The organism is Shewanella sp. M-Br (assembly GCF_036245925.1).
Taxonomy (GTDB): domain Bacteria; phylum Pseudomonadota; class Gammaproteobacteria; order Enterobacterales; family Shewanellaceae; genus Shewanella; species Shewanella oncorhynchi.
The window spans coordinates 173,015-230,685 of the sequence record NZ_BJBV01000003.1 but is presented as its reverse complement, the minus strand read 5'-3'; the positions used below and the strand labels follow the sequence as shown (position 1 = coordinate 230,685).

Genomic DNA, 57,671 nt, shown 5'->3' with positions numbered 1-57,671 from the left:
AATCTACATTAAATAACCACAACGCATCCCGCGTTTATGACGAACATGTCCAATTGTGCATTTCCAATCGCGGGTGGGATATCAACAGAAATACTGATTATCCCGCCAGTCTGCGCTTGCTAGATGACTCTAGGATGACGTTCTGACTAGGTGCTTACGCCATGACTCTGCGTTTACGCAAAATCAGCAAAAAGAACATGCTACCTATGGCCGCCGTGATAATCCCCACGGGCAACTCTTGATTGCCTAACAAACAGCGCGCCAGCACATCAATCCACACCATAAATAATCCGCCCACCAGCGCCGTTAAAATAATCGGCTGACGACCGGGAAACAGCATGCGCACTGTGTGGGGGATCATTAATCCGACAAAGCCAATACCGCCGCAGGTGGCGACCAAAATCGCGGTAATCAAGGAGCAGAGCAACAGCATATTGAGTCGCAACTTAGGCACATTCACCCCTAAGGTATGCGCCGTTTCATCCCCCGCTTGCAACGCCATGATCTGCCGTTTCATGCCTAAAATAATGAACAAACTCGCGCCAATCACCAGTGTTGGCAGCACTAGCAAGGACCAACTGGCCTTGGCGAAACTGCCTAAACTCCAAAACAGCACAGAAGCCGTCGCCTGCGGACTGGCGAAATACAGCAGCAGACTCGTTAGCGCGCCGAACATAAAGGAGGTCGCCACGCCAGAGAGCAACATGCGCTCCACTTGGCTATTGAGCCCAAGGCCAGATAAGGCCAGCACTATCAGTACCGACAAACTGGCGCCAATAAAAGCGCCGAAGGGCAAGCTAAACCAAAGCAAACCAGACAAGGCGCCCGAACCACTAAAAATCCCCGAGTTCGCCGCCATACCCGCATTCTCAAAAAATCCAGAGCCCGTGAATAACGTCAACATCACCACAGCGCCAAAGGACGCGCCAGAGCTAATGCCAAACAGATAAGGGTCGGCCAGCGGATTGCGGGTCACGATTTGCAGCACACTGCCCGCCAAGGACAAGCCCGCACCCGCCACAAAGGCCAGTAAAATGCGCGGCAGTCTGAGCTCCATCACGATGCGCTCCGTCATGCCATTGGCTTGAGTGAGGTTGGCCATTTTATTGATAAACACTTGGATAACATCCATAAAACTGATGTTCGCCGCGCCAAAACTCGTGGCGGCAATGGGGGTTATCAAAGTGATTATGCCTAATGTGACCAGCATCAGTTGTTGTCTCGTCAAAGGTGTCACGATACGCCCCAAATGTGAGATGAAATGCTGTTTACTCCCTGAATCATCCGCCCTCGCCTCGCTCAGCCAAAGCATCAGCCATGCTGTGCGTCGAATCATGGTAGCCATAGAAGTAGCTGATTAAGGGCTTTTTATGTTGTGGATGGGTCGACACCTGAGCGCACACGCCGAACACATCGCCAATTCGCGCCTCGGTTAATACTTCGGTAGGCGTGCCCATAGCGCTGACTTCACCGTTATGGATCAACAACAAACTGTCGCACAGGGCGCTGGCTAAATTGAGATCGTGAATAGAGGCAATCACGCTGATGCCAAGGCTACGCACTAATTCGAGGATTTGAATTTGATAACGCACATCGAGGTGGTTGGTTGGCTCGTCGAGGATCAACAGTTGCGGCTGCTGCACTATGGCGCGGGCGATCAAGGCACGCTGCTTTTCACCGCCGGATAAGTGCTCGTACTGTTGGTGCATCTTATGGCTGAGGCCGACTTTCTCTAGAGCCTTTGCAATGCGCTCGCCGTCACAGCTCGAATTGGTATCGAACATGCCCTTGTGCGGCGTTAAGCCCATGCTGACCAATTGCTCTGTGGTTAGGTCAAAATAATGCGGCGTGTCTTGCTGCACTACGGCGACGCGGCAGGCAAACGCCTTGGGCGATAAACGCTCAATATCTTGATCAAACAGGGTAATTTTGCCCTGAGTCGGGCGAACAAAGCGATACAAACAGCGTAGCAAGCTAGACTTACCCGCACCGTTAGGCCCAATCAAACCCAGCATCTGCCCCGTTGGCAGCGCAAAGTTAATATTGGAAAGAATGGTTTTGCCATCGATACACCAGCTTAACTGGCTGACATCGAGCGCGACCATCTGGCTCGCTGACGGGCGAGTGTCGCTGTCATTCAAAGCATGGCTCGTTTGGATGGCAGAGAGTTTCACCAAAGTGGTGCTCCTAGCGAGTCCAAACCTGAATTAAAAAAGGTTGTGCACATTGTCATCGGCTCCCTCGAGTCACCCGCTCGAGAACTAAGGCTGCACGCAGCGATAACAGAAATAGGCAGGTCTCCTGACTCGTCACTTTTTGTATTGAAAACAATATAAAAAGTCACTCACAGTTGCGGGCACAGTTCGGGCTGACTGACAAGCAGCTCCCCGATTCCCTATTATGTTGAGATTGATTTCAAGCCTTTGCAGCGTGTCTCGGCCATAACTGCTACAGAACACCCTCGCACGACTCAAAACTCCCAACACCTATTTCTGTGACGTCATCCGATACACTGCCACCAGCCTTGCAAGGCCGCGTGCGTCAGGGGACGTCAGGAAAAAGCATTATCCTATATTTACCTTAATAGGCAATCGACAATCACGCTGGTAAGACAAGAAAAATCTTCACCTTAGGGCAACGCGGATCACTCGCAGCGCCCGCTCGGCCAATCTAAACGCCAGTAACAAACGCCGTGCTCATCCTGCAGCACATTAATGCTCACCACGGCCGCCACGGGTAAATCGAGTTGACTGTAAAAGCCCACCGCCCGCTCAACCCCAAGGGCACGCGCCATTAAGTGACGGATCACTCCGCCGTGGGTCACGACCCATACTTTGGCAGCCAGTTCGCCCGCAGCCACGCTAGCGCCCACAGCCTGCTCGGCGTTATCTGAGTTGACGGTCAATCGTTCAAACTCGGTGGCGAGTATCTGGTCAATTGCGCCATTCACCCGCGACTCGAAACTGGCCATAGTTTCCCCATTGGGCGGCGGTGTTTGCCAAGGGTTTTGCCAATAGGCCGCTAAACGTTCGCCCTCTTGCTGATACAGCTCATCGAGTCGACGACCGTCCCAATCACCAAAATCAATTTCCTGTAAACCCGACAAAAACTGCGCCTGCAATGGCCTTGACTCAGATACCAGCGCCGCCGTCGAATGCAATTCGGCGGCAAAGGCTTGGGCAAATTCGGCGCAGCGGCGTGAAGTCGAACTGTAAATCGCGCTACAGGTACTTGCCTGCGCCTCAACCGCTGCCGACATTTGCTGCCAGCCCTTTTCGCTTAAAGGCACATCCACACGGCCGCGTAAAATGGCGCCGCCTTCACACTCACCGTGGCGCAACAATAACAATCGAACTTGTTTCATATATGCCTTTTTAGTTAGGGACTAGATACTAAGAACTAAAGCCGAGGGCCTAAATTCTTGATTCTCGATTCTCGCTCCTAATGCCCTTGACTTTCATCTTGCCCTGACAATCATAAGTCGCGTATTATGGACGTCTATACGTTTAAATGTCCAAAACAAATTTTTAAGAACAAGTATTCAAAAAATGTCGGCTGACGACAATAAAATGCACTTAGCATAACAATGGCCGATTTTTGGACTTAACTTAGCTGTATTTAAGGTAATTATTTATGACGATACCCTCTACCAAAGCCGGCCAGATATTGGCAGACATACGCAAACAGCTTGCAGAGCGCATTCTGATCTTAGACGGTGCCATGGGCACTATGATCCAAGGCTACAAGCTGGAAGAAGAGGACTATCGCGGCGAACGCTTTAAAGATTGGCACACTGACGTCAAAGGCAACAACGATTTATTGGTGTTGTCGCAACCCCACATCATCAAACAGATTCACACCGACTACTTAAACGCCGGTGCCGACATCATTGAAACCAACACCTTTAATGCTACTACTATTGCCATGGCCGACTACGACATGCAGTCGCTGTCCGCCGAAATTAACTTAGTCGGCGCGCGCCTCGCCCGTGAAGCCTGTGATGAAGCCTTTGCTGCCACAGGCATTCCACGCTACGTCGCCGGTGTGTTAGGCCCCACTAACCGTACGTGTTCGATTAGCCCTGATGTGAACGACCCTGGCTATCGCAACGTCAGCTTCGATGAGTTAGTGACTGCTTACAAAGAATCTACTAAGGCGCTGATTGAAGGCGGCGCGGATATCATTATGGTCGAGACCATATTCGATACCTTAAACGCCAAAGCCGCGCTGTTCGCAATTGAATCCGTATTCGATGACTTATTTGGTCAGCATTCTAAAGACAGATTGCCGATCATGATTTCGGGCACCATTACCGATGCCTCTGGCCGCACACTGACTGGCCAAACGACCGAAGCCTTTTACAATTCCCTTCGTCATATCAAGCCCTTATCTATCGGTCTTAACTGTGCACTTGGGCCAAAAGAATTGCGCCCCTATGTGGAAGAATTATCCCGCATCAGCGAGTGTTATGTGTCGGCGCATCCGAATGCAGGCCTGCCGAACGAGTTTGGCGGTTACGATGAAACCCCAGAGGATATGGCGAACGTGATCGAAGATTGGGCGCGCGAAGGCATGCTCAATATTATCGGTGGTTGTTGTGGTAGTACGCCTGAACATATCCGCGTGATCCGTGAAGCGGTCGACAGACATAACCCGCGCGTGTTGCCCGATATTCCCGTAGCTTGCCGCTTAGCCGGTTTGGAACCACTGACTATCGACGCCCAATCCCTGTTCGTTAACGTGGGTGAGCGCACCAACGTTACAGGTTCGGCCAAGTTTTTAAAGCTGATCAAAGAAGGCAAGTTTGAGCAGGCGCTCGATGTCGCCCGCGAGCAGGTCGAAAGCGGCGCGCAAATCATCGACATCAACATGGACGAAGGCATGCTCGATGGCGCCGAGATCATGCACAAGTTTTTAAACTTGATTGCCTCTGAGCCCGACATCAGTCGCGTACCTATTATGATCGACTCCTCTAAGTGGGAAGTGATCGAAGCTGGCCTCAAATGTATTCAAGGCAAGGGCATAGTTAACTCGATTTCCCTTAAAGAAGGCGAAGCCAAGTTTATCGAGCAAGCCACCTTAGTGAAACGCTACGGCGCGGCGGCCATTATCATGGCGTTCGACGAACAGGGTCAGGCCGACACTAAAGCGCGTAAAATCGAAATCTGTACCCGCGCCTATCGGGTGCTGGTCGATAAGGTCGGCTTTCCGCCAGAAGACATCATTTTCGACCCGAACATTTTCGCCATCGCCACAGGTATCGATGAACACGACAACTATGCCGTCGATTTTATTGATGCCATTAAAGCGATTAAAGCCACCCTGCCCCACGCGATGATTTCGGGCGGCGTATCGAACGTGTCGTTCTCGTTCCGCGGTAACAACCCAGTGCGCGAAGCGATTCACGCGGTCTTCCTGTACCACGCCATCAAAGTCGGTATGGACATGGGCATTGTCAACGCAGGTCAGTTAGCCATTTACGACGATATCGATCCTGAGCTTAAAGTGCGGGTCGAAAACGTGGTGCTTAACTTGCCCTGCCCAGTTGAAGGCTCAAGCAATACCGAGCAGTTACTTGAAATCGCAGAGAAATTCCGCGGTGATGGCGCGCAGGTGGGCAAGAAAGAAGATTTAGAATGGCGCAGCTGGCCGGTGAGCCAACGCTTATCCCATGCGCTCGTCAAAGGCATTACCGAATTTATCGATGAAGATACCGAAGCCGCTCGCCAAGAAGCGAAACGTCCACTGGATGTGATTGAAGGCGCCTTGATGGACGGCATGAACGTGGTCGGCGACTTGTTCGGCTCGGGCAAAATGTTCCTGCCGCAGGTGGTGAAATCGGCGCGGGTGATGAAAAAAGCCGTGGCTTACTTAAACCCCTATATCGAGCTAGAAAAGGTCGAAGGCCAATCTAACGGCAAGATTTTGATGGTGACAGTAAAAGGTGACGTGCACGATATCGGCAAGAATATCGTCGGCGTGGTGCTCGCCTGTAACGGTTTCGAGGTATTCGATTTAGGTGTGATGGTGTCGGTGGAGCGAATTCTCGACGCCGTGAAAGAACACAATATCGATATCATCGGCATGTCGGGGCTCATCACGCCGAGTCTGGACGAGATGGTGCATAACGTGAAAACCTTCCACCGCGAAGGCTTAACTATTCCGGCGATTATCGGCGGTGCCACTTGCTCTAAAATCCACACAGCGGTGAAGATTGCGCCCCATTATCCCCATGGCGCCATTTATATCGCCGATGCGTCCCGCGCTGTACCTATGGTGAGCAAGCTCATCAACAACGAGACACGCCAAGCGACCATAGACGAAACCTATGCTGAATACGACGACATGCGCACTAAGCGTCTATCCCAAGCCAAGCGCAAAGAAATAGTGTCACTCGAAGCGGCCCGTGAAAACCGCTGCCAACACGATTGGGCCAACTACACCCCGTTCACGCCAAACGTGCTCGGTCGCCAAGTATTTGATAATTATCCGTTAGAAGACTTAGTCGAGCGTATCGACTGGACACCGTTTTTCCGCTCGTGGGAACTTCACGGCCATTACCCTGAAATCCTCACCGATAAAGTCGTCGGCGTCGAGGCACAAAAGCTGTTCGCCGATGGTCAGGCCATGCTCAAACAAATCATCGAGGAAAAGTGGCTCACGGCGAAAGCGGTTATCGGCTTATTCCCTGCCAATACCGTCAATTACGACGACATTGAGCTGTATACCGATGAGTCGCGTACCACAGTCGAAATGACCACACATCACCTGCGGATGCAGCTTGAGCGTGTCGGCAACGACAACTTCTGCCTATCCGATTTTGTTGCACCAAAAGACTCAGGCGTCGCCGATTACATGGGCGGCTTTGCGGTGACCACAGGCCACGGCATAGACGAACATGTGGCGCGTTTCGAAGCCAACCACGACGACTACAACGCCATAATGCTCAAATGCTTAGCCGACCGTTTGGCCGAAGCCTTTGCCGAGCGGATGCACGAACGGGTACGTAAAGAGTTTTGGGGTTATGCGGCCGACGAGCAGTTAAGCAACGAAGCCTTAATCCGCGAGAAATACAAAGGCATACGCCCCGCACCGGGTTACCCAGCTTGCCCAGACCACACAGAAAAAGGCTTGTTATGGGACTTGCTCAAGCCCGATGAGACTATCAACTTGAACATCACCGAAAGCTACGCCATGTTCCCCACAGCGGCAGTATCGGGCTGGTATTTCGCCCACCCGAAATCCCGCTACTTTGGTGTGAGTAACATAGGCCGCGATCAAGTGGAAGATTATGCGAAGCGTAAAGGGATGAGTATTGCGGAAACGGAGAAGTGGCTGGCGCCAGTGTTAGATTATGATCCCGAGTGATTGGGGTTTAGATTACGCTAACGCGGTTTGAGATCTAAGATCGGTCTTGCGACCGAAAAGGTCGTGGAATTCCATTCCACACCAGGGCAAGAAGGGGATCAACAGCAATCCCCCTCTTGCATCTCCCCTTGCCGCCCCTAGCGAAGTTACATGCATTAGTTACTGGCTTCGTGCTTATTCGAAAATAGCTGACGCTTCCGATGGGGCGTCCCTTCCCCCCGAAAGCTACGCAGACGTCCTGTCTGCGTCACGCTATTTTCTTCAACGCCCTTCAGCAACTTCGCAGGGGATCAGTGAACTTCTGTGGCATTAGAGTTAACTTTTCGCATTGAAAGGGTTATGCCAATTCCACACGCCTTATTGTCCTCAACTTACCAATTTATATAGTAGACTCAAGCTTATTATTGATACTTCTATAAACTAAATATAAGTGTATCAACTCAACTAAAGCTAAATTAACTATTACGACAGTGAAATATTGAAGATGACCCATAGCCCATAAGTTAAATAAAAATAAAACTTCTATAAGTCGAAATTTAGACCATTTAAAGTAATTTGACGGATAATCTTTACCTATAAGCATAGGTAACAGTTTCAAATTAAAAGTGACTGCAATAGCAATATATACACAAAGCATGCTAAGTAACGAAAACAATAATTTAAAGCTAAAAATATTCATCTGCACAAAAATCGATTCAGACTTAAATTCAACCAAAAATCAACAGCAAGGCCGACAACAAGTGTCAAAGAAAGCACTATACTCATACCCAAAAAAACTAATTTTTTTCATTACTTAAAGAATCATTTTTATCAATAAAAACTGTTATCCAATCAGATATCTTACGATGTAAAGTATCCAAATGTATAATTGTTGCCAACATTAATGGTTGATTATGTGCCACCGCAGACCTTATTTACCTATACTCATCAAAAGCAACAATTAAATAATCTCTATTGAATACTTTCCCATCACCAACTAAACCTTTACTTTTATTCCTAATAACTAACTCTAGCGATTCCGTAGTCATAAAATGCATTAAATTGCTATTAGCTAATTGAACACTATGATGATTATTTTGCCTATTCATCCAATCTATTGCAGATTCTAATAAAGTGGATTTATTTTTTCTTTCAGAACTATGACTACTTACAACTGATTCATCTTGATTATTTAAAACTGGGAAATTCTCTTTCATACATTTTAAGACTAAATTAATTAATTCTTCTTCTCCATCTTCAAATAAAGAAACCTTAGTAAACTTTAAATTTTCAGTCCAAGGAATGTCAAAATCCTTATGCCAAACAGAAACAATCAGAGATCGAAATAAATTCTCAATGATAGCCACTTTTCGATAAGCTGATGAGGAAATAACACTACCTTCTAGGCATAAGTCATTGAATGGAGCAAAACGATTTTCGCCCATGTCTAAAAACTCAATACATATATTTCTAATAATACAATTGATTAAGGAAGATGCTATTCTCACTTGGTATTTTCTAGCATCAAATGGTTCTCTCACAACTAAACCTGAAATCCAAAGTTCTTCCAACACCACTGAATCAATAGGCCTAACCAATACATGCACATCCAATAACTTGAACAATTCAACCTTTGCAATACTACTAAGATTAAAATATATTAACTTAAACTTCTCAATTACATCTGGTGAGCTAGCAAGTTCCTTTACAACTTGTTCAACATTCAAAAACCAAGTACCACTCTTATCGACTAGATAGTCAATAGCATTATTAATCAAATACTCATTCCCAGCAGTTTGCTCGACCAAATAATCACAAGCAATATATGCAATTTCATCATTTTGGTTTGACATTACACCAGAAGACTTTAGTTTCTGTATTGTATCTGATGAATTCAAAATCGGCTCATATAATATATTTTTATATTCCGCTGCAGGTGATGATGTTTTACCGTTGAATAACATGTAGTTTTCACAGAATGCAAAATAACTCCATGATCCACAAAAAATAAATTGAAAAACCAGATCACCAACAGCAGACTCCTGGATTTTTCTAGCATTTTTAATAAGAGAGCACTGGTCACTTATTGATGCCTTGTGAAAATCATTGACAATAATACGTACTCCACATCGGTCATATTCACGAGATATAACTGACTGTAAATTGGCAAAATCATCAAGACAGTGAACGACATTATTAGCAGAATCGATCATTACAAGTCGTTCTAAATCGTTAATAACTTTAATAGTTTCAACTTGAATATTTTTAGAATCTAAACTAACAATAGAATCATAAGCTCTCGTCGAACAAACTTGATTTATTACACCCCATATACCTTTAGAATCTCTACTTAATCGATTTAGCCATAGTGGAACAATACTCATAGCAATATTCCTTTTGTTCTTTCACTAGAATCGTATGCCTTAAGTGAATCCTCAATAGCACTTTTACCAATTTTATCCAAACGAGTTAATATATCCAAATATGTTGGGTACGTTGGCCGATACTTATCATGATTACATGGGTCCTGCGTTAGCATATTAGTCATTTTAAGCAATTCTATTGTTTGTTCGAAATGCTCTACTTTTGGTTCATCAATATTTACGACCAAACACCACTCATTAAGATGAGCATGTAATTTTAATACTGTGAAATATCCATCATTTTCCAGATAGCCAATTTTAATAAAGTCCGCAAGTGCCAGCATTATAGCGCGACCCAAGTGAGACAAATTATATCCAAGAGTTTCATTAACGTAGAAAATAAATGCTTGCTCTCCTCCCTCTTTACTCACGTTTGTGGAATAAACAGCTTCAACATCATCAGTACTTATTGTTACTTTATTATTTGGCACACGCCTATTTGATACGTATTCCAATAAGCAACGACAAAACTGTTGAACAAATGCAGGATGACGTGAAGCTTTCTCAGCAATCAATCTTGGAACTTGAGGACTTACTTTGATACCCAGCATATCCTCAAAACCAGTCTTAACAAGTTCAGTTACATCGTCATTTGTCAGATCTCTAATTGGAATCTCCTGCGCTATATTAATGAATGGATGACCAACACGCCGCTTTTGTTGATCTAACTTGGCTTCATAGAACAATTGATGATATCCAGAATAAACTAAAAAAGTATCTTTTGAAGAGTCAGCCATAACTAATTGACGTAACATAGTAGCTAAAGGAAATTCACTTTTATGCACTAATCTACTCTTTTTAATATACTCATCGACCTCATCAATTAAAAAAGCAACTTTAACTCCCCCCCTTGTCAAATTACTAACTTTTAGTTCTAAGTCAGCTATACTATCAATATTACCTAGCTCTAAGGTGTGAGCTATTTTCTTAGCTATCGCAAAATCTGGATCACCATCATCTTGAATATCAACATATACATACGCAACTTTATAGCTTCTATTTAATAGCGCATTTCCGAGAGCGTGTAGCACTGAAGTTTTACCAATTCTTCTACCTCCCCATATCATTGCTTGTGGATTATTCAATAATTTTTTTAGAATATCTTTTCGACCAACGTAAATATTATTAGTCTGATGACAGTAACCTTGAGCAACAAATGGAGAGGAGTTTGCTAGATCACTAACTGATGCATGAAGAGCCTGTCGTAAAGGTACTTCATGTTTCTCCTCGATACAAAGCTTATAAAGAAATGATTCATCTACAATTAAAAAGTTTTGAAACTCATTGTTATATTTAAAATATCGTTTTAATTTATCTATTGATTGAGGAGCAAAAACAATATGTAATCTTGCTGCTGACTCCTCAGCCAACAACTCTTCCTCTAGAATTTTTAATGAAACAGTATCAACATTTGAACGATATAAATAAAGCCTTATTGGCCTCTTTAGAAACTCACTTTGTGGTTTGTAAAACTTACTTTGATAAATTTGATACTTGTACCTTATAGATGCAGATCTAACAATTCCAAAGCGAGTTTTATCCCCATGTTCGTCATGATAAAGATTCGATATTTTAGCAAATCCCTTAACGAATGCCGCCCAAGTTTTAGAGATCTCTGTATCATCGTTAAAATCATTAGAAGTCAGCGATTGCCAACAAGAAACTAAATCAGGAAGTTTTTCTTTAGCCTTTACACTATAGTCTATTACCAACTGGTCATTTTTTTGTGGGGACAAATAAAATTCAACTTCATCAAGATATTGTGAATTTGTCTCCACAATAATTTTTAGCGTATCAACTGCACAACCTAAATTAGTTTTTTCATCAAGAAATTCATCTAGTGGCTTCTCATACATCTTCATTCTTCGAAGCTGCATTTCAATTTTTGATGTAATTTTATATATAGATTCCTGCCACGTAATTGGCATATTTGAACGCGAAACCAACTCCTTTACATTTTCAACAAGATCAAATTTATCAGCCACAAATGAATTCAACTTAACTTTTTCCACCTCTATATTTTTATTTATCTTCTCATAACATGAGTTAATAACAGTCTCAACAGCGACTAACCTCCCGCCATTTAAACATTCATTAATAACACTAGCTTCCCGCTCTTCAATTGAGCCTACTTGCTTCAATCTTGAATTCAACGACATTAATGCTTCATTATGACGTGAAATATATTTACTCTTAAGATACTCGTTTTCTTCAAAAAGAATACTCAAGGCCTCCCAAGAGCTCTCTCTCTCTAGAATAACTTTTGCAGCATCTAGTGGAATGCTATTACTCAAATCACTAAGTATTTTATCCCTGAATTTTAATGTTAACTCTGGATTCTGTTGTTCTCTTATCAACAAAATTAAACTTGGGCAACTTGAAATAATTTGCTTACTTCTAATAACAATATCCCACAGAGGAGTTTCAGTTAATTCATCTTCTTTCTGAAGTAACATCATCTTAATTTGATTGACGATCTGTAAACGTGCTCTCTCACTTCCAGACCATTTATTCAAAGACTCAAATAACTCATCCCGATCAATAGCAACATAATTAACATCAAGCTCATTTTCACAATAATTTAAGTGATGTATTATTTTTTGAATAAATTCGGCCATAAAACTCTGTGTTACATTTGAGAAATGATGATGCTGAATTAATGATTTATCATAACTAGCCATTAATTTTTGATACCAAATTTCAGTATCAATATCATCAACCAACTCATGCGCTGATATATAATTTTTATTATCGATACAAAGTAAAACCTTCTCCATTAATTCAACTAATGCAGGATAGACACACACAGACTCGAATCTGGAGTAATGTTTTGAATTTCTTTGAATATGTCGAAACCTACCATCATCAAATGCTACTTTTTCTTTAATAAGCTGCCTTTGCCTATTAAGTTCATTTAAAACCTCACTCTTAATTATTTTTAAATTTTTGTGACTAACAATTGCTTTAATTATATCATTTATAAATAATGGGAAGTTATACCTTGACTTATCTATAGCATTTATACTGAGGAATATTCTAAGTGCATACTCTTTATAACCCGCAAAAGTTGCACCTATTAACATCACAACTATTCTTTCAAGCATGTCATTAGAAGATACCTTATCGCTATCTATACTTAGTATTTGCGGGGAGATACAGAATTCATAAAAAAAAGTTGCCAAGGATTTATTATTAATATTCTTGCTACAACATGACTCGATTAGCAATCCAATTGATTGTTCAAAATAATCAGCACAAAAATTTTCAGATGTGCAAATCAATAGAAATGATATAAGAGGCTTTTCTTGTTCAATAAGTTTTTTACATATTGAAATCATCTCCTTTGGTTGTATATTTTCAAAGTTATTAACTGAGGATAAAATAATTTTATTCCTAGAGACTTTATTCTCACTAATTATTTCATTTATATTTTCTCTAATTTCAATTAATTCTGAAAATTTAGTAACTTCTAATAATTTATTTTTCTCTGCATTCAAAGACTCTAAAAACACAGGATCTATATCAGACTCGATTTTAATAGTGCCATCAATTTCGTCTTTAATTTTATCAGCATCAAAACGTAGTTTATTTTTGTAAGTCAGATTCAAACTATCTATATACTTACGATAATCTATTGAACATTGAATACTATCACAAGATCTTTTTAGGTATTTCTGCATTGAAAAATTAATATTACCCTCGTTTATATATTCTAAAAGCTCATTTTCAACAAAAGAAAACTCAAGGATTTCTGAATTGGCAACATTTAGTTTATCAATAAACTCACTCATTCCTTGTATAATAGAAGAGCAAATATTTTCAAAATCATCAATATTATTGTCAGATGTTATACTTTCCCATGAAGATAAAAAACCTAAATGGCACACATCTGAATCACACTTCTCACACTTAGGCACTGTAACATTTTTTATTCTTTTAAATTTATCCTTAATAATCTCACGGCTTAATTCGATTTCAGAAAGATTTAACCCTATAACTTCATCTTCAATGAAATCACTGATTAAATTTAGCTTTATAAAATTATTAAAACTATTCTTTATTTTTTTAGAGGCACTAATAATTTCCTCAGACAAGAGCGTTATGGTAGCCTTAAAATCAATTACATCTTCTAAAAATGATTTAGCTATTGAAACAATAGCCACTGCTGTATTTTTATCGTCAATTAAAACATTGCCCTCATCTAAAATAGGATTTTTAATCTCGGGATATCGCGCACAGATTTCTTCATAAATTTTTAATCTATCTTGGCTCTGCAACATTGCAAAAGCTAAAAGAAGATATAAAATAGGCTCTTTACCCCCTAAGAAATCAATATCTTTTTTCTCAAAAAATAAATGAAGATCACCTACATTCAAATAACTTTTATTAGATTCTTTACAATAACAACAAACTTGAATTTGTTCATATAAAAAAGGATATGACTTCTTAAACCAAAGATATATCACCTGATACAAAGCAATATCAGACCTACACTTTGACAATTTATTACGTGCGTCAGATGAATTGCATATAGACTTTAAAAACGTTGCCAAAACATCATTCGTTACAACTCTCGGCAACAAAGGCTTACCATTCCATTCATTTTTTTTACAAAATGCTTTCAAATCCTTTTTCTTACCAGCTGATATGTAAAATTCCAAAAGAAGATTTTTATCATCAAATAACGGATGTAGTTTACTTGAATTGCAAAATGGATAATATTTCTTATCTTTCTCACCAAAAAAAATTTTAGAATCCATCCCCCCTCCGTAGTACTTATAGTTTTATATAATATCAAATAAATTATATTTCCAAATTTCTGATATATTTCATTAATCAGTTACTCTACTACTTTCAAACTTGGTGCTTTCACCATTTTTATGACACTATGAAATTTATTAATATCACGGTAACTTCACATGCAAAAAAGCCAAGAGTTGCACCAATACCCTGCGAAGTTGCAGACGAGCGTTGAAGAAAATCACGTGAGCGAGGCATGGATGCCTCGCTAGCTTTCGGGGTACAGGATGTACCATCGGAAGCGTTAGTGATTTTCGAATAAGCGCTAGGCCAATAACTAATACATGTAACTTCGCTAGGGGCGTCTTGGAGCATCCAAGGAGGATAGGACGAGCAGTCCTCCTTGGTCGGGTGTGGGGTGAAGCCCCACGACTTTAAACTTATCTCGGCCGACAGGCCGCAACAAGCAAACCAGCACCATCAAAACGTTTCAACTTTGTCGTTCGACAAAAAGCCCCGCCATGGCTACCGCACTTGGCCAACAGCCGTTAGCCAAGGGATTGCACTGCTGTAATGCTTTTATAGATATAGATTCTAGGCCTTAGGTTCTAGGTTCTAGCGCCCAGAGACTTATCGCATATTGTTCAGAAAGCATTTCTAGCGAAATGAAGATACATCTTCCTGATGCAAGTGAACTTAACCACGGTCACGATTAAGTTTCATCCTTGTTAAAAACCTAAGATAGCGACATAGCGTACACTTGTCTATAACTTTAGCATTACAAATCAAGTAATTAAGCAAGCGCTGATTTAACCATTTTGATATGGCTGCATGTGACTAAACCTGCCGCCATCAAATAGCACTATCTCTTGATCTTGCAGTGGCATGAAGTCTCGCTGTGTCAGGCGGTCTGTTTTGGCAAGCGAGCCAATTTTGACATGGGAAAATGGGTTCGGTGAACACATTGGCCAAAGAGCACTGAACAAAGGGCACTGAGCAAAATTCAGCCATAACGTAACTGAGTTGAATCACAGTGCGAACATCACTGTAGAAGCCTGATAACACAGGTGCTACACACGGATTTAGCTTGATTAAAACTGCTGCAATTTGCGACCTAAATTTGCATTTTCGGCCCTACATGCTAACGTGGCTAATGTAAATTTACATTCAGTGTTTATCAAAGCTATGTCGCAACAATCAATAAAAAGTCGATCGACAACAAGCTTATATCGGGCGATACCATGCAGCGCGGCTGATATTACACGGAAGCACAACTGAGGTTGAGATATGGAACCATCTAATACGTCACGCCGGACCTTTATTAAGCAATGTGTGATTGGCGGGGTTGCCGTATATTCGGCCCCTTTGTTGTGGGAAATGAGTCGCGCGAATGCGGCGATTGTCTCACCTGAACTGGCAGCCCAATGGCAAACTCAGGTTAATGGTCAATCCAAACCTAAGTTTCGTAACGACGGCATAGCTAAGGTCACAGGCCAAAAGGTCTATGGCCGTGATTACCGTGCTATGGACATGGAGGGCTGGCCCAAGCAGCAAGGTTACGCTTTTATACTTCGCGCCGCCGATGCCTCCCATGTTTATCAAGGCTTTTCCCTCGACCACCTGCCCGCGTCGGCTAAGCCCTATAAAGTGATCACTGCGGCCGATCTGGCCCGTGATAAAATCAAGCTGCCCGATTTTTACGGTGACAACATGTTACTGGCCGAGGGGCAAACCGCCGACTACTTAGGCCATGCGGTGGCGATATTGTTGTTCGACAGTTTCCCCGCCTTTAAGCAAGCTAAGTCTTTACTGCAATTTGATCAGACCTTACTGCGCTTTGGTGAGCAAACGCCGTTTGTATCGGACACAAAAGACCCATACGCCAGCTGGCGTTTGATTCGAGTTGAAGGTGAAGATGGCGCAAGGGAAGATTTATATAGCCCGCTCCACGATGGGCTGTTTTTCCCTAGCGTAAAAGATCGCAAGCCTGAATGGTTAGGCAATCCGAATGCCAAAGGGACTGTGTCTGAGCGCGGGCTTTATTATGCAGGCGAGATAGATAAGCAGATTGCTAGTGCCCAAGCCAATCAACAATGGCAAGTGTTAGAACGGGAATATCGCACCCAGATCATCGATCCTATGATGATGGAACCCGAAGCCTTTAATGGCTGGTATGACGCAACTAGCCAAACATTTCATACTGTGATTACCTCGCAGTCGCCGCAGGACTTTCAAGAGATGGCAGTGCACATGCTGTTATCTAGCCCACTGGCAGGCAAGGTAAAACATCTTGTGGTGCACTCGCCTTATATCGGCGGTGGATTTGGCGCGAAAGACCATTCGATATTTCCTTATTACGGCGTGATCGCGGCCGTTTATGCCAAAGGGCCAATCCGACTCGCCAATGACAGATTCGAGCAATTCCAATCTGGCCTTAAGCGTCATCCGTTCATCATGAAAAGCCGCTTAGCGGTGGATAAATCGACCTTAAAAATCCAAGCCTTAACTTCACAGATGACTGTCGATGGCGGCGGACGAGTCAACTTTACCCCGTCTGTGACCTCGGTTGGCGCGACAGCGATGCAAAGCATTTATTACACGCCGCGCAACGATATTATCGCCACCGCCTATGCGTCACGTAACCCAGATGCGGGTTCGATGCGCGGTTATGGCACGCTGCAATCGATGACGGCGATGGAATGCATGATCCACGAGATCGCCGACGAGCTGAAGGTTGATCCCTTTAAACTGCGCGCCGCCAACGTGATGGAGTCTGGCCAGCGTAATACTCAAGGTGCAATTCCTAACGGCACTTTACGTTACCGCGAAATGCTCGAGATGGCCGAGCAAGCTCCCGTGTGGCAAAACCGCGCGGTGAATAAAAAGGACTATGAGGCCAAACATCCGGGGATGCGTTACGGCGTCGGTTTTGGTATCGCCACCAAAGATTATGGTACGGGCGCCGCCGCGCCAAGTGCGGCGGTTCGCCTAGCTAAAGACGGCAAAATCACCCTAGAAATCGGCTTTATCGAAATGGGCACAGGCACGCAAACCTCCCAAGCTGTGGTGGTCAGCGATGCCCTCGGCAACTTTGCCGATGAGGTAAAACTCGCCGAAGTGGATATTTGGGATGCGATGCAATTAGTGCAAACCGATAATCCTTATATTATTTCGCAGCAACGCCAAGATGAAATGGCGGCCAATCCACGCTGGACGCCCGTTAAAGCCATGGCATCGTCGGCGTCTATGTCGGCCTATTACCAAAGCCATGTCAGCCGCATCGCCGCCGATATTATCTATCGCCACGGCCTATGGCCTGCAGCGGTATCGATTTGGAACGAGTTGTATTTTAATACGCCAATGGGCTCAACTAATTTGCATAACGCCCGCGATGGCCGCTGGGTCGATGGCAAGCTAACCGCCTTGGGTTTTCCGCCATTGTCGCTAGATATTCTCGCTAAACGCGCCCACGACATGGGCTTAGTGGTCGGCGTGATGGGCCATGCCTTTAATCGCTGGGCTTGGGCCGAAGCCGATTTCGACATTCTTGGCACTAAAGAGCGTTTAGCACTCGATGCGCTGGCGCTGCAATACGGCGAAGGGAACGCGACGTTTGCGGCCACCTCCGACACGACTAAGAGTATCAAAGCGCGTCAAGCCAGCATGAAATCTAATGGCTATCACTTGATCGATCGTCAAGCCATGAGTTATCCCAAGGCCGAACTGAACAATGCCATGGTGACTTACTACGCCCCCTGCGCCACTTTGGTTGAAGTGGCCGTTAACGAAGGCAATGGCGAAGTCACGCTACTGAGTTCTCATACTTGGTTAGAGGCGGGCAAAGTGATTGTTAAAGAATTAGTCGAAGGGCAAATTCAAGGTGGCCTTGCGATGGGAATAGGCCATGCACTGCATGAAGGCTTACCGCCATTTGAAGCCGGCGCCGGCAATGGTACCTGGAACCTCAATCGCTATCAGGTGCCGTTAGCGCGGCATGTGGGCGTATGGGATCAACGTCATACCATATTGCCGCAGTTATCTGATAACGATCCCAGCCGTGGTATCGCCGAAGTGGTGATGATCCCTGTGGTCGCGGCGCTGATTGAAGCCGTGTATCAAGCAACCCATGTCCGCTTTTACGATTTACCTATGACAGCGAAAAAAATTAAGGAGGCCATGGCATGAGCCAGTCTATTAAACTGACCATTAATAACCAAGCCGTAGGCCCGATTGAAGTCGCCGATGGTGTGATGATGATTGAGTTTCTACATGAATACTTAAACCTCACAGGCACTAAGTTTGGTTGTGGCGCAGGCGTATGCCACGCCTGTACAGTGATCGTCGACGACGAGCAAGGCATGAGCGAAGTGGTGCGTACCTGCATCAATGGTGTAGAGCGTTTTAATGGTAAACGCGTCCGCACTGTCGAAGGTCATGCTAGACAAAACTCCCTTGGCGAAATCACCGCCCTGAGCCCAGTGCAAGAAGCTTTTTTAGAGCATTTCTCGTTTCAATGTGGCTGGTGTACCTCGGGCTTTGTCAACGAATCGACCGCGCTGCTTGAGCGATTAGAGCGACAACCTATCGCTAAAGATCAAGTTGAAAAAGTCGTAGAAGATGCCTTAAGTGAACACGTATGTCGCTGTACTGGCTACGTAAAATACTATGCGGCGGTCAAAGATCTGATCCTCAAAACTAAGGGGCTAACCCTGTGATGACATCAGCCAATCTGCGCCATTTCTCGCGCTATTTCCCGCACATTAGTAGGATAAAAAATCTGTTGAGTCACAATCTACTCCTGAGTTTAGGGCTAGGTTTGCTCGCCTGTTCCAGCAGCGTTGCCGATGAAGGTGGCAATACGAATAACGACATCGCACGCGGCGCGTATCTGATGAAGATAGGCGACTGTGTGGCCTGCCATACTGCAGTCGGCGGGCGCGAACTCGCGGGTGGTTTGCCGTTCGAAACGCCCTTTGGCGCTGTGTACTCGACCAATATCACCTCAGACAAAGAAACCGGGATTGGCAAATACAGTTACGAGGACTTTTTTGATGCCATGCACCACGGTGTTGGCGTCAACGGCAACCTCTACCCTGCTATGCCCTACACGTCCTACAGCCTGCTGACGGACGACGACACTCAGGCGATTTATGCCTATTTGATGAGTACTAAACCCATCAAGCAAGCTAACCGCGACAATGATGTTTACTTTCCGTTTAACCTGCGTTTTGGCCTAAAAGCTTGGAACTTAGTCGCCCACGATGCCAAGGAATTTACCCCGAGCAAGGAAAAAAGCGAGCATTGGAACCGCGGCAATTACTTAGTCAATGCCCTAGGGCACTGCGGTGAATGCCACACCCCAAGAGACACGCTGTTTGCCATGGAGCAGGACAAGCACTTTGAGGGCGCGATTATCGAAGGGCTAGAGGCATCGGACATTCGCCCCGCCGAGCTTAACAGGCAGAACTGGACCCATGAGGATCTTAAGTCGCTATTTACCGAAGGCTACTCCCGTAAAGGCACCGTCTTTGGCGGCATGTATCCCGTGGTGTATCACAGCTTTAGCCACTTAACCGATGATGATATGCGCGCGGTGAGCAGTTATCTGCTCGATAACGACGATGATCTTAAACCGGATCCGCTCACCTTTAACGGCCATAAACCTGAACTGCCAGGTTATACGCTCTACAAAGGTTACTGCGCCGGTTGTCATGGTCAAAATGGTGAAGGTCGTCCTAATGTAGCCCCCGCGATGGCAGGAAACGCCACCTTAGATAAAGCGAGTCCACACAATATCGTCGCCGTGATACTAAAAGGTATTCAGAGCCAGCATTACAACGCCACCACCAGCTTTTATGCCATGCCGGGATATGCTGATGAGTTAAGCGACGAGCAGATTAAAGACTTAGCCAATTACCTAAGACTCACCTGGAGCACACAAGCTGGTAATCTCGATGTGAAGACCATCCAAAGCTTAAAAGAAGTGATCCTCGAGCACGACTAACCCACATAGGTATGTGGGATATTTAAGATAAAAGCCGACTCTAGAGTCGGCTTTTGCTTGAATGCACATGGATATCGGAGTGAGTTAGCTATCTGTACTAATGAGCTATCGGTCTAAATTAGCTATTTGTGTGAATGGGTTAGCTAAAGAAGCATGTTATGGCTTCATAGTGTCAACCATTTCAACAAATCGTGCTACCCCTTGAGTGATCTCACTTAATCCCCTTGATACCTCACTAATACTCTCTTGCCCATGCAGGGCGATCCCCGAAACTGAGCCTAGAACGTCACCCATCTGATTGATAAGTATATGGTTGGTTTCGACGACGCGCGCGATTTCAGTTGTCGCAACTGAGGTGTTATTCGCTAATTTACGCACTTCATCGGCCACCACAGAAAATCCTCGTCCCGCATCTCCAGCGCGCGCGGCTTCAATCGCCGCATTCAATGCCAATAAGTTGGTCTGGTCGGCAATGGAGCGAATCGTCACGACTATGTCGGTAATATTCTTTGACTGCGCTTTAAGTTCCTCACCCGTCTGAGTGGCACTACTTACCTTAGCGGCAATATCACAGGATGTTTGCACGGCATCATTTAAAATTTGCACCGCGTTACTGGTTACTTGGCTGGTTTGCTCTGAAGTCACGGCCGCTTGATCAACGGCATTAAGCGCAGCTGTAACGCGCGCTGTGATATCCGAGGCGAACTTAATCACTTTATAGACAGCGCCATTTTCATCAAAAATAGGGTTGTAGGTCGCTTCTAGCCACACAACTTGTCCATGACCGTTAATGCGCTTAAAGCGTCCGGAAAAGTGTTTCCCTTGGGATAATGAGGCCCAAAAATGGGGATTAGCTCGATAATAAGCCTCTTCACAAAACAGCTTATGGTGTTTCCCGACTATCTCATGCTCACTGTAACCCATAGTGTCGAGAAAGTTCTGATTCGCCGAAAGCACTATGCCTGCGGGCGTAAATTCAATTACAGCTAATGACTTATCGAGGGCGGTCAACACAGCATTTTTATTCTTAAGGGCGTCTTGCATCAAGGTTATATCGTTGGCAATTTTCAGCACTTTAGTGACTTTGCCGCTACCATCAACAATCGGGAAATAGCTCGCCTCTAAGTAGATGGGTTGTTTATCTTGTTTGAAACGTAAGAAAGTGCCGCGAATGGATTTACCTAAAGCGAGATCGCGCCAAAACTGCTGATACTCAGATGAGAGGGTGTAATTTTTATCGCAGAAAATACGGTGATGTTTACCCAGAATATCAGCCAATGTATAACCCACAGCTGACAGAAACAGATCGTTAGCGTCCAAAATAATGCCATCTGAACTAAAACTAATGTAGGCAGTATTGGCCTTAACCGCGTTTAACTCATCTTCAATTGATGTTAAGTACTTAAAGTGCTCAGCATCGACCATTTTGATATCACTATTTCTCTTTTTGCTCGTAAACAACATATTAATAGTCCTTATTAGAAAAGCTGTCCTTGTCTGTGAGATGCGGCTAAGCGGTTACATGAAGCAAGAAAAAGATTAAGTGTCATCAATAACGGCATGCCAGTTACAACGAAGCAATAGCAGTTATGGATACTTGGGAAAAAACGTACGACATACTGTAGGCGCAAGACATTGAAACCCATATAGTTCACTGCTAACTAATATATAAGATAGTTCGCAAAAATAAACATGTCCACAACAAAGTGATTACCATTTAAGTACGTAAAAAGTGACTCAATGGGGCCTGTGCTTTAAGTGATTTGGGTTGAATGCAGGGATGTTGAATGGGTCGATAGCTTGTAGAACAGCAAAACGCTGACGACAAGCGTATCGATAGCCAATAGCGCGAACTATTGGCTATCACGCTTAACCTGTCACTTATCTATACAGTGCTTATCGCGCGGCTCTTAACTCTAAGTGCTAACCACGCAGTCGAGTATCAAAGAAAGCTAAGCTGCGCGCCCAAGCGAGTTCGGCGGTGGCTTTATCGTATCGGCCAGTGGAGTCGTTATGGAAACCGTGATTCACATTAGGGTAAAGATAGGCGACATAATCGGCTTTATTGGTTTTTAGCTGGGTTTCATACTCGGCCCAAGTGTCGTTTACCCGCTGATCGAGCCCAGCAAATTGCAACATAAGTGGCCCCTTTACTCGGCTACGCAGTTCCGCAGCGGCTGGCGTGCCATAGAAAGGTACGCCTGCATTGAGTTCATCGGGAATCGTGGCGGCCAGCATATTGACGATATAACCGCCAAAACAAAACCCCACGGCACCGAGTTTGCCATTGCTTTGAGGATGGGATTTTAAAAACTGCGCAGCGGCAATAAAGTCTTGCTCGATTTTGGCTCTGTCTAAACTGCTTTGCATGGCGCGGCCCGCATCATCATTGCCCGGATAACCACCTAGGGAATAAAGTGCATCGGGGGCGAAGGCGATATACCCCTGCGCGGCTAATCGGCGAGCCACATCTTCGATATAGGGATTAAGGCCACGATTTTCGTGCACCACTAATACCACAGCGGCTTTTTTACTGAGATCTAAGGTTTTCGGCTCTGCGGCACTGCCCGCGAGCAATAACTCATCGGGCATGACTAAGTAGCCGCGCCCTTCACCGTAACCATTTGGCGAGGGAAACTTAACATAGCTGGCTTGAATACTGGGATCGTTAAAGGAGACTTGCTCGGCGAGGGCATAGTTCGGCAAGAGTGCGCCCGTGAGCATCGTCATGGTGAAACCTAGCGCCACCAGCCCTGCGAGCCGCCCCATAAACTCACGGCGATCGATAATGCCATGGGCATATTCGTCATACCAGTCAAAGGCTTCCTGCGGTATCGGTTGTACTTTCTGGGCATGAATCTGACTTGTTTCTGCTAAGGCTTGCTTGTCTTGCTGTGTCATCGTTATTCCTCCATTGAACAAGCTAACCACAGGTAACACGTATTCCCTAGCTTGTGGGTGTTAAGATTTAACTCAAGAGTAAAGTAAGAATCGCACTTAGGGCAACTGACTTTAACGTGTGCCGTTTGGTAAGTTTGTTTTGAAATAGCACACGATCGGCACAAACGGCTGTCGGTTAGGGCAAGGCTAGCTTAAAATAGCGATTTAGATTCTAGAGGGCCTAGCGTGATACAACATAGAGCTAGCCAGATGGTGATATTCCACACTCTGGTGACCAGTGGTAGTTTTACCCAAGCGGCGGCCAAGTTAAAAACCTCGACTTCCTATGTCAGCAAGCAGCTTGGCGCACTGGAAGCCGAGCTGAACTTGCTGTTAGTCCAGCGGACCACTCGCACCTTAGTGCTAACCGACGCGGGCCAACAGTTTGCCCATTACTGTGAGCAAGTGTTTGAAGCGACACAAAATGCCGATGCGATTATGCTAGATGCCCGCGATGACATTAGTGGTACAATTCGCCTCGGTTCCTCCCAGTCCTTTGGCACCTTACACATTATCCCCGCGCTGGAAGTATTGCAGCAAAAATACCCCGAATTGCGATTTGAACTAAGCCTGTTCGACCATAAAGCCGACATGCTAGAAGAAGGCCTGGATCTGTGGATCACTAACCATGAACAGTTGAACGAAGGTTATATCGCCCAGCACCTTGCCGAGACTAACTTTGTGGTGGTCGCCTCTCCCGATTATTTACTCAAGCACGGCGTGCCACACCATCCACAGGCGTTAGCGCAACACAATTGCGTTATCTATCAAAGCAAAAGCCGTAATTATGATCGCTGGAGTTTTGCTAAGGATGACCTAGAACAAACCGTGCATGTAGCGGGAAATTACCGTGTTGACTTAGCCGAAGCCGTGCGCAATGCGGTGATTGCAGGGCGCGGCATAGGCTATGTGGCCACGTATTTACTCAGTGATGAGTTTCAAAGCGGAAAACTGATCCAACTCTTACCCGATTGGAAACCACTGCAACAGATGCCCGTTTATGTGGTTTACCCAAGGCGGCGCCATTTACCGACTAAGTACAAGGTGATAATCGAGTGTTTAAAGTCCCATATCGGCCACCCGCCCTACTGGGATAAAAAGCTCAAACCTTGGTTAGGTAAGACAGTCACTTAAACTGCAGCCACTTAAGCTACATTTCAAACCAGCACTGACTACGACACCAGCCTAAAGTCGTCTGTGGCGTGATTTCGATTATTGCCACAGGCACAAATATTATTTCCTCTGGGCAACAGTAGCTAAAATAGCTTTTATTCTCCTGCATAAACAGCAACTTAAACTGTTGCTATTTTCGACTATTTTATCGTAACAGCCCAGTAACGCCCTCGACTTGCCCTTACTGCGACTCGGCCTACAATGCGCGGCTTCTTCCTTAACTCAAAAGAATAACCCCTTATGACCGCGATATTAGGCATGATTAGTATCTTGTTTTTTGCTTGGTTACTGTCAGTGAACCGCAAGAATATTCCCTACCGCACTGTGATTTTAGCCCTAGGCTTACAAATTATATTTGCCCTGTTAGTGCTCTACGTCCCCGCGGGTAAGGCCGTATTGCAATCCGTTACGGCGGGCGTGTCGAGCGTGATAGCCTATGGCAACGAAGGGATTGGCTTTCTGTTTGGCGATCTCGCCACGGGTAAAGTCGGCTTTGTATTTGCAATCAATGTGTTAGGTATCATCATCTTCTTCTCGGCGCTGATTTCAGCCCTGTACCATATTGGTCTTATGCCTAAGGTGATCAACATTATTGGTGGTGGTCTGCAGCGTTTACTGGGCACGGGCCGCGCCGAGTCTTTATCTGCCACGGCAAACATCTTCGTCGGCATGATTGAAGCGCCACTGGTGATTAAACCCTATTTAAAGCACATGAGCGATTCGCAATTCTTCGCGGTCATGAGCTGTGGTTTAGCCTCAGTCGCGGGCGGTACTTTAGTCGGATATGCCGCTTTAGGTGTCGATCTCAACTATTTGATCGCCGCAGCCTTTATGTCGGCACCCGCGGGTCTGTTGATGGCTAAAATCCTCATGCCGCCTAGCGACAATGACAAAAATAGTGCCGATGAAATCACCTCAGTCGAACTGCCACGCGCCACCAATGTGGTTGAAGCCTTAGCCGATGGCGCTATGTCTGGCATGCGGATTTCTGTCGGGATTGGTGCCACTCTACTGGCCTTTGTCAGTGTTATCGCCCTACTGAATGGCATGTTAGGCGCTGTGGGTGAATGGTTCGGTTACCAGTTAAGCTTCGAATTTTTACTCGGTTATCTGTTCGCCCCTATGGCGTGGCTGCTGGGTATTCCTTGGCATGAGGCCATTACTGCAGGCTCACTCATTGGCCAAAAAATCGTAGTGAATGAATTTGTAGCCTTCATCCAGTTAATGAAAGTCGAAGACCAACTGAGCGCCCATTCTCAGGCCGTTGTGACTTTTGCCCTGTGTGGTTTTGCGAACATTTCAACCATGGCGATTTTGATCGGTGGGCTGGGTAGCATGGTGCCAGAGCGCCGCGAATTTATCGCCCGTAATGGTTTTCGCGCCATTGCCGCTGGTGTATTTGCCAACCTGATGAGTGCAGCAATTGCCAGCGTGATCCTCTCGCTGTAATCCATCAGCTTGGGCTTTTTTAAGCACTCATCTCACCATTGAGTTAACCACTAAGTTAGCCACTCTCGCGCAGCAAAACCGCGATCAACACAAACCCAAATCAAGCAAGCTTGGTTTGGGTTTTCTTTTATGCCTCAGATATTTTTTGTGTATAATGTCGCCAGAAAAAGATTAATGAGTTTACATTTCAATAACATGCGTAGCCAAAGGAGTACGAATGGCCATAGTGAAATACAAGGCAGTTAACGCCGCAATCACACTGACAATGGCAGGTATAACACTCTTGTTAACCGCCTGCGATAACTCAACGTCACCCTCCAATTCAGTTAATACCAACATCCCCACAGAACGTGAATATCAGATTATCTCCACCATAAACCTCAATGATGGCTTTGAAACCCGCAAAGTGCTGCAGGCACGACTGCTGCTGGATTACCAATTACAGGATGCAGAGGGTAAGGCGGCCAGCTTAACAACGCCATTAACCCATAACGCCCATTTTTTTATCCAACCTAATATGCTGCAAATTAGCGATTATGGTATGCCGATTCCGGTGAGTAATATCGACCCTAAAGGTAATTCCAATGAAATCTTTCAGTTGGTTAAAGACGGCTTTAATGTGGAATTTAACAATGGTGAAGTCCGCCAACTGACTCCCATTGCCAAAATGGATCAAAAAGATATCAAGGAATTATTTGACCACTGGGTGAATCTTAATAGCTTGTTTAAACAAGCTCCAACCTTGCCTGTAGCGCTTGAGCCTAGGGTCGGTTATAGCATCAGCGCCCCCATGGATGCACGCCTAACTTGGACAGTTGAGCAAGTGACCGAAGATAAGTTATTTGCAGTAGTACAAGGTGAGAAAGACAACTTTAAGGCCTATGGCAAGTTCGAGCTTAACCGCAAAACCGGCTGGTTAGAGAGCATGGCGTTTTTTCAACAGGAAGAGAGCAAAGGCAGTACCCTCACCCGCCGCATCGCCATGGCGCCCAAGGATAGCCCTTATATTATGAGCATGCTTTGGCATGCCGACGCTCGCTACGATGCGGAGCGTGATATAGATGATCTGCAAAAAGAGCTCTACCCGATTAGCGACATTCCTCGGGAATATAAAGCCCATGATAAGGACTTTATAAAATCCTTATTACCTGATCAGCAAGGTATTCTTGATAATATTGGCCCATGGGGCGCTGACACGCCAGAAGTGCTGCAATTGCGCTTTGTGCATAATATGAGCCCGCGATATGTGGTTGCTAATGTGAATTATGAAGACTTAGCCGCCTTTGATGCCAGCGGAAATCCGATAGACATTCACTTCTGGCAGCACAGCAGAGGTGTGGCGATGAATTTCAACCGCTCGATTGAGTCTTCGGTGGATCTTATCGCCACAGGCTGGGACAACACCGCCAATAAACTCAAACAGATAGACCATATCACCGCCAAGCTGACCCTTATCCCCGAAAGCAATAAGATAGTCGAAAAATCGTGGGATGAACTGGTCGCCACTCCCTATACCTTTGGCGATGCGAGCCTCACGATTCAGGTGCTCGACGCCGAGGCAAAGCTATTTAAAGTCGTGACAAAGCAGAGTAAGACTAAAAACATTAACCTTCCTTTTCAACAATTTAAAGGAAAGATGGCCGAAGCCCGTCGCGATGGTGATTATCCTAAATGGTTAACGGTGACGGATAAGGAACTACTGGGGGAATTAATCGGTGTCGATGATCCTCATCACCTTAGCACCCGCGCCCTGCTACTTAAGCTAGATGAAATCCCTAAAACCGTTGTAATACTGGAGAGCCAGCCACAGCCGGAGTTAAGCCAAACCAAGAACATCCGCTTTGTGACCTTTACCGACTACAACCAAAATCTGGCCAATCCCTTAAGCGAGTTTGGCGATTCGAGCCTCAATAACTTCCTCTATCAAGATCTTGAGCCATCAAACGCCGAAATCAGTGCGATCCAAGGGATAAAACCTGAGACTGAAAATGGCCATAATCTGTATATTCCCATGTCAGCCGCATTAGCGAGTGCCTGTAAACCTGAAATAGAACAAGGTTTTAAAGAAGGGAAACACGAAGTCACTTGGCTGTTTGAGCATAATGCCCCAAACGGACCAGCCTATACCCTGATGACGCCCGACCGCGAGCGGCAGTTTTTCTACGATAAACACATCCAAGGAAAAATCCATTGCCAAGGTGATATCAGTTGGCAACCCTTAGAGCAGGCAGCTAACCCACGTCCTTGGTTAATCGATTTACAAGCTTGGCTAACAAAAACCGGTTATGGTGACGAGCCGAGTAAAGATCTTAAGAACTACTTTAAAGTCGAGGATGCCCAAGGCAAATCCCTAACGATTCGACTGCCCGAAACCACCGAACTGCGGATTAAAGAGGCGCTGGTCGATGGCCGCTATTTGAGTGTGGAGGGCCCTGCAGCGAAGGTGAGTTATATGACTCTCTCTCAAAACCCCGTAGACATCCCCTATGAATTCACCTTTAAACCTTTGCCATAAAAAGGAGCGGTTATGCGTCTATTTACAGTAAAACTGCTCCTTGGAGCACTGGTACTTATCTGTATCACTCTCAGTGCCAGTGCCAATGCACAAAAGGTGTTACTCGATGCCCATTGGAAGGTTGTCAAAGATGAAAAACAGGCTCAATACTATCTAAAAAAATCGACCGAAGTTATCGACGGAAATTATAAGGCTGAGGTTTATTACAAAAATAACGATATGCTTTTCTGCGCCAGTGCCCTCGCCGATAACAAAATTGGCAAAACCCTCACAAGCGAACAATTTCGCGGTGCTTATCAATGCTACTTTGAGGATGGCAAGCCCTACGAACAAGGCTTTCGCAACGAGCAAGGTCAACTTCATGGCCTGCTCAAAAAATACATTGCCACGGGTCAATTGTATGTTGAATCGCACTATGAAAATGGCGTTAAACAAGGCCTTGAAACGGGTTACTGGGAAGGTGGGAAGATCCGGTACAAAACGACCTATAAAGATGGCAAAGAGGTCGGTATAAGCGAGCTTTTTGATAGCGAGGGCAAGCTTAGGGGCAAAGTCTGTAATAGTGGTACTTGTGTTACCCAGTACTATGACAATGGCAACTTACACGTCGAAATCCCTATGGTGGATGGGCTTACACATGGCAACGAGACCAATTGGGGCTTTGGTAAAATCATTTCGACCCAAGCTTATGTTAAAGGTAAGAAACACGGGGATTACTTCGAATATTTCGCTGATGGCAAGGTAAAGCGCCACTACCGCTACCACAATGATTATAAAGTCGGTGAACAGCTGGATTACTATGAAAATGGCCAGATAGCACAAAAGGAAATCATAGAAGCACCATGGAATGTGACCTTATCGGTTAAATACGATGAAAAGGGTGACATGCTCAGTTCAACCGAAGAAAAACACCAAAACAACAGCTGGGTTTACCGTAAGCATCAACGCTTTAGTGACGGTCAACTTACCTCTAACATCGAAGAAGACAAGCTTAAAAAATGGGTTCTCAACGAAATATTTGAGCAAGGTGAGTTAATTAGCCGCAGCGAGCATATCGATAACCAATTGACCGGTTTATATCTGCAAACCCTAAACCGCAGTCAAACTGTAAAAGTGATTACCCGCGAGTATTTTAAAGAGGGTAAGCGCGAAGGCCCCTACGAAATGCTGAAAATTAAGCATGAAACAGGGGAACAATGGCTGGCCGAGCAAGGCCAATATGCCAACGACAAGCCCTCAGGCAAATGGAAAAAACAACAAGAGGATGCCACCCTCACCTTTAGCTATGATGCCCAAGGCGAGCTCGATGGTGAATTCCGTAATGAGACAAGTTCTGGGCAATTGCTTGAATTAATCAACTTTAACCATGGCAAACCCGAAGGATTAGTACAACGCTACGCCACGAACGGCCAATTGTATGAAAAGGGCGAATACCGCAATGGGCAGCAGGATGGCGACTGGGTGTACACCCATGGCGAGTTCGGTTTCAACCCAAGGCCAAATCCTGAGAGACACTATTGGTACGGACGCTTTGACCAAGGTAAACAAGTCGGCCACTGGGAACTGCGTAATACCGAAGACTATGTGCTTGAAATAGCTAATTATGACGAGCAGAGCAGGCTTCATGGTAAACAATACGAATTTAGGGATAATGGCTGGATAGAAGTGATCAATAGCTTCCATCATGGCGAGTTTTTAAATCGGGAAATACCGCCGCCGGTGATTACCTCGGACCATGTTTTCCCTATTTTTTAGCCTAAGCATATTCGCTTAATCGATTAACTTAACCCTTGGCGCTGTGCACTGTATATAAGTGCACAGCCCGATAAATAAACTCAACAGCAAAAAATTAGGATTCTTGTATAGGCTGCAAACCGCGCGGCCTTAAGACCCAGAACAGAGCAAGGAATCAGCATGTTCAATACGCCATTTCGCTTTATCAGCCTCGCGATTGCGGGAGCCAGCTTAACCAGTGTCCATGTACAAGCAGCGCAAAATCTCTCTTCCATGATGGTCGAAATCCGCCAACAGGACGGAATTCCCAGCTATTACAATCTCGCCACTGGCATGCCCTTAAATGGCGATATCGCCATAGTGCGCGATAACCAAGGCTATACCTTAGGGCAGTTTTCCGAGGGGATCCCTAATGGTAAATGGCAAGTATTTCATACCAATAACAGCAAGCTAGTCGAAGGAAACTATCAGCAGGGTTATCAAGATGGCACTTGGCATATGTTCGATTTGAGCGGCGCAGTTACTGAGGAACAGCAATTTTCCAAAGGCGTGCCCACGGGCGAATGGAAGGAATACAACAGCAGCGGCCATCTCAGCCAAACGACGCGCTATAAAGACGGTAAAAAGGAGCAAGTAAAACGTTTCTATGACAGTGGCAAACTGCAAGCCCAAGAAAGCTACCTCGATAACCTGCGCCACGGGAAATGGGAAAGTTTCTATGAAAACGGCACCTTGTTCCAAAGCCAGAGCTATGCGAACAACCAACTCTCTGGTTCTTATTTAGAACAAAATCCCAATGGACAAGCCACAGTGACGGGCCGCTTCGATGCAGAAGGCCGTCGCCAAGGAGCATGGGAAACCTTTTTCGATGACGGGACTAAATCGAGCAGCAGCCAGTTTAATCTCAATCTGCTCGAGGGTGAAGAACGGACATTTTACCCCAATGGTGAACTCGCCAGCCGCTGCCAATATAGCGCTGGACAACGCCAAGGGAAATGCCAGCAATTTAATGATGCAAGTAAATTACAAGTTGAAGAACAGTATGTTAATGGTGCATTAGACGGGCCACAGCAATATTTTAATGCCGAGGGCATTCTCACCAGTGCTCTCAACTATAAACAGGATCAACTCGCTGGTACGCAAAAATATTTCCACAACAACGGCCAACTTAAAGAATTACGTAACTACCAAGACTCAAAGCAGGCTGACAATGGCCAATACCCGCTTCATGGACCATCGGAGCGTTATGATGCCGAAGGTCATCTGCTCGAAAAAAGCCACTACGACATGGGAATTAAGGATGGCCAATTTGAGCGCTATCACGCTGGCAAGCTGCAATCCTCCGAGCAATGGCGACAAGGGCAGCGTCACGGTGAATCACGCCGTCACCACAACAATGGCAAGCTGCGGACGCTAGATCAATACGTTGAAGGTAAACCAACAGGGAAATCAGAAACCTATTTTGACGACGGCACAGTGAGTGAGCGCGGCGAACGTATCGATGGCCAATGGGTCGGAAAATATGAGTCATTTTACGATAACGGTAAACCTCGGGAAGTATCTCACTACGCACGGGATAAAAAAGACAATGCCAGTCGTTACCCTCTTGATGGCCATTTCGCCCGCTGGTATGCCAATGGTGATCCCAATGAAGAAGGCACATATCAAAGCGGCAATAAAGAAGGCCTATGGATACAGTACAGCGAAGGCCTGAAACAACGGGAGCAAACCTTCGCCAATGGCAAACTTAATGGTAACTATACAGAGTATTACCACGGACGCCGCCGTGTGACAGGGGAGTATTTGGACGACCAAAAAACCGGTCTATGGACGGATTATCGCTACGAAGAAAAAGACCCTACCTATGGCACAATCCCCGAGGGGAATATCCAGCAAAAAAGCCATTGGCAGGAAAACAAGCGCCATGGAATTCGAGAGTTTTACAGCTTTAAGCAAGTGGTTTACCGCTCAGAAACCTATGATAAAAATGACAAAACAGGCCCGTATGCCGAGTACTATCCCAACAATGGCCAACTAAAACTTAGCGGTGCTATGGATAAAGGTAATCAAACTGGATTGTGGGAAAGTTGGTTTGAGGATGGGATGCAAGCTGCTAGCACTGAGTTTTTAGAGGGTCAAAACCATGGCCAAACGAAAGAATATTACAGTAACGGCCAACTCAAATTAGAGGCAACTTATGCTAAGGGTTCGCTTGATGGTCAAGTGAAGCAATATCACCAGAACGGTAAGCCAGAACTCGTTGAAACCTGGGTGAAAGGCCAAAAAGAAGGCGATGCTAGCTATTACCACAACAATGGCAAGTTAGCCGAACAAGGCACTTATCTTAGGGATCGCAAGGAAGGTCTATGGCAAAGTTTTTGGCCTAATGGTGAAAAACGCACTGAAGGCAGTTATCTCAGCGATCGAGAATCAGGGGATTGGAATCATTATGATCAACTCGGCAAGCTGATTAAAACAGAACACCATGGCTAGCTTAAAAATGGGGTTTTAGATTAAAAAGCGATCTAGTTCAAACATTTATCCTTAACTCCAAATCTAAAGGAAGTTTCATGCAAAGTGTGCCATAACCAGTGTCTATACTAACGGCCTTTTTTTTCGTTTAGGACAAATTGCCTATGAAGACATTTATGAAAGACGAGTTAGCCCTGCTACTGGGAATACTGACCTTAGTATTCTTTAAAACCGGTGGCGATAGCTTACTCGCCGATGGCACCGCCCTCTCGACCTATATTCCCGTTTCACTCGCCCTATTGGGTGTAGTGACTTGGGCTATTTTCTCTGTGGTACGCCACTCAGATGCACTAGCGATTAAGCTTGGCGATCCCTATGGCACCTTAATCTTAACTTTATCGGTCATTTCACTCGAAGTGGTGATGATCTCCTCCGTGATGCTGACCGGAGAACCCAACCCTGTCATGGCGCGCGACACTATGTTCGCCGTCGTCATGTTGATCATCAATGGCTTAGTGGGCTTTACATTATTACTTGGCGGCTGGCGTTACCATACCCAGCATTTCAATTTAGATGGCGTAAAATCCTATCTCGTGGCGATTATCCCCCTCGCCCTACTCTGTTTAGTACTGCCTAATTTTACCGAAGGTGGCACTATTGGCGGCATGTCTAAAGCCATGTCTTGGATGCTGATCATTATTTCGATTCTGCTCTATGGCGTCTTTTTAGTGGTACAAACGAAGAGCCACAGCCATTTCTTTGTCGATGCCGATCATGAAGACCATGAGGAACACCACGGCATACTACGCAGCAATGCTTACCATACGATTCTATTAATTGGCTACTTGCTCGTGGTCATTTTGCTGGCAAAAACCTTAGCTATGCCTATCAATTACAGCGTAGCAACTCTAGGCGCTCCACAGGCATTAGGCGGCTTTATTGTGGCCTGCTTGATTTTATCCCCCGAAGCTGTGGGAGGCTTTAAGGCCGCGTTAAACAATCAATTACAGCGGGCAATGAATCTGTATTTTGGCTCAGTGCTCGCGACGATTGCACTCACAGTCCCCGCGGTATTAATTATTGGCAGCGTGATAGATCAAGAAGTCCATTTAGGCCTGTCACCCGCCGACATGGTGCTGTTAATCACCAGTTTAATGGTCTGTAAGGTAAGCTTTAGCAGCGGTCGCACCAATGCACTGCACGGCGCGACTCATATAGTGTTGTTTATCGTTTACTTGTTCTTAATGTTTGAACATGCCTAAATTTTATTAAATCCAAGGCCGAGCGTGATTTATTTGCGTCTCGGCTTTACGCTTTTCTCATCCAGATTGACCCGCAGTAAGAGTACAAACCAAACTAAAGCGCCAACAACAAACCAGATAAAAATCCACACTAACTTATGGCCATTACGAGCCTCAAATGGCTCAAATTTAGGCATAAAAATCGTTTGATGTTCAGCTTGATAAAGCGGACTTTTTTGTGCGGCGCTGAGCAACTCTGAACGAAGAGAGGATGGGGCTAATCGTTCAAGGTAAACAAAACTCTGGGGGTCCAATTCATTGAACTCATTTAGGGATTTAGCCAAAAACGCTTTGAATTGCGCTTCTTTCTCATTGGGTTCAAGTCGATTACTGATCTCCTGCTGATAAACTTTACCATACCAAGCGAGGGCCTTAGCATGCCAACTGTCTGCACACTCTGCAAAAATCGGCATAGCGATATACAGTGCCATATTTAAGTGACTACTATGTTTACCTGTAACCTCTAGGCTTCGCTGCAAACCAATTTGCGTCTTATCAATATAAGATTGCTGCAACTGATAATACTGAGTATTTTTATGGAGATACAATTCTTGTATCGATGCTAATTGCGTTAACTTCCCCGTGGCAGTCTTGAGATATTCCTGCGCAACAATGCAAGGAACAGCCATTAATTGCACCGCGATCAATAAATAGAAAAAGCGCGAATTGTCTTTAACAAACTTGAGTCGTTTTAGCCTAGGTCGGATATAAATGATCGACAATAACCAAGACAGTATCTGCGGCAGCCACAAATTAACGATATCTTCATCTAGGCTAAAAAACTCAAGGTTAACCAACAACAGCCAATGGACAAAACTGTAACCAGAAACAAATAACAGGCTGAGAAATAAGAAGGGAAAATAGATAAGTTGAATTTTTTTTAAAAATACATCCACACGAATGTCATCCTTGAGAACATAAAATAACGACTATGGTACGCTCAAATCCATCATAAATTTACCAAAATTGAATAGAAACTCAAAGCGTTAAAACATAAAGGCCAGATTGATTGCTCATCTGGCCTTTATGTTTGTACTTTTATAAAGCTGCAACCGAGAAACTAGGTCTCACTCAACTTAGCTAATTGCTGCTGGCTACGTTGTTTCTTGTATTGCTTAGCTTCAGCAGGAATAGGAGTGACTTTGCCAGTCTCTAACCAGTTACGTAAACGGTTAGCATCCGCAATATGAGTATATTTGCCGTAAGCATCGAGCACGACAAATGCCACTTGGCGTTTTGCCATTTCAGTACGCATCACAAGGCAATGCCCTGCTGCATTCGTAAAGCCTGTTTTGGTTAGATGAATATCCCAGTTATCTTTATAAACCAAACGATTGGTATTACGAAAATCTAAACTGTATCTTGGGTTGGCAAAGGTTACCGTCTTCTTCTCGGTCGAACTCAGCTGGCCTAGCATAGGGTACTTTTCACTGGCCTTAAGTAATACAATCAGATCACTGGCACTCGAAACGTTTTTATAGGATAAACCTGTAGGTTCAACATAGCGGGTATTTTTCATTCCCAGCGCTTTTGCTTTGGCATTCATCGCCTTAATAAAAGCTTTATGACCACCGGGATAATGATGTGCAAGACTTGCAGCGGCACGGTTTTCTGATGACATTAAGGTCAGTAATAACATTTCTTTACGGCTGATTTCACTGCCGATACGAACTCGAGAATAAACACCTTTCATTTCTTTGGTATCACGGATATTTACCGCAAGCTTTTGCTCCATAGGTAACTTTGCATCCAACACCACCATAGCTGTCATCAACTTAGTGACAGATGCAATTGACATTACTGCATTAGGATTATTGGAATAAAGCACTTCATTGGTTTTTAAGTCCACGACTATCGCACTACGTCCTGCAATTTCTTGCTTTAATGGTGCTTGCTTCGTTTTTGCTGTCGATTGAGTTTTGGTGCTTTTATATGCGACAGAGGCCGAATCGGCTGAATGCGCTGTCGTGGCAACGGTGAGACTGCTGCACGCAAGAATAAAACTACTGAGCAGAAAACGGATCTTCATATAGATTTCACTGAATAGATAAGGGATCGATTGTGCTATGGCACAGGTTTTGGCTAAGTATAGGAGTTCTACAGTGAAAGAAATAGAATGCAATTAGACTTTTATCAGTAAGATCAGCACTTTCTTCTCAATTTTTTTATATAAAACCAGCTTAACCTGTCACCAATTCAGAGCAATAAAGCATCTAGATCTAGGCTTTTCAATTACAGTAGAGACAAAATCTTAGAAAGAGGCTTTTTTCAGTAGAATAATTTGAAATGAAAATAATGGGCGACTTTTTGCACTTTTAACAAAAGTCCCTGTACAACAGTGGTTTCAAGCATCTAAATACGTCATTTTAGGCGAATGAAAGCGTTAACATACGCCCTAAAATGTCGCGTTATAGCATCTTATCCGCTAGCGTAAGACAAATTCGAGTAAGGCTTCAGTATCTTCGCTCTCTTGTATCAGTTGGTCTGTCAGCACAAAACCGTGTCTGAGCAGCACTCGCTGTGAAGCTAAATTATGTTTAGCCACATGGGCAAAGAGGGGTCTTAAACTGACTAAAGGCAAAAATTGCGCTAAGGTCTGTGTCGCGATACCTTTGCCCCAATATTCACGGTCAATCCAATACCCTATCAGCGCTTGTCCATCACTTTGCCAATGCCCAATATTGCCCACAAACTTGCCATCGACCAATATCGCCCTTGGTAATGCATTCACTTGTCCCAGAATATTTTGATGCCAATGTTTAAAAAACGCTTCTCGATCTCGAGGAGGAAATTGAGCAAGCTGGTTAGCAATGGGATCGCTTTGATGCACAAAAATAGCTTCAAGATCACTTTCAATAATCGGGCGTAAACTCACGCTGTATTGCGTGTTTGGTTGTTTGTCTGACTTACTAGACATAGGTATCACCATTAATACTATGTATTTCAACTTGGTACAGCATGCCACATTTTATGAAGGTAAGCTCAAAAAAAAAGCGCATAACCGAGAAGGAGTTAGCGCTCGAAGAGGCAAATTTGCCGAAATTGAGGTGTGTAAATTCAAGCCATAAAACTCACACGATAGCATTCAAAGCCTAGATAAAAATCAATGCAAAAACGGGTGCGCCTAATACCATAGCGATACCAATAAAAATCATAGTCAAACTGGCGATAACGCCCTCTTGCTTGCCGATTTCATTGGCTTTTGCGGCGCCCGCACCATGGGCTGATGCCCCTAGAGCAACACCTTTACCTAACGAAGTACGAATACGCATAAATTTAAATAAGGGATCGCACACCAAGATGCCAATAACGCCTGTAATTAACACCATCATAGCCGTCAACTCAGGCACGCCGCCAAAGGCACTGGTCGCCTCCATCGCGAAGGGCGTCGACACCGAACGTACCAGCAAACTCTTAGACAATTCCACCGGTAAAGGCACAAACTTCACCAGCAGCCAAGAAGACATCATCCCTAAAAACAATCCCGCCGTCACACCTAAACCAATCGTCAGCGGATACTGGCGGATCAAGTTACGCTCACGATAAATCGGCAAAGCAAAGGCGATAGTTGCTGGCGCTAACATGGCCATTAACCAATGGGTGTATTCAAAATAGGTTGGCAGCGGGATTTTAAGATTAAACACCAATAAGGTAATCACTATTGGCGCTAACACTATGGGCGCTAACCACCAGACTCTATGGTACTTATAGAGACGCTTGGCACCGAAGTAACAGAATACGGTCAGCAATAAGCTGAATAAGGCTAATCCCGTCTGCGACAACACAAAATCCACCACTCTTGAGTCATTCATAACTAAGCTGCCTTAGCGTGGCGACGGGCTTGCTTTTTGATGTTCAGTTGGCGCTCAAAACGAAACACTCTATCGACCACAAAGCCTGTACCAAACATCACACACACACTGCCCATCACTAAAGTGAACAATATATTGGTGCCGTATTGCTCAAACAAACCTTCGTACTTAATAACGGATATCACTGGCGGGATGAAAAACAGCAATAACTCACCAATCAACCAAGCGGCGCCCAGTTGTACGGCATTTTCAGGAATGAGTTTAAAACCTAATAAAAATAAGAGTATACCTAAGCCAATCACACTCCCTGGAATAGGAGAATGTGCCCAAGTGGCGAACCAGTGACATGCGAAGGACAGTAAACAGAAGAGGCCGATTTGGCTTAATAACAAAGCCCAATGTCGACACTGACGTATTGCGGCTTGTGGGAATGACATGATTTTCTCGGTTAGAACAAAGTTTTCTATAGGGCTATTCTAGGCTTGCCTATTTGATAAAAAAAATGAATATTAAGAATGTAATGCATGAATTTTAAGAATACATTTAAAGGTGAACCTTAATGGACCTCAAAGTTATCCGCTATTTTATCGAAATCGTCGATGCTGGAGGCTTCGGTAAAGCCAGCGAAAAAGTCCATCTCACCCAACCTGCACTATCAAAAGCCGTACGCCAATTGGAAGAGGAGCTAGACCTCATCTTACTCGAACGCGGTAAACGCGGCACCCAAGTCAAACTCACGCCCGCGGGCGAAGTTGTTTATCGACATGGCAAAGAGTTACTCGCTGGCCGACAACGCATGCTCGCTGAACTCACAGCCCAACGCAGCTTAACCGCGGGCGAACTCAATCTCGGATTGGCTCCTCTAGGGAGTGCCGAAATTTTTGCCCCGATTATTGCCAAATATCGCCAGCAATATCCGCAGATAGAGATGCACTTACTCGTCCGTGGCGGTGTAGAGCAAACCGCGGCAATCCAAAAGGGCGAAATTGAACTGGCTACTGGGATTATTGATTTTGATGAGGGTTATGACGGCATACGCGTGTTTAACGATCCTATGGTAGTAGTGCTGCCTAAGGAAAATCCGTTATCCACCCGACAGATATTATCGTTTAGCGATCTCAGTGCCGACCCTCAGGTGATGTTCGAAACCGAATACACTCTCTACCAATTAGTGCTCAATGCCTGCAGACACGCCGGATTTGTCCCTAAAAACATTACCCGCGTTAGCCAAGCCGATTTCGGTATTGCCTTAGTCGCCGCGGGCACAGGGGTTATGGTATTACCGCGCTCCATCGCGCGGCGCTACAGCGTGTCAGGCGTCGTAAATATCCCGCTGGCGAGTGACGAGCTGCGCTGGGAGTTATCCCTCTTTTGGCGCAAAGACCAAGTCTTATCCTTCGCGGCTCAAGCCATGATCGCCTTAGTCGAGAAGCACTTAACCCATAAATAACCCTATTCTTACCAAGGAACCACTAAGCTTAAACGCACTAGCGTATCGCTATCCCATGGCAGAATAGGCAAATACTCAGCCGAGTTAACATCGACTTTGGCATAGTGGTCTAAATTGTATTGCGTGTGTTCGGCGCTCAGCACAAGCAGGCTGTCAGGCCGCCAAAAATCGGTTTGGTAACTCAGTTCAAAGCGATATTGATTCTCTAACCATTGGTCTTCGTCTTGCCAGGTTTGTGCGGCAACCTGTATATGTAGCTTAGGCGTCACATTTGCCCCTACACTTCCCATAAAGGTATAAGCAAACGTACCATTCCCAAAATCGCCACGATCGTAACCTCGAGTTCTAGGCACATCGTCATCGATTTCGAGATAGTAATAACCCGTACCCGCCTTGAACTGGGCCTGTAATGCTTGCCCGTCAAAGTTAGCCGTCAACCCAGGAAATACCTTAGCTTGTTTCTCAACCGAGCTAACGGTATTACGCTTTCCCTGTAAATCGAACTGCCAGCCGAATGAAAACGCGGGATTAACACGATAAAGTTCACCGCTCGCGGCATAGGCAGACTTAAACCACACAGGGATGTGGTCAGGGTCGAGTTTATCGACATCTGCGTCTATATAGGCATCCAGCGCCGCCGTCAGCAAAATATCGCTTTGGGTTTTATGTTCTAACAATAGACTCGCATTCACCCCTAAGGTGTGAGAATCCTCGACCACAAAATCATGGCTGCCTAAGCTGTAATGCCACTGAGTTTGCTCTTCGGCCTGCAGTGCACTCGATAAGCACAGGGCTAAACACACTAATGCTGAGTTGAGATAGTTCACTTTTGACTCCTGAAATATCGTTTCTAGCTTGATAATCAAATCAGCCAGAGGATTAAACTGCATAAAATAGGAATAACACCAACTAAGGTTGCCGTTAAAGAGCGGCTAAACTAGCCAATTTAATCAAAGAATAATAGGCGATAGTTCAAATTATGACACTCTCATTGAGAAGCCACTAATAAACACTACAGAAGTATAGATAGCCAAAAACCTAACAGTAACAATAGTTATAGACCAAAGCACAATAATTCAACCCAGAAAAAACAACTTACACACAAATTTGTACAGGAAAGCAGCGCCCCTCAATCTTGCGACTGAAAACCGCAAAATAGAAATGAATTTTTAATCAAATTAACAGCATAATTATTGACACTTAATGCTCATCTGCCTATAGTCGCCACACTGATAGTGAAATCGAACAAGAGAGTCTTAAATGAAAAAGTCCATGTTATTAGGCGGCCTGACCTTAACTGCCACCTTGTTGTTAGCTGGATGCGGAAAAAGCGATGACGTGTTAGTCGTTGGCACTAATGCCGCCTTCCCTCCTTTTGAATATGTTGGCGGCCAAAGTGGCGATGAAATCAAAGGCTTTGATATCGATCTGGCCAAGCAAATCGCTAAAGATGCGGGCAAGACACTGAAAGTCGAAAACATGAAGTTTGATTCACTGATCGTCGCACTCAACTCTGGCAAAATTGATTTTATCGCCTCGGGCATGACAATTACCGCTGAACGTCAAGCAAACGTCAACTTCTCTGAGCCTTACTACGAAGCGACCCAAGTGGTACTGGTTAATAAAGATAACAATAGTATTCATACGCTTGAAGATATTAAAGGCAAACACTTTGCGGTGCAGTTAGGCACAACTGCTGACATCATGTCGAAGAAATACACCCAAAATATCACCGCCTTTAATACGGGTTTCGAAGCCATTATGGAGCTTAAAAATTCAAAGGTAGATTTAGTGTTATTCGACAGCGAACCTGCCGCTAACTATCTTGCTAAAAATCCTGAATTAAAGATGATCAAACTGGATTTTCCTGCTGAGTTTTATGGTTTCGCCGTGTCAAAAGAGCAGCCTGAACTGCTGGCGAGCATCAATAAAACACTGGCTAACATGAAAGCCGACGGCCAATATCAGACGCTCGTTTCTGCCCATATAAAGTGATATCAGCATGATAGACGCAATTAATACCTCGCTGTTTAGCCCGATTGGCGAAGATGGCATGATAGGCATACTGCTGATATTAAATGGTTTGAAAGTGACGTTAATCGTCACTTTCTTCGCCATGTTATTAGGCGCAGTGTTAGGCATTGGCACCACCTTTATGAAGATGTCGTCTAAGTGGTATATCCGCTTCCCCGCCAATCTTTATGTCGGTGTGATCCGTGGCACCCCAGTAGTTGTGCAATTAGTGATCCTTTACTTCATCGTGCTTTCAGCCTTAGATGTCGATAAGATCACCGCCGCCATTATCGCTTTTGGTCTCAATAGCGGCGCGTATATTTCTGAGATAATCCGCGCAGGGATTCAAGCCGTTGATAAAGGTCAAACCGAAGCGGCACGTTCACTTGGCTTGTCCCAAGCAATGACCATGAAATCGATTATTCTGCCCCAAGCGATTAAGAATATTCTGCCCGCACTTGGTAATGAATTTATCGTGCTCCTCAAGGAAACCGCCGTCATTGGCTTTATCGGCGGCGTTGACCTTATGCGCGCCGGTGAAATCATCCGTAGCCGTACCTTCGAGGACAGTGTGCCCTTATTTACCTGCGCCCTTATTTACCTATTCCTGACCTACAGCTTCACATTTGTGCTGTCGAAATTTGAAAAGAGGTTGAAACAAAGTGATTAAAATAACCAACCTGCATAAAAACTTCGGCGATAACCAAGTGCTCAAGGGCATTAGCGAGCATATTCGTCAGGGCGAAGTGGTGAGTGTGATCGGCCCAAGCGGCAGTGGCAAGAGTACCTTTTTGCGCTGTATCAATCTGTTAGAGCAGCCAAGCCAAGGCGATATCGAGATTGAAGGTCAATTGATCACAGCGCCAAACGCCTGCGTAGATAAACTGCGGCAAAAAGTGGGCATGGTGTTTCAAAACTTTAACCTGTTCCCCCATAAAACCGTCATCCAAAACATCACCTTAGCGCCCATTAGTCTAAAACTGATGACGCCAGCTCAAGCCGAGACCAAAGCCCTCGACCTACTGGCACAGGTTGGTTTAAGTGACAAAGCCAATGCCTACCCCGCCAGTTTATCGGGCGGCCAAAAGCAAAGGGTCGCCATTGCCCGCGCATTAGCGATGGAACCAGACTTGATGCTGTTCGATGAGCCAACATCGGCACTCGATCCTGAAATGGTCGGTGATGTATTAGACGTGATGAAAGACTTAGCGCTAAAGGGCATGACCATGGTCATTGTCACCCACGAAATGGGCTTTGCGCGCGATGTATCCGATCGAGTGATCTTTATGGACGGCGGTTATGTAGTCGAATCTAGTCCACCAGATGAGCTATTTAGCCACCCGAAAGAAGCCCGTACCCAAGCGTTTTTAAGCAAGGTACTCCGCTAGCTTAAGCGGCTTAAGTCCTGTCACTCACGCTCACTGTCATGACCTTTATAAGTACGTGCAGTGAGCGAAGAATTCAAATTAGGATCCCAACATTCAACGTTGATGACAAAGACTAAATTAAACAAGTCAGGATACAATCATCTTTCACAACACCATAAAAATTATGCCTTTGAATTAATAGGTATTAAACAAAAGCTAAATAGCCGTTTATCTGTTCAGGGAGTTTATTGTCATTGTGTCTCCAGCGACACGCCGTGAATATGTCCTTATAGGCTCGACGGCGACATCCATGTCGCCAACGGTCACTGGTGCCCCAATGCCAATTTTAACTACCAGTTTTGCTATATATACGTAAAAAGCTAGTAGACATAAATGGGTTAGAATTCTTGCTCTAATCTATGATTTTCGGATTAAATTTTCTATGGATTAACGCCGCGCTCTAGGACAAACCGAAGCGCAGCGTAGATTTGTCACAGAGCGCCTTGTTATGCGCTTGCCGCTTCACTTAAATCAATCTCCATTGGAATCTGATATGAATTTGTGTAAAGGCTAGCTTTAAATGATGCCCTCGGCGTGATCAAGACTTTTCCATCTTTTACTGAAATTGTACCTACCAGAGGAAATATATCCGATGGCCCCTTAAGATCAACAAACCTTTTAGTGAAAGTAGTACCTGTTTTGTGGTTAATGTATTTTACAAGCCCATGAGATGCTTCGCCATTTGGGCGCAATTTATATGAAACCAGAACCGAATATGACTTAGTATGTTTTGCCTTAACCGGAAGCTCGACCGCAGAACCAAATCTTTCCACCTCGTTTGAAGCAAGCTTGATTTTTTCGGTTTTTTCTATGCTCAACTTACAAAGGTGCTCAAGACACTCAAAGGTACTGCGAATTACAAATTGTTCAAGTTCGGACTCATTTAATGATTTTAATTTCTCAAAATTTACACCACAGTCTATATACCTAAGCCACTTTTCTGGTGTTCTATCGGAAAAAACCATCGTGCCTTCTGGAATAGCATTTGTGTAGTTTACATATAGGTGATCGAATTCTCCGAGGGATAATCCATTTTCACCAAGTATTGTGGCTATGCGAGCACCCCAGTAATGAAGCAGCTTAGGAAATTTGAAAAATCTAGAACAACTCGAAGGTAGACTCTTACCTGTCTCATATAGGGAGTCGCTAGCGTAATACCTAATATCTATTAATGCTTTTTCCATTTATATATCCGATCTCTCTTCACGCATAGCCGCAAACAGCTGCTTTGTATTGGATTGTTTTGCGGTAGCGTAGCAAAACAAGGAACGAAAAAGCCATCAGGCTGGTTTGCATTGTTATGTGTTACTCACAGAATGGACAAAATAAGTTGTTCATGAAGTCTAGTGGATCAATATTACAGCTAGGTAGTAGAACCGTAACTCTACCGTGCTTTTGACATTCTATTTCTTGGAAGCCACCTTCTGCTTTTAAAGTACTTATTTCCAGATCGCTCCAGCCGCACCAAGGGCAACATTTTATCTCAGCTTCAGTGATAGCAGCAATTTCCTGCTCCCAGTTACACTCTCCGCAATGGACTTTGCGAATCGTTCTGGCTTCTGTGAGGTTTATTACTTTGGGTCTTTCGATCATTAAGATTCCCCTACACATAACGTTGGGTATAAGCGGATCCGCGTTAGCGAATAATAAATCAAGCCATCCATTTTAAACCAACAACATAATGCACTTTTGGTTTGCCTTCAACCAGCGATGGCTTTGTTAAGTAACTGAAATCATTCAGCTGTGCAGGATGTTCATTGGAAGTAAGATATTCCGATAATACCTATTCTTGCTCCCAATTATCCCCTTCTCGGCGACAAACATAGTCATAGTAAAGGGTGGAACCAAAGGGCTGAAATTCCATCTCAATGCCGTTTTCGTAATACTGACCATTTTCGCAGTCCATTCTGTCATTAAGTCGTACTAAGGCATCATGAATACCACCACGTCTAGCATTAATAAGCATCTTGACGAGAATCTCTCTTTGCTGGACAGTTAGTGACGTTAAGAACTCATTTATTTCTGAATTTTCCTGCCTGTTTGGATAGCTCCCTTCTTGCAAGACCCATTTTTCAAATACTCCATCATGTAACTGAGCAAACTCGTCAACAAAGCATTTCCACAATTCAACTGAACTCATTTTTTCTCCTGAAAGCATAACGCAGTGCCCATGCGCGTAAACTTGTAAATGCCGCAGGCCTCGAATGCCTCACTCTGTTATGTGTCTGCTGCTTCATTAAACAAAATCCTGTTTGAAAACGGATCTGTTACAGTAAAGCAACGATCGCCCCAAGGCGCATCTTCAATACTAGGTTTGTTGTATTTATATGGCTTAGAAGTCACATGAGCAAACAATTGATCAAGTTCACTCACATTCACAAAAATCTTACAGCCAGGAGTACAGTCGCCTGAATGTTCACTCAAGTGCAAAACAAAATTGCCAAGTGAAACTTGTATATAAATCGGGTAGCCATCCTCAAAGCGATGTTCCCAATCTAATTCCATCCCCAGAAAGCCAAGGTAAAACTCTTTGGCTTTATCTTCATCAAAGATCCGCATAATTGGGATTGTCTGAAACTTCATGCCATCTACTCCATCACACATAAGCTTTGTCTAGTGCGCATAAACACCCAGTTTCAAATTTTTTTTGAAACTAATACCTGCCTTGATCACATTGTTTTTTACTTAAACCTGCTTAAAATGCTGCCATTGAATTTGTATTCCTTAATGATTTGGAGCCGTTACATGAGTGATTTAAGTTTCTTCGCCAAAAAGCGCTACACCACTAAGGCCTTTGATCCAACTAAGACTATTCCTGCGGATAAAATAGCAGAAATCAAAACCTTATTGCAGTACAGCCCATCATCGACTAACTCACAGCCTTGGCATTTTGTGTTAGCAAGTACGGCGGAAGGTAAAGCGTTAGTTGCCCAAGCGACCGAAAACTATGCGTTTAATACCCAAAAAATTCTCGATGCTTCCCATGTGCTCGTACTCTGTGCTCGTGCTCAATTAGATGAAGCACACTTACTGCAAGTACTCGAGCAAGAAGCGAAGGATGGCCGTTTTGCTAATGAAGAAGCCAAGCAAGGCCAACATAATGGCCGTTCTTTCTTCGCGAATATGCATAAATTTGAGCTGAAAGATGCCCAGCATTGGATGGAAAAACAAGTCTACTTAGCACTTGGCACTTTAATGCTCGGTGCAAGTGTATTAGATATTGATGCGTGTCCGATCGAAGGTTTTGATGCCACTAAAATGAATCAAGCCCTAGGCTTAAGAGAGCAAGGTCTAGGTGCCTGCGTGGTTGTAGCCTTGGGTTATCACTCAGAAAATGATTTCAACGCTAAATTGCCTAAGTCTCGCTTAGATCAAGAAGTGATCTTCACCGAGATCTAGTCCTTCACTCTATGTGAAAATAAGCATGCCCTTGATTTTATGTGATATAAACAAGGGCATCATGTCTAAAACTAGCCCTCTCTTAACTACCTTCCCCTAAAACTTAACTGCTGTTAACGGCTTATTTACGCCGAGAAACCATCTAAAGTAGGAGTAAACCACCACGGTATTGCTCTAAAATTCATCTTTGCCTACACTTTGCCTCTATGGCATGATTTGCTGCACAGTCCAGAACGGCATAGCTTAGTGGATCATCATTTATCGTCGCCTTTCGAGTCATCTTTGTTGCAGCCCAGCAGTTTTATCGGCGCATTGGTAACACTCACAATTTAGGATGGGACAGTCAGTATGTTATTTGCCAAACCCTCACTCACTGAAGAACCTCAATCGATTCGAGTTGCAAACACTAAGGGCGATAACCCACTGATCTGGCCGTTGCTTACGGTTTTACAAGCCTCAAATCAAAGTTGGAAAATCCATCACTTAGCCACTGAATTACAAACCCAAGGGCTGATCCACCAGCTTGATGAAAATCCGGGTAACGATTTATTCAAACGTAACTTCCTACTGATGAACGCCCTGTTTGAACTGCAGGAAATATTACTGCCCAAGCAATGGCTACAAGTCAAAGCCATGGAAATTCAAATCTTCCGCCTAGTACCATCAAACGTTAACCTGCTGATAATGCAAGATACTTCCCTGCGTGAGTATTACCTTGATTGGAATAACTACGACACTAGCGAAAACGTAGTACGAGAATTACTTGAGGCATTCTGGAGCAATTATAAGAGCTATATTGGCTTAAATATCAATCTGATGAACAAAGGTAACGCGCTGCGAGTTTTCGAATTAGACGAGAGTGCTACCGCCCGTGATATCCGCAAGCAATGGCGTCGTTTAGCGCTCAAATGGCACCCAGACAGGCCCGATGGCGATGCGGCGCGTTTTCGCGAGGTGTGCGAAGCTTGGCAGTCGCTTAGGGATATTGCGTAAGAATTTAGCCAGTGATGATGCAGAACTGGGCTTTAATCAACATGCACCGACTTAGCGATGCGATCCTGTCTACAGTCCTGCCAAATCTAAGGTAAAACTTCCATTGAGATCACAGATTTAGCCTACTAGCTTCATGTCAATTCAGTCATAATTAAGCCTTTCCATTTAACCTGAACCTATGTGTCAACGCTGGCATTTTGGCTAGCTTAACTCCTAGGTTGAAGCTCACTCTATCTCTTATGTTGACCGTTGAATGTCAACGATAACAACGACTGACATTGTGAATTCAATCCCACCGAATTTGAGGAAACTATGATTAAACAATTAGCCTTGGCTGTAACCTTAGCGATTGCACCATTGAGCACCTTTGCCGCCAATTTTGTAGAAGGCACACATTACACTCAAATCTCGACCAAAGCGCCTAGCAGCGAACCAAAACTCACTGAATTCTATTCATTTTATTGCCATAACTGCTTCAATATGGAAACCAACTATTTGCCTGATATCAAGGCGAACCTCAACAAACAGATAAGTTTCGACAATAAGCATGTCGACTTTATGAATAGCGACATTGGCACCGAAGTGATGCGTTCATTAGCCGTGATCCAAAGCGTTGATAACAAAGACGCCTTAACCCATGCCATGTTTACCGCAATCCAAGGTGCAGAGGGCGCAAACGGCCACGATCATAGTGCACCTGGCCATCAGCACGAGCCGCAAATTAACAGCCGTGATGACATCAAAAAAGTCTTCGCCCAATTTGGTGTCGATGCTGCTAAATACGATGAATTAGCCGATAGCAAAAGCACTAATGAAAAGCTTTCCCTCTGGCGCACCCAGCAGAATGAATTCAAAATCGACAGCGTACCCGCCTTTATCGTGAACGATAAATATGCAGTAAATTTAAACAGTATCAAAACCTTAGATGAGTTAATTGGGTTAATTAACTACCTTGCAGTTGAGAAAGATGCCGCCCCCGCTAAAACCTCATCGGGTGGCAGTCTAGGCTGGTTATTTCTAGTCTTCGCCGCCGCAATTGGTGTGATCCGTCAGCAACGTCTTAGCTAATTCAAAACAATTGTTGAAATAAAAAATGGCCTCCAAATTAGGAGGCCATTTTTATGCGTGTTCAATCCAAGCTATCGATATAAGCGCTCAATATGGGTTCTGAAGTTTATTGCCGAATAAAATCAAGAATATGGCTCGCAGCCAAGACGAGATGTAGGAGCAAGAAACCAATAAAAGCCTGCGCAAAGACTTGGTGATAACCACGCCATGTCAGTGCCGTTGGCGTCCCTTGAACGATAAACCAAACTAGACCCGTAACCCCTGTAGCCACCAGCAACAGCATGCCAATACCTTCTATGGCACTAAACAGCCCTTTGCCACCAGCCACGGGGAATTTGCCTTTAGCAAGTCCAACAATATCTTGCTTTAACTGTGCCCAATCGCCCGCCAACCAGCCAAAGTATTGGTGCCACTTGCCACGCAAGATATTGCTGAGTAAGAAAAGAATCCCAAGCACAGTGCACGCTAAACCTAAATATACATGCAAATAATCCCAAAAACTGGCGTTATCGGGTATCCGTCGGCCCATAAAAATCCACGGACTGGAACACACGAGTAAAATAGTCAACACGACAATCCACACATGCAGTTGCGCCATAATGACTCGGCACAAGGAGCGAAGTTTAGTCATCATACTGATCATATTTAATGCTCCTTTGCCCTTGTGACTAAGACATGCATACAGCTTGCAGGGCGCGAATAGAATAGGGCTAAATGAAGCACCGAAATTTGATATCAAGCTTAAGCGTTGTGGATCTGCTCACCAAACTCAGTCACTTTCTGCCAATCCGTGTATTCAACATTGGTAACAGGGTCCGTAGGTCCTTTCGTTAACCACATGATGAAACGGATAATATTTCTATCTAAAGCGTTATAGCCTTGGTAATTCAAGTTACCCCCAAAAACGCGCAGCAATTGTGGCCGCCAAGTGGTTTTACTTAAAAATGCCTGCATGTAAGGATTGGTCTCTGGGGTGTTTTTCTCGGGTTTACGTGCCACTAAGCTGACAGAGAAAAAACCACTGACCTTATCCGTCAATACGGCTTGATGCTTTTCAATAAACTCGTACAAACTTGGGTTATGTTTACCATGGCGAATACTGGCGCCTATGATGATTTTGTCGAACTCAGTGAGCACTGGAGCGGCCTTGATATCGGCAGTAACCACTTCATTACCCAAAGCCATTAACTGCTGTGCGAGCTTTTTAGCAATCTTTTGGGTTTGGCCGTGAACACTAGAGTAAATGATAAGAATTCTTTTCAATTTAGCCTCGATTAATCCCAAGCAAAATAACAATAAGCGGCCTAGAAAAGACGATGTAGGCGACTTAATTTCGACTCTCTATGCCCGTTTGGCATATCAAATGACATCACAACGCTCAGACTAAATGTGCTAAAAGTAGCAATGGACACTCAGAGTCATTGGCATTCCAGTGGAATTTAACTTGGTATGCAAAAGTAAAATGACAATTATGATATTTCATACTAGGTGATTTACCCGCCAATTTACATGAAATAGATCACGGGCTTAGCGCCAAACACCCCAAGTATATGCGGTAGTTTTAACTGCCTCACAAAAATAACGCCTTAGGTATATTCTCGCTTTAGCGTCTTTGTAACCTAGGGAGTTAATTCGCCTAAACATTGTTACAAAATTGAAAGGGATAAGTCACACCTTATATAGCCAACCTAAGAAAAAAGCATTAGCATTTGAACACTTATCGCCTGAGTCCCTTATCCATGAAAGCTATTCAAGCAAAAGATCCTAAAGCACTCTTGCTGTGGATGACCTTTGTTATGTCGCTCGTGTTTGCCGTTTGGCAGGCATTGCTCAACAACTTCGTGATTGAGAAAGCCCAATTCACTGGTGCTGAAATCGGCATGTTACAAAGCCTGCGCGAAATCCCCGGCTTCTTGGCTTTTACGGCAATTTTTGTGCTGCTGCTCATTCGAGAACAAGCCTTCGCCCTGCTCTCGCTCGCCATTTTATGTATCGGCGTAGCGGTAACAGGTTTCTTTCCTCAGGTCATAGGCCTGTATCTAACGACTGTGTTGATGTCTGTCGGGTTTCACTATTTTGAAACCATCAACCAATCGCTAACGCTGCAATGGGTCGATAAAAAAGACGCGGCTGGATTTATGGGGAAAGCACTGGCGTGGCGTTCGGCGGCCGCTTTAGTCGGTTATGCCAGCATTTGGCTAGTAATGACTTGGTTGAAGCTGGACTACCTGCATATGTATTTGATTATAGGCGTATTAGGTCTCATCATTGTGCTAACCATAACATGGTATTACCCCAAGTTTGAGACAACGGAAATACAACACAAAAAAATCATACTGCGTAAACGCTATTGGCTCTATTACCTGCTCACCTTTTTTTCAGGTGCGAGGCGGCAAATCTTTATGGTATTTGCGGGCTTTATGATGGTTGAAAAGTTTGGTTATAGCGTCAGTGAAATCACTGCGCTGTTCTTAATCAACTATGCCGTTAATCTACTGTTTGCGCCTGCTATTGGTCGTTTGATTGGACGTATTGGTGAGCGTAATGCGCTTACTGTGGAATATATTGGACTCATCTTAGTCTTTATCAGCTATGCCCTAGTCGAACAAGCCCATATGGCGGCAGCACTCTACGTCATCGATCATTTACTGTTTGCGATGGCAATTGCGATGAAAACCTATTTTCAAAAAATCGCCGACAGCAAAGACATTGCCGCCACTATGTCAGTCAGTTTCACCATAAACCACATAGCGGCTGTGATTATTCCTGTACTTTTGGGCTTATTATGGTTAACCGATCCCGCCTTTGTATTTTACATAGGGGCGGGCTTTGCCGTATGTTCGTTACTGCTAGCGCTGAATGTTCCGCGCCATCCTGAACCGGGTAATGAAACCTTATGGTCTTGGCCAACTAAAAGTGCGAAATCAATCGCTAAAGTCGTTAAATAAAACGGCATAATAACGAACCAAAGAATTGGCTTAACGAGATGCTCAAACTAAAGAGATGATCATCTAAAGTAAGCTACAACCGAATGTAAGAGTTCACTAAACCCTCACCTCAACCACAGTGCAGGCTCAAGGATTAATAACGCGATGAAGGATTCAGATATTTTACTGTTGGCAGAAGAAGGCGAGTCAGCATCCGAGGTATCCGCTCGCAAAAAAGCCCTGCTACTCGGTCGCCAATTAGGGCTCGCCAGTGAGCAAGAATATCGCCCTGCGAACGCCTCAATAGCCGAGCGAGCTCAACATAGAGCACGCAAGTTATCGAGCGAATATCAGGCCAATGTGGAAACCATTTTTGCCTTAGCCCTCAGTTATACCCACTCAGATGTCACTGGGGTCGATCTTGATCCCGATTGGAGCCATCAATTTTTCTTGATGGCGGAACAAATCCATAACCGTAAGATGCAAGATTTGTGGGCTCGGATATTGTCGAGCGAGATAGTCAATCCGGGAAACTTCAGTCTACGTACCCTAGCGCTGCTCAAGCAACTGACTCACAGGGAAGCACAAATTCTTGAAAAAGCCCTTGGCATGGCGGCGAAAGTAAATAACGAGCAGCGCCTAAAACTCATCAGTGGCTACCGCTTGTCGGGTGGGATTGGCCAATATTTCCGTAAAACAACCTCAGTCAATTTAGGTTTATCCCAGTTTGGCCTACCCTACTCCAGCATTCTGACCTTAGTCGATGCGGGTATACTGCACAGCAGCGAGTTCGAAACTGGTTTACTCAACAATAAAACCCCCATTCAATTTGCCCTGCAAGGCATACAAATGAAGCTTACGCCCAAGAGCGGTAATCTGCTTTTTAGTTATTATCGCTTAACACCGATTGGTGATGAACTCGCCCAACTCGTGCAACCTAAACCGGATCAAGAATACCTCAAGGCACTGCAACTCTTGTTCGCTAAGGATTTTAAGATCGAGTAGCAACATAATCGCTTATATTATTGACTAATAGAAATATTTGCTTGAATAAACTCCATCTGTCGCAAATACTCTATGTATAAAAAATGCTCGTTTTATTTGCTGAGTGAATAAGGATGCGAATGGCATCTCAAGGATGGAGAGAATGATTAGTCAAGAACAAAATGTCTTTTTTTTAGACGAACAACCGTCACCACAACACCTCGAAAATCAAAAAACAGTCAAAATACTCACGGTGGACGATGACTCAAACTTCCAACGTTCGACCGCCTTCGCGTTATCAACCCTCAAAGTATTAGATTGTAAAATTGAGCTGGCCCAAGCCTTTAGCTATGCAAAAGCCTGCCAAGTGTTAACTAAGGAAAATGATTTTGCGATCGCCTTAGTCGATGTGGTGATGGAAACCGAAGATGCAGGGCTACGGTTAGTCCGTGCTATTCGGGAAGTGCTCGGTAACGAAAAAATCCGCATTATACTGCTTACAGGTCAGCCCGGTATGGCCCCTATTTTCGATGTAATGCGAGATTACGATATCAACGACTATTGGACTAAATCCGAGTTATCGGCCGATAGACTGCAAACTATTCTCACGACTAACCTGCGCTCATATCAACAAATTAGCAGTATTGCCAATGCTAAGCGTGGTTTGCAACTGATTGCCGAGTCCAGCGGCGCGCTCTACACCTCACGCAATATCAAAGAACTCTCAGGCAAGATGCTGCGACAATTATCCCAGCTATTAAACCTGCCCCATGGTGGCATTGTGTGCGTGAAATCAATGGGGGAATTAACTGAACAGGGTATTTCCCACCAAATCATTGCCGCATCGGGCGAGTTTGAACCTTATTTTGGCTATGCTTTACAGCAGCTTGAGCAGCAACACATACGGGCACAACTTGAACTTTGCCTGAGCCGCAGGGAATCCCGTATCGAAAATGACTTTACTTGCCTCTTCTTCCCCGACGAACTCGCAGGCGCCGATTACTCCGTTTATTTAGCCACAGGCAGACCACTGGATATCACGGAAACTGAAATGATCCGTGTGTTTAGCATGAATATTTGTGGCGGCCTGCATAGCGTGTCGCTCATGAGCCAACTAGATAAGATTGCTTTTGAAGATCCGCTCGTCAAAATCCCTAATCTCAACGTGTTGCTCCGCACCTTAGAAGGCGTGCTGGCGGAAGATATTCGCGAAAAATTTAATTTATTGATTATTGATATTGATAAGTTTTCCGACTTTAATCGTGTATTTGGTTCGCCCCAAGGTAACGAGATGCTCAAACACGTTGCCTCTTGTTTGCGCGAACACTTTGATGCTTGTGTGTTAGTCGCTCGCCTCAAGGATGATAAATTTGCCGTGCTCGGCCCTAAAACCTTAGTCACCGCTGACATTATTAGTCGACTGTTCATTGAGCCCTATCAGCAAGGAAAATCGAAGATCACGGTTAATATCAGCACTGTCACACTGCCACTAGAATTAGCCGATGGCACTGCGGTCGATGCCATAACGCAAATCAACATGGCCCAGAAAACCGCCAAAAAGTTAGGCATTAGACAACATGTGACTTACCAACAAGCCAATGACGATAATGTGGCCTATCACTTCGAACTCTTACAAGCGCTGCAACACAGTATTACCTGTAATGACATCCATATTGCACTGCAGCCGCAAGTCTGTATTAAAACGGGTGAAGTCGTCGGGGTTGAAGCGCTGGCTCGCTGGACCTTGCCAAATGGTCAAAATGTGCCGCCGTTGGATTTTATCCCCATTGCCGAAGCGACAGGTTTGATCACCCAACTCGGTGAGCAACTATTCGTGCAATCTTGCCAAGCACTCTGCACACTCAATGAGGCGGGTTATACCAATTTATGTATGGGAGTGAACTTATCGGCCATGCAGTTCGAACAGGAGAACATAGTCGATATTTTAAAGCAGCACATTGCCGACGCTAACATGCCTCTAGGTCAGATAGAAGTCGAAGTCACTGAATCGATTGCGATGCAAAATTTCGAAACCATCCGCAAGCAGTTAAATGACTTACGCTCGATAGATATTAGAGTCGCAATTGACGATTTTGGTACCGGATTTTCCTCATTAGCCTATCTCAGCAAACTGACCTTCGACCGCATTAAGATTGATAAATCCTTTATCGACAATGTCACCTCAGATGATGGCGCCGCTGCGATAGTCGATAGCATTATCTTGTTAGGACAACGCTTCCACATGAATGTGATTGCCGAAGGCGTTGAGACTAAAGAGCAAGCGAAATGGCTAAGCGACCGCGGCTGCCACGATGCCCAAGGCTACTTTTATGCTAAGCCAATGCCACTACCGGAGTTATTAACTTGGCTTAAAAACTACCAAAAAACACCACTATGACAGCGCCATCGCAATTGACTCAGCCTACCTTCTGGGGCTACTGGCTCAGATTCATGCTGCCGTGGTTATTGTTGGTGCCCATACTCACCACTTTGCTTTATCAAAAGCGCCATGAAGATGCCATGGTGCCCTTATACCAAGAGGCGAACACCCTTTTAGGTGATGCCGCTAAAACCATTGCCTACCATATTGGTAATATTAAGCGCGACGCCCTATTTCTTGCTAAATATCAAACACTCCTCGATGCGGCGGGAAATGAGCAAGATCTCACTCAGGTCGAACATTTCTTCGAGAGCTTTAGTGCCGCATCACAAAACTACGATCAGGTACGTTGGCTCGATAATCATGCCTTCGAGAAAGTGAGGGTTAACCTTATCCAAGAACGTCCGCAAGTGGTTGCTAAGCCATTATTGCAATCAAAAGCCGAACGCTACTACTCCATCCAAAGCTTACGTTTAGCGCCCAATAGTTTTTACTTTTCGCCCTTAGATTTGAATGTTGAGAAGGGGACAATTGAAACTCCTATCAAGCCCGTATTAAGAGTCACCACTCCCGTGTTTTTACCCTCAGGCGAGCGCCAAGGCTTTATTGCCCTCAATTTTCTCGCCCAATCAATGTTAGACGCCATTGCCAAAATTACGGCTAACAGCAATGTCGAGCTTTCACTGCTGAATAAAGAGGGTTACTGGCTACTCTCATCCAATTCCGAACTCACTTGGGCATTTATGTTTAATCGCCCCGAATTAACCTTAGCTAAGCTCAATCCCGATGCCTGGCAACAGATTACCCAAGATAGCGAAGGTGCTTTTATCACCCCCGAAGGGCTCTGGGATTATGAAAATGTACAAGATGCGACCAACACTTCTGACCAAGATTGGAAACTCGTGATACGGGTTCCCAATGATCAACTTTCAAAGATTAATCAACGCAGCCTGCTGGAAGCGCTCAGTCTAGGGATTTTATTACTATTACTCGGCGGTGGGATCTGCTGGCGCGCAGCAAAGTCCATGCGAGTAAGGGACAAGTTGAATCAAGAGTTAACCGAGCAACAGCAAAAACTCACCCAATCCAATACCGCGTTAGCCGAATCGTTACAGCACTTACACGACACTCAGCAACAACTCATCGAGACGGGAAAACTCTCATCCTTAGGCATGATGGTGGCGGGCGTCGCCCATGAACTCAATACCCCTGTCGGCGCTGCACAGGTCACGTTATCGAGCATGAAAAATGAATGCACTAAGCTACAAAACGCCTTCGAATCGGGTCTTAAGCGATCTGATGTCGATACTTACTTTATTCACTTCCATGAAGGCGCGGAGATAGTGCAAGCCAATTTAAGCAGAGCCGCAACCTTAGTCAGTAGCTTCAAACGCTTAGCCGTGGATAGAACAAGGGAAGAACGCCGTAGTTTTAAGCTCACAAGTCTCGTTCAGGACATGCTACATACCTCATGGCTACGGATGAAGAAGCAATCCCATGAGCTCGAAATCGACATTGATGCCAATATCGAAATGAACAGCTACCCAGGCGCACTCGGACAATCCCTTGAAAACTTCGTCACTAATGCGATAACCCATGCTTTCGAAGGAAGGGGAAATGGCCAGATAAAAATCTCGGCAAAGATGATAGAAGATCAAATAGTCGAAATCACAGTCTCAGACAATGGCATAGGGATGAGCGCGGAAACGATGAAACAAATCTTCGACCCCTTCTTTACCACTCGCAGGGGAAATGGCGGAACTGGGCTGGGGTTACACTTAACTTATCAACTCGTCAGCCAACTTCTTGGCGGGAAAATTACGGTCAGCAGTAAGTTAGGTAAAGGCAGCGTTTTCAGCCTGATAATCCCAGTAACAGCGCCAGAAACCGCCGAGCTGAACCTGAATTAACCGCTTATACGCAACGGCGATAGATAGCCAGTATGCTGGCCGAATATGATGCTAAAACTTGATATCTAACCATGATGCTTGAACTATTCTGTTTGAACGCGGTGCTTAAACCATATTGCTTGAATATCAGCATTGAACATAGTGAACTCATTGCGCCCAAAATAAAACAGGAGCCCAAGGCTCCTGTTTTTTATGAGCATTCAATCACTTGCTAAGGCAAGATTTAATATGGCTAGGCATAACTAGTCATAACACTAGGCGAGTGCTTTAGCCTTATCGGTATTGATAACATTGATTGCCGTCAGATAATCGATTAAGGCGCGCACTTGAGTCGCTAAATCGCCTTTGCTGGTATCTATGGTTAACTCGGCGGCCAATGGCGCTTCATAGGGTGATGAAATACCAGTGAAATTGCTAATCTCGCCACTGCGCGCTTTCACATATAACCCCTTAGGGTCACGCTGCTCGCACACACTCAAAGGCGTAGCTACATGCACTTCAATAAACTGCCCCGCAGGAAAACGGGCACGAATACCATCACGTTCTTCACGGGTCGGTGATATAAATGCTGACAATACCACAAGCCCCGCATCCACCATCAATTTAGCCACTTCGCCCACACGACGCAGGTTCTCATCACGGTCTTCAACCGTAAACCCTAAATCTTTACACAGGCCATGGCGCACATTATCACCATCGAGCAAATAAGTGTGGAATCCCGCCTCAAATAACGCCCGCTCTAATGCACCCGCCAGTGTTGACTTGCCCGCGCCAGAAAGTCCGGTAAACCAAAGTAGTACTGGGTTTTGGCCTTTCTGCTCGGCTCTGGCGGCTTGGTCTACAGGATGTTGATGCCACACGATATTTGTCATAAAAACTCCTCAATCCCCATGTTGACTAACCGCTAACATAAGGGCAATAAACTCAAGCTAATCACTAAAATGGAAAGATGATCGGCACCATAAATATCACTATCAGGGAATACAGCACAGATAACGGCAATCCAAGGCGGACAAAGTCACTGAAGCGATAATTACCCGCATTAAATACCATCAAATTGGTCTGATAGCCGTAGGGTGAAATAAAGCTCGCGCTGGCACCAAAGACAACGGCCATAATAAAGGGCCTTGCATCGACACCGTAATTAAGCGCAATCGCGTAAGCGATAGGGAACGCCAGCGCCGCCGCTGCGTTATTGGTCACCAGTTCA

At 44.8% G+C, this 57,671-nt stretch carries 41 protein-coding genes and 1 riboswitch (1 of these 42 cut by a window edge); of the genes, 21 read left to right on the top strand and 20 right to left on the bottom strand.

Going from position 1 to position 57,671, the window contains the following annotated elements; genetic code table 11:
• Nucleotides 1-154: 154 nt before the first annotated feature.
• From AAA952_RS03905 to AAA952_RS03895, 3 genes are all read right to left on the bottom strand, one after another.
• The gene (locus AAA952_RS03905; protein WP_338254599.1) at nt 155-1,312 is read right to left on the bottom strand and encodes a FecCD family ABC transporter permease; all 1,158 of its coding nucleotides are present in this window, start codon (nt 1,310-1,312) and stop codon (nt 155-157) included.
• Nucleotides 1,281-2,174, bottom strand: a complete 894-nt coding sequence (locus tag AAA952_RS03900; protein ID WP_338254574.1) for an ABC transporter ATP-binding protein — start codon at nt 2,172-2,174, stop codon at nt 1,281-1,283. Before AAA952_RS03900 ends, AAA952_RS03905 begins: the two co-directional genes overlap by 32 nt.
• Nucleotides 2,175-2,274: 100 nt before the next feature.
• A riboswitch (cobalamin riboswitch) is annotated at nt 2,275-2,440 on the bottom strand.
• A gap of 204 nt (nt 2,441-2,644) precedes the next feature.
• Nucleotides 2,645-3,364, bottom strand: coding sequence for a histidine phosphatase family protein (locus tag AAA952_RS03895; protein WP_338254572.1), 720 nt, complete (start codon nt 3,362-3,364; stop codon nt 2,645-2,647).
• A gap of 269 nt (nt 3,365-3,633) precedes the next feature.
• On the opposite strand from AAA952_RS03895, the gene metH reads away from it, so the two are divergent.
• On the top strand, nt 3,634-7,368 hold the full coding sequence (metH, locus tag AAA952_RS03890) for a methionine synthase (RefSeq protein ID WP_338254570.1): 3,735 nt from the start codon (nt 3,634-3,636) through the stop codon (nt 7,366-7,368).
• A gap of 914 nt (nt 7,369-8,282) precedes the next feature.
• On the opposite strand, the gene AAA952_RS03885 is transcribed toward metH, so the two are convergent.
• Complete coding sequence (locus AAA952_RS03885; protein ID WP_338254567.1) at nt 8,283-9,731, bottom strand: hypothetical protein; 1,449 nt, start codon at nt 9,729-9,731, stop codon at nt 8,283-8,285.
• A complete protein-coding gene (locus AAA952_RS03880) occupies nt 9,728-14,530 on the bottom strand; it encodes a hypothetical protein (protein ID WP_338254565.1) in 4,803 nt (1,600 codons plus the stop codon). Before AAA952_RS03880 ends, AAA952_RS03885 begins: the two co-directional genes overlap by 4 nt.
• Nucleotides 14,531-15,797: 1,267 nt before the next feature.
• Between AAA952_RS03880 and AAA952_RS03875 the strand changes: the two genes are divergently transcribed.
• The 3 genes from AAA952_RS03875 to AAA952_RS03865 are packed head-to-tail and all read left to right on the top strand — an operon-like array spanning nt 15,798 to nt 20,514.
• Nucleotides 15,798-18,695: a xanthine dehydrogenase family protein molybdopterin-binding subunit gene (locus AAA952_RS03875; RefSeq protein WP_338254563.1), complete on the top strand. Its 2,898-nt coding sequence runs from the start codon at nt 15,798-15,800 to the stop codon at nt 18,693-18,695.
• Nucleotides 18,692-19,225 (top strand): (2Fe-2S)-binding protein, encoded by a 534-nt coding sequence (locus tag AAA952_RS03870; RefSeq protein ID WP_006082848.1) that lies wholly within the window; start codon nt 18,692-18,694, stop codon nt 19,223-19,225. The genes AAA952_RS03875 and AAA952_RS03870 overlap by 4 nt, the downstream gene beginning before the upstream one ends.
• A complete protein-coding gene (locus AAA952_RS03865; protein ID WP_338254559.1) occupies nt 19,225-20,514 on the top strand; it encodes a cytochrome c in 1,290 nt (429 codons plus the stop codon). Before AAA952_RS03870 ends, AAA952_RS03865 begins: the two co-directional genes overlap by 1 nt.
• Before the next feature lie 156 nt (nt 20,515-20,670).
• Here the strand turns inward: AAA952_RS03865 and AAA952_RS03860 are convergent, their stop codons facing one another.
• Together AAA952_RS03860 and AAA952_RS03855 are read right to left on the bottom strand one after the other, a co-directional pair.
• On the bottom strand, nt 20,671-21,978 hold the full coding sequence (locus AAA952_RS03860) for a methyl-accepting chemotaxis protein (RefSeq protein WP_113938991.1): 1,308 nt from the start codon (nt 21,976-21,978) through the stop codon (nt 20,671-20,673).
• A gap of 459 nt (nt 21,979-22,437) precedes the next feature.
• Nucleotides 22,438-23,415, bottom strand: coding sequence for a dienelactone hydrolase family protein (locus AAA952_RS03855; protein WP_338254555.1), 978 nt, complete (start codon nt 23,413-23,415; stop codon nt 22,438-22,440).
• Nucleotides 23,416-23,640: 225 nt separating this feature from the next.
• Here AAA952_RS03855 and AAA952_RS03850 point away from each other — a divergent pair, with 225 nt between their 5' ends.
• From AAA952_RS03850 to AAA952_RS03825, 6 genes are all read left to right on the top strand, one after another.
• Entirely contained in the window at nt 23,641-24,588 is a 948-nt protein-coding gene (locus AAA952_RS03850) for a LysR family transcriptional regulator (protein ID WP_028761657.1), read from the top strand.
• Nucleotides 24,589-24,867: 279 nt separating this feature from the next.
• Nucleotides 24,868-26,076, top strand: coding sequence for a NupC/NupG family nucleoside CNT transporter (locus AAA952_RS03845; protein WP_105251603.1), 1,209 nt, complete (start codon nt 24,868-24,870; stop codon nt 26,074-26,076).
• Nucleotides 26,077-26,293: 217 nt separating this feature from the next.
• Nucleotides 26,294-28,591 carry a hypothetical protein gene (locus AAA952_RS03840; RefSeq protein WP_338254552.1) on the top strand — a complete coding sequence of 766 codons (2,298 nt, stop codon included), beginning with the start codon at nt 26,294-26,296 and terminating at the stop codon, nt 28,589-28,591.
• A gap of 12 nt (nt 28,592-28,603) precedes the next feature.
• Nucleotides 28,604-30,346, top strand: a complete 1,743-nt coding sequence (locus AAA952_RS03835) for a toxin-antitoxin system YwqK family antitoxin (protein ID WP_338254550.1) — start codon at nt 28,604-28,606, stop codon at nt 30,344-30,346.
• Between the two features lie 159 nt (nt 30,347-30,505).
• Nucleotides 30,506-32,818: a toxin-antitoxin system YwqK family antitoxin gene (locus AAA952_RS03830; RefSeq protein ID WP_338254548.1), complete on the top strand. Its 2,313-nt coding sequence runs from the start codon at nt 30,506-30,508 to the stop codon at nt 32,816-32,818.
• Nucleotides 32,819-32,961: 143 nt separating this feature from the next.
• A complete protein-coding gene (locus tag AAA952_RS03825) occupies nt 32,962-34,059 on the top strand; it encodes a calcium:proton antiporter (protein ID WP_025008445.1) in 1,098 nt (365 codons plus the stop codon).
• 29 nt (nt 34,060-34,088) lie between these two features.
• On the opposite strand, the gene AAA952_RS03820 is transcribed toward AAA952_RS03825, so the two are convergent.
• The 5 genes from AAA952_RS03820 to AAA952_RS03800 all read right to left on the bottom strand — a co-directional run bounded on the left by AAA952_RS03820 (nt 34,089) and on the right by AAA952_RS03800 (nt 38,347).
• Nucleotides 34,089-34,994, bottom strand: coding sequence for a hypothetical protein (locus tag AAA952_RS03820; protein WP_338254544.1), 906 nt, complete (start codon nt 34,992-34,994; stop codon nt 34,089-34,091).
• Between the two features lie 164 nt (nt 34,995-35,158).
• Complete coding sequence (gene pbpG / locus AAA952_RS03815) at nt 35,159-36,127, bottom strand: D-alanyl-D-alanine endopeptidase (protein WP_105251600.1); 969 nt, start codon at nt 36,125-36,127, stop codon at nt 35,159-35,161.
• 396 nt (nt 36,128-36,523) lie between these two features.
• Entirely contained in the window at nt 36,524-37,015 is a 492-nt protein-coding gene (locus tag AAA952_RS03810) for a GNAT family N-acetyltransferase (RefSeq protein WP_219251116.1), read from the bottom strand.
• Nucleotides 37,016-37,190: 175 nt separating this feature from the next.
• On the bottom strand, nt 37,191-37,910 hold the full coding sequence (locus tag AAA952_RS03805) for an LrgB family protein (protein ID WP_338254539.1): 720 nt from the start codon (nt 37,908-37,910) through the stop codon (nt 37,191-37,193).
• A gap of 2 nt (nt 37,911-37,912) precedes the next feature.
• Entirely contained in the window at nt 37,913-38,347 is a 435-nt protein-coding gene (locus AAA952_RS03800; protein ID WP_028761649.1) for a CidA/LrgA family protein, read from the bottom strand.
• A gap of 122 nt (nt 38,348-38,469) precedes the next feature.
• Here AAA952_RS03800 and AAA952_RS03795 point away from each other — a divergent pair, with 122 nt between their 5' ends.
• A complete protein-coding gene (locus AAA952_RS03795) occupies nt 38,470-39,360 on the top strand; it encodes a LysR family transcriptional regulator (RefSeq protein ID WP_113938996.1) in 891 nt (296 codons plus the stop codon).
• Between the two features lie 8 nt (nt 39,361-39,368).
• On the opposite strand, the gene AAA952_RS03790 is transcribed toward AAA952_RS03795, so the two are convergent.
• The gene (locus AAA952_RS03790) at nt 39,369-40,187 is read right to left on the bottom strand and encodes a hypothetical protein (RefSeq protein ID WP_432351175.1); all 819 of its coding nucleotides are present in this window, start codon (nt 40,185-40,187) and stop codon (nt 39,369-39,371) included.
• A 433-nt stretch (nt 40,188-40,620) separates the two neighbouring features.
• On the opposite strand from AAA952_RS03790, the gene AAA952_RS03785 reads away from it, so the two are divergent.
• The 3 genes from AAA952_RS03785 to AAA952_RS03775 are packed head-to-tail and all read left to right on the top strand — an operon-like array spanning nt 40,621 to nt 42,761.
• Nucleotides 40,621-41,355, top strand: a complete 735-nt coding sequence (locus tag AAA952_RS03785; RefSeq protein WP_071940133.1) for a basic amino acid ABC transporter substrate-binding protein — start codon at nt 40,621-40,623, stop codon at nt 41,353-41,355.
• A 7-nt stretch (nt 41,356-41,362) separates the two neighbouring features.
• Nucleotides 41,363-42,043, top strand: a complete 681-nt coding sequence (locus AAA952_RS03780) for an amino acid ABC transporter permease (protein ID WP_006085903.1) — start codon at nt 41,363-41,365, stop codon at nt 42,041-42,043.
• The gene (locus AAA952_RS03775; protein WP_028761645.1) at nt 42,036-42,761 is read left to right on the top strand and encodes an amino acid ABC transporter ATP-binding protein; all 726 of its coding nucleotides are present in this window, start codon (nt 42,036-42,038) and stop codon (nt 42,759-42,761) included. The genes AAA952_RS03780 and AAA952_RS03775 overlap by 8 nt, the downstream gene beginning before the upstream one ends.
• Nucleotides 42,762-43,246: 485 nt before the next feature.
• On the opposite strand, the gene AAA952_RS03770 is transcribed toward AAA952_RS03775, so the two are convergent.
• The 3 genes from AAA952_RS03770 to AAA952_RS03760 form a co-directional block, all read right to left on the bottom strand.
• Nucleotides 43,247-43,984, bottom strand: coding sequence for a hypothetical protein (locus tag AAA952_RS03770; protein ID WP_263146406.1), 738 nt, complete (start codon nt 43,982-43,984; stop codon nt 43,247-43,249).
• A gap of 599 nt (nt 43,985-44,583) precedes the next feature.
• Nucleotides 44,584-44,940 carry a DUF6547 family protein gene (locus AAA952_RS03765; protein ID WP_263168307.1) on the bottom strand — a complete coding sequence of 119 codons (357 nt, stop codon included), beginning with the start codon at nt 44,938-44,940 and terminating at the stop codon, nt 44,584-44,586.
• A gap of 77 nt (nt 44,941-45,017) precedes the next feature.
• Nucleotides 45,018-45,383, bottom strand: coding sequence for a glyoxalase superfamily protein (locus AAA952_RS03760; RefSeq protein ID WP_113939000.1), 366 nt, complete (start codon nt 45,381-45,383; stop codon nt 45,018-45,020).
• A 162-nt stretch (nt 45,384-45,545) separates the two neighbouring features.
• On the opposite strand from AAA952_RS03760, the gene nfsB reads away from it, so the two are divergent.
• The 3 genes from nfsB to AAA952_RS03745 all read left to right on the top strand — a co-directional run bounded on the left by nfsB (nt 45,546) and on the right by AAA952_RS03745 (nt 48,260).
• Entirely contained in the window at nt 45,546-46,199 is a 654-nt protein-coding gene (gene nfsB / locus AAA952_RS03755) for an oxygen-insensitive NAD(P)H nitroreductase (RefSeq protein ID WP_338254525.1), read from the top strand.
• A 348-nt stretch (nt 46,200-46,547) separates the two neighbouring features.
• Nucleotides 46,548-47,192 (top strand): DNA-J related domain-containing protein, encoded by a 645-nt coding sequence (locus tag AAA952_RS03750; RefSeq protein ID WP_006082872.1) that lies wholly within the window; start codon nt 46,548-46,550, stop codon nt 47,190-47,192.
• A 312-nt stretch (nt 47,193-47,504) separates the two neighbouring features.
• The gene (locus AAA952_RS03745) at nt 47,505-48,260 is read left to right on the top strand and encodes a DsbA family protein (RefSeq protein WP_338254523.1); all 756 of its coding nucleotides are present in this window, start codon (nt 47,505-47,507) and stop codon (nt 48,258-48,260) included.
• A 106-nt stretch (nt 48,261-48,366) separates the two neighbouring features.
• Here the strand turns inward: AAA952_RS03745 and AAA952_RS03740 are convergent, their stop codons facing one another.
• Entirely contained in the window at nt 48,367-48,894 is a 528-nt protein-coding gene (locus tag AAA952_RS03740) for a cytochrome b/b6 domain-containing protein (protein ID WP_338254597.1), read from the bottom strand.
• A 107-nt stretch (nt 48,895-49,001) separates the two neighbouring features.
• Nucleotides 49,002-49,523 (bottom strand): menaquinone-dependent protoporphyrinogen IX dehydrogenase, encoded by a 522-nt coding sequence (gene hemG, locus AAA952_RS03735; protein ID WP_113939252.1) that lies wholly within the window; start codon nt 49,521-49,523, stop codon nt 49,002-49,004.
• 476 nt (nt 49,524-49,999) lie between these two features.
• Here hemG and AAA952_RS03730 point away from each other — a divergent pair, with 476 nt between their 5' ends.
• The 4 genes from AAA952_RS03730 (at nt 50,000) to AAA952_RS03715 (ending at nt 56,461) form a co-directional block, all read left to right on the top strand.
• Nucleotides 50,000-51,208, top strand: a complete 1,209-nt coding sequence (locus tag AAA952_RS03730) for an MFS transporter (protein WP_113939002.1) — start codon at nt 50,000-50,002, stop codon at nt 51,206-51,208.
• A 144-nt stretch (nt 51,209-51,352) separates the two neighbouring features.
• The gene (locus tag AAA952_RS03725) at nt 51,353-52,192 is read left to right on the top strand and encodes a TIGR03899 family protein (RefSeq protein WP_028761753.1); all 840 of its coding nucleotides are present in this window, start codon (nt 51,353-51,355) and stop codon (nt 52,190-52,192) included.
• A gap of 142 nt (nt 52,193-52,334) precedes the next feature.
• Nucleotides 52,335-54,569: a GGDEF/EAL domain-containing response regulator gene (locus AAA952_RS03720; RefSeq protein WP_263168312.1), complete on the top strand. Its 2,235-nt coding sequence runs from the start codon at nt 52,335-52,337 to the stop codon at nt 54,567-54,569.
• Nucleotides 54,566-56,461, top strand: coding sequence for a sensor histidine kinase (locus AAA952_RS03715; RefSeq protein ID WP_338254516.1), 1,896 nt, complete (start codon nt 54,566-54,568; stop codon nt 56,459-56,461). The genes AAA952_RS03720 and AAA952_RS03715 overlap by 4 nt, the downstream gene beginning before the upstream one ends.
• Nucleotides 56,462-56,715: 254 nt before the next feature.
• Here the strand turns inward: AAA952_RS03715 and cysC are convergent, their stop codons facing one another.
• Both cysC and AAA952_RS03705 read right to left on the bottom strand, forming a co-directional pair.
• Nucleotides 56,716-57,333, bottom strand: a complete 618-nt coding sequence (gene cysC, locus AAA952_RS03710) for an adenylyl-sulfate kinase (RefSeq protein ID WP_263168314.1) — start codon at nt 57,331-57,333, stop codon at nt 56,716-56,718.
• Between the two features lie 64 nt (nt 57,334-57,397).
• A protein-coding gene (locus AAA952_RS03705; RefSeq protein WP_173242986.1) for an SLC13 family permease crosses the window boundary here: on the bottom strand, nt 57,398-57,671 show its 3' end. 1,451 nt of this gene lie beyond the right edge of the window; the window shows 274 of its 1,725 coding nt (coding positions 1,452-1,725); its start codon lies beyond the right edge, outside the window; its stop codon occupies nt 57,398-57,400.

Coding starts and splice junctions, on each gene's coding strand:
- AAA952_RS03905 (WP_338254599.1), bottom strand. CDS start 1,312: ATGCTTTGGCTGAGCGAGGCGAGGGCGGATGATTCAGGGAGTAAACAG.
- AAA952_RS03895 (WP_338254572.1), bottom strand. CDS start 3,364: ATGAAACAAGTTCGATTGTTATTGTTGCGCCACGGTGAGTGTGAAGGC.
- metH (WP_338254570.1), top strand. CDS start 3,634: ATGACGATACCCTCTACCAAAGCCGGCCAGATATTGGCAGACATACGC.
- AAA952_RS03885 (WP_338254567.1), bottom strand. CDS start 9,731: ATGAGTATTGTTCCACTATGGCTAAATCGATTAAGTAGAGATTCTAAA.
- AAA952_RS03880 (WP_338254565.1), bottom strand. CDS start 14,530: ATGGATTCTAAAATTTTTTTTGGTGAGAAAGATAAGAAATATTATCCA.
- AAA952_RS03875 (WP_338254563.1), top strand. CDS start 15,798: ATGGAACCATCTAATACGTCACGCCGGACCTTTATTAAGCAATGTGTG.
- AAA952_RS03870 (WP_006082848.1), top strand. CDS start 18,692: ATGAGCCAGTCTATTAAACTGACCATTAATAACCAAGCCGTAGGCCCG.
- AAA952_RS03865 (WP_338254559.1), top strand. CDS start 19,225: ATGACATCAGCCAATCTGCGCCATTTCTCGCGCTATTTCCCGCACATT.
- AAA952_RS03860 (WP_113938991.1), bottom strand. CDS start 21,978: ATGTTGTTTACGAGCAAAAAGAGAAATAGTGATATCAAAATGGTCGAT.
- AAA952_RS03855 (WP_338254555.1), bottom strand. CDS start 23,415: ATGACACAGCAAGACAAGCAAGCCTTAGCAGAAACAAGTCAGATTCAT.
- AAA952_RS03845 (WP_105251603.1), top strand. CDS start 24,868: ATGACCGCGATATTAGGCATGATTAGTATCTTGTTTTTTGCTTGGTTA.
- AAA952_RS03840 (WP_338254552.1), top strand. CDS start 26,294: ATGGCCATAGTGAAATACAAGGCAGTTAACGCCGCAATCACACTGACA.
- AAA952_RS03835 (WP_338254550.1), top strand. CDS start 28,604: ATGCGTCTATTTACAGTAAAACTGCTCCTTGGAGCACTGGTACTTATC.
- AAA952_RS03830 (WP_338254548.1), top strand. CDS start 30,506: ATGTTCAATACGCCATTTCGCTTTATCAGCCTCGCGATTGCGGGAGCC.
- AAA952_RS03825 (WP_025008445.1), top strand. CDS start 32,962: ATGAAGACATTTATGAAAGACGAGTTAGCCCTGCTACTGGGAATACTG.
- pbpG (WP_105251600.1), bottom strand. CDS start 36,127: ATGAAGATCCGTTTTCTGCTCAGTAGTTTTATTCTTGCGTGCAGCAGT.
- AAA952_RS03810 (WP_219251116.1), bottom strand. CDS start 37,015: ATGTCTAGTAAGTCAGACAAACAACCAAACACGCAATACAGCGTGAGT.
- AAA952_RS03805 (WP_338254539.1), bottom strand. CDS start 37,910: ATGAATGACTCAAGAGTGGTGGATTTTGTGTTGTCGCAGACGGGATTA.
- AAA952_RS03800 (WP_028761649.1), bottom strand. CDS start 38,347: ATGTCATTCCCACAAGCCGCAATACGTCAGTGTCGACATTGGGCTTTG.
- AAA952_RS03795 (WP_113938996.1), top strand. CDS start 38,470: ATGGACCTCAAAGTTATCCGCTATTTTATCGAAATCGTCGATGCTGGA.
- AAA952_RS03785 (WP_071940133.1), top strand. CDS start 40,621: ATGAAAAAGTCCATGTTATTAGGCGGCCTGACCTTAACTGCCACCTTG.
- AAA952_RS03780 (WP_006085903.1), top strand. CDS start 41,363: ATGATAGACGCAATTAATACCTCGCTGTTTAGCCCGATTGGCGAAGAT.
- AAA952_RS03770 (WP_263146406.1), bottom strand. CDS start 43,984: ATGGAAAAAGCATTAATAGATATTAGGTATTACGCTAGCGACTCCCTA.
- AAA952_RS03765 (WP_263168307.1), bottom strand. CDS start 44,940: ATGAGTTCAGTTGAATTGTGGAAATGCTTTGTTGACGAGTTTGCTCAG.
- AAA952_RS03760 (WP_113939000.1), bottom strand. CDS start 45,383: ATGAAGTTTCAGACAATCCCAATTATGCGGATCTTTGATGAAGATAAA.
- nfsB (WP_338254525.1), top strand. CDS start 45,546: ATGAGTGATTTAAGTTTCTTCGCCAAAAAGCGCTACACCACTAAGGCC.
- AAA952_RS03750 (WP_006082872.1), top strand. CDS start 46,548: ATGTTATTTGCCAAACCCTCACTCACTGAAGAACCTCAATCGATTCGA.
- AAA952_RS03745 (WP_338254523.1), top strand. CDS start 47,505: ATGATTAAACAATTAGCCTTGGCTGTAACCTTAGCGATTGCACCATTG.
- AAA952_RS03740 (WP_338254597.1), bottom strand. CDS start 48,894: ATGATGACTAAACTTCGCTCCTTGTGCCGAGTCATTATGGCGCAACTG.
- AAA952_RS03730 (WP_113939002.1), top strand. CDS start 50,000: ATGAAAGCTATTCAAGCAAAAGATCCTAAAGCACTCTTGCTGTGGATG.
- AAA952_RS03725 (WP_028761753.1), top strand. CDS start 51,353: ATGAAGGATTCAGATATTTTACTGTTGGCAGAAGAAGGCGAGTCAGCA.
- AAA952_RS03720 (WP_263168312.1), top strand. CDS start 52,335: ATGATTAGTCAAGAACAAAATGTCTTTTTTTTAGACGAACAACCGTCA.
- AAA952_RS03715 (WP_338254516.1), top strand. CDS start 54,566: ATGACAGCGCCATCGCAATTGACTCAGCCTACCTTCTGGGGCTACTGG.
- cysC (WP_263168314.1), bottom strand. CDS start 57,333: ATGACAAATATCGTGTGGCATCAACATCCTGTAGACCAAGCCGCCAGA.